This window comes from Streptomyces sp. T12 (assembly GCF_028736035.1).
GTDB lineage: Bacteria > Actinomycetota > Actinomycetes > Streptomycetales > Streptomycetaceae > Streptomyces.
The window spans coordinates 5,481,310-5,537,901 of sequence record NZ_CP117866.1 but is presented as its reverse complement, the minus strand read 5'-3'; the positions used below and the strand labels follow the sequence as shown (position 1 = coordinate 5,537,901).

The window sequence follows — 56,592 nt, the reverse complement described above, 5'->3', positions numbered from 1 at the left end:
GGAGAGGTCCGGCGGCCATCCATTCACTTGTGGGGGCACATTGAACATGCGTACGCGCCGCACACTCGCGGCGCTCACCGGCGTCGCCGCGCTCGCGGCGGGCCTCGTCGCGGCGGTTCCCGGGCCGGCGGTGGCCGCCTCCGGCGGCTGGCCGGCCACCGACGGGAAGCTGCTGTACACCGACGGCGGCGGCTGGATGAACATGATCAACACCGACGGGTCCTCGTCCGACTCCTTCGGCTCGTCCGGAAACCAGGGCGCCTGGTCCGCCGACGGCAGCCAGATCGCCTTCGTGAACGGCGACCAGATCCGCACGGCATGGGCCGACTCCGAGACCACCGGCAACGACATCGGCATGCCGTCGGGCAGCGGCTGGCATCCGGCCGACCCGACCTTCTGGTACGGCGGCGGGGACATCGTCTTCACCGCCGCCGGGCGGCTCCGGCTGACCGCGGCCGACGGCACCCGCACACCGAAGTCGCTGTTCGGCACCGACGTCGACGGCTGCGACTCGCAGCCCAGCGGCGCGGTCGACGGCACGCTCGCCTTCGTACGGACAGGGGCCGACTGCGCCGGCGCGGGCACGCCGGCCGTCTGGGCCTACAACGGCCGGACCAAGGCGTTCACCAAGCTCGCCGACAACGCGCGGGAGCCGAGCGTCTCCCCCGACGGGCTGTCGGTGGCCTTCACCCGCTCGGTCGACGGTCACAAGCAGCTCTTCAGCGTCAGGACCGACGGCACCGGGCTGACCCAGCTCACCACCGACGCCATCGACCACAACCGGCCCGCCTGGTCGCCGCTGGGCGACAGGATCGCGTACGACATCAACGTCCCCGGCAGCCCGGACGTCGTCGGAGGCCCGCAGGTGTGGCTGCACACGATCGGCTCGGGAGAGCAGACGCAGGTGCCCATGGCCGGCGGCACCGACGTGGCCTGGCAGCCGCTGCGTGACAACGCGATCTCCCGCGTCTGGGGCTCGGACACGTACGACACCAACATCGCCGCGTCCAAGTGGACCTGGAACAAGGTGGGCACCACCACGCCCGGCCTGAGCAATGCCAACGCGGCCGTGCTCATCAGCAAGTCCGACGCGGCGTACGCCACCACGGCGACCTCGCTGGCCGGCAAGAAGCGGGGGCCGGTGCTGATGACCTCCGGCACGGCGGTGGACTCCCCCGTGCAGACGGAGCTCAAGCGCATGCTGCCGAAGGGGAAGACCGTCTATCTGATCGGCGGCACCAAGATCCTCAGCAGCGCGGTGGCCTCCAAGGTGACCTCGCTCGGGTACGTCGCCAAGCGGCTGTCCGACGTCTCGCGCTACTCCACCTCGGTGGCCGTGGCCAAGGCCGTCACCGGCACACCGAAGTACGTCTTCCTGGCGACCGGCACCGACTACCACAACGCCCTCGCGGCGAGCTCCGCCGCCGGTTCCCTGGGCAGTTCGGGGACCGCCGTCGTCCTGCTGACCGAGGGGTCGACCATGACCGCGTCGGTCTACGGCTACCTCAACAGGTACAGCCCGAGCACGACGAAGATCATCACGGTGGGGACCGACGCGGAGTCGGCGCTGAGCAAGGCGTACAACGCCGGCAAGATGCCGAACTGGCCCAGCAAGTACACCTATTACCGGGTCGCCGGCGGCACACCGCAGTCGAACGCCATACAACTCGCCCGGCTGTGGTGGTCGCTGCCGTCGGACGCCGCGGTGGCCTCCGTGAGCAGCTGGCGCGGCGGCGTCTCCGCGGCGTCGGCGATGACCACCTACGGTCCGCTGCTGTGGACGGACGTGACCTCGCTGCCGTACGACACCAAGCGGTACCTGATGGGGATGTCGTCGAGCCTGCACCACGTGGCCGTCTTCGGCGGCAACGGATCGGTCGACGCCTCCGTCCTTCCCAAGATCGGTGCGGCCATCGGCGTGGGTACCCACTACGTCTACACGCCGTACTACAAGGGCGTGGCGCCGCAGACCCCGACGACCACGACCGCTCAGCCGCAGTCCGCCGGGACCGGGTCGGCGCCGAGCCCGGACCTCGACTCCCTGCGGGTGACGGCCACGAAGTAGCCCGTACGGCCACGGCACTCCCCCCGCCCCCGGCTCAGGCTCCGGGACCGTTTCCTTCATGGTCCGGAGCATGCGGGTGCAGGGGGAGTGCCGTGGAGACTTCGAAGCCGCCTTCGGGGCGGTGACCGGCGCACAGTTCGCCGCCGATGGAGCGGGCGCGTTCGCGCATGCCCATGACGCCGAAGCCGCGGCTCCGCGCGCCCTCGGAGGCCGCGGGGGACGCGGGGCCGTCGTTGCTGACCGTGATCATCAGGCGGGAGGCGGAGTAGTCGAGCCGTACGTGCGCGGCTTCCGCGGCGGCGTGCTTGGTGACGTTGGTGAGCGCCTCCTGCACGATACGGAACGCGGTCAGGTCCACGCCGGGGGACAGCGGCTGAGGCTCCCCCTGCGTGGTCACCGTGACGGTGACTCCCGCCGACGCGCACGCCGAGACCAGCTCGGGCAGGCGGGCGAGCCCGGGCGACGGCTCCAGGGGCGGGGAGTCCGGTTCTCCGTTCTGCCGCAGCAGCCCCAGCGTGGCCTTCAGCTCGCGCAGCGCGGAGGAGGTGGTGCCGGTCAGGTCGGTGAGGATCTTCTGCGTCTGCTCCGGCCTGGTCAGCGCCAGGTGCGCGGCCGTGCCGGCCTGGGCGTTGGCCAGGGCCAGGTGGTGGGCGACGACGTCGTGCAGCTCACGGGCGATGCGCATCCGCTCCTCGGTGACGCGCAGGCGTGCCTCCTCCTCCCGGGTGCGCTCGGCGTGTTCGGCGCGGGCCCGCATCGAACTCAGGTAGGCGCGCCGCAGCTGGGTCATCTTGCCGGCGGCGAGGGGCAGCATCAGCCAGAAGAACGGGCCGATCGTCCTGAGCAGCAGCGAGAGGTGGTCCATGGAGTCGGAGAACACGGCCGCGAGGATCAACGCCACGGTGGTGGGGATGCCGTAGGCGCGGGTGGTCCTGCGGTCGGTGTGGGTGGCCAGCCAGTAGAGCGCCGCCATGATCGGTGCCAGCAGCAGCGGGGTGACCAGGTATCCCATCGCTACGACGGCGACCGTGCAGAGCGCGGTCACGACGAGGGCGGTGCGCGGGTGGGTGCGGTGCTTCAGCAGGGCGAGGCAGGACACCCCCATGAGGACGGCGCTGGTCCTGTCCTGGTCCGGCGGATCGGCGCCGGGCAGGGTGAGCAGGCTGCCGAGGGTCGCGCTGCCCATCAGCGCCGCGACCAGGACCAGGTCGACGACGAAGGGGTGGCGGTCCGCGAATTCCTCGATGCGGTCTGCGTAGCGGCGCTCCAGGTGGGTGGTCATCGGGTTCTCCGGTCGGTGCGGGTGGGGCCATGGTGGACGACGCCGGTGACGAACGGCCGACGGGGCCGCCCGTGTCCTGTGTCACGGGCGGCCCCTGGTGGGGGGTGGGACGGGGTCGGATCAGGTGCGCGCCACTTCCAGGTCGGCCGCCTCGGCCGGGGCCGGCTCCGTATCGGACCGGCGGCTGAGCGCCTCGCCCTCCACGTCGACACGGGGCAGGATCCGGTCCAGCCACTTCGGCAGCCACCAGGCCTTGTCCCCGAGCAGGGCGAGGACGGCCGGCACGATCGCCATCCGTACGACGAAGGCGTCGAGGAGCACCGCGGCGGCGAGGCCGAACCCGATCATCTTGATCATGGAGTCGCTCTCCCCGATGAACCCGGCGAACACGGCGATCATGATCAGAGCGGCGGCCACGACCACGCGGGCACTGTGCCGGAAACCGGACGTGACCGCCTGCTGGGCCGGCTCGCCGTGGACGTACGCCTCCCGCATCCGCGAGACCAGGAAGACCTCGTAGTCCATGGCGAGCCCGAAGACGATGCCCACCAGGAAGATCGGCATCAGGCTCATGATCGGCCCGGTCTGCTCCACACCCAGCAGCTCGGCGCCGTGCCCCTGCTGGAAGACCACGACGACCGCGCCGAGGGAGGCCAGCACCGACAGCAGGAAGCCGAGGGCCGCCTTCAGCGGGACGAGCAGGGACCGGAAGACCACCAGCAGCAGGACGATCGCCAGTCCGACCACGACGATCAGGTACGGGACCAGTGCGGACTGCACCTTGCCGGCGATGTCGATGTTCATCGCGGTGGTGCCGGTGACCTCGAAAGTCGCCCCGGTCTCGGCCTCGACCCCCGGACGCTCGTCCCGGATGACCGTCACCAGGTCCTTCGTCTTCTCGTCGGTCGGCGCGGTGGACGGCACGACCGAGAAGACCGCGGTGTCACCGGCGTCGTTGAAGCGGGCCGGGGAGACGGACACGACCCCCTTCGTGGCGCCGATCTCCTCGGAGATGGTGGTGACCGCACCCTTCGGATCCGCGTCGCCCTTGGCGTCCACGACGACGGTCAACGGCCCGTTGAAGCCCGGCCCGAAGGCCTCGGCGAGCGCGTCGTAGGCCCGGCGTTCGGTGGTGGAGGCCGACTTGGCCTCGTCGCCGGGCATGCCCAGCTGAAGCTCCGTCATCGGCACCGCGAGCGCGCCGAGGCCCACGACACCGAGGAGCAGTACCGGCAGCGGACGGCGCAGCACGAACCGGGCCCAGCGCGTACCGCCGTTGTTCTCGCCGCCCTCCTCGATACGGCCGCTCTTGCGGGCCCGCCACGAGAGCACGGCGTTCGGCCAGAAGCCGAGGAACGCCGGGACCAGCGTCAGCGCGATCAGTACGGCGACGACGACCGCGCCCGCCGCTGCCAGGCCCATCTTGGTGAGCATCGGAATGCCGACGACCGAGAGCCCGGCGAGCGCGATGACGACGGTGAGCCCGGCGAAGACGACCGCGGAGCCGGCCGTACCGACCGCGAGTCCGGTCGCCTCCTGCGGCGTACGGCCCCTGGCGCGCTCCTCCCGGTACCGCGAGACGACGAACAGGGCGTAGTCGATGCCGACCGCGAGGCCCAGCATCATGGCGAGGGTGCCGGTCGTGGTGGACAGGCCGAGGGCGCTGGACAGGGTCAGGATCGTGGCCATGCTGACGCCGACGCCGATGACGGCGGTCAGCAGGGGCAGTCCGGCGGCGGCCAGCGAACCGAAGGTGACGAGAAGGACGACCGCGGCGATCGCGATGCCGATGACCTCGGCCATCCCGCCCGCACCGCCTCCGTCGTCCATCGCGCTGCCGCCGGCCTCGACGGTCAGCCCCGCGTCCCGGGCCCCGTCGATCGCCCGCTCCAGGTGGGCCTTGCCGGCATCGGTGAGTTCGTTGGCCGCGACCTTGTAGGTGACGGTCGCGTACGCCGTCGTCCCGTCCTTGCTGACCGCCTTCGCCTGGAACGGGTCGGCGACGCCCGCGACCTGCGTGCCGTCGCCCAGCTCGGCCACGGCCTCCTCGACGGCCTTCCTGTTCTCGGTGGCGGTCACCTTCTCACCGCCCGGCGCGACGAAGACGACCCGCGCGGTCGCGCCGTCGGCCGTCGCACCCGGGAAGCGCTCCTCCATCAGGTCGAACGCCTTCTGCGACTCGATGCCCGGCATGGAGAACTCCTCGTCGGAGGCTCCCGGGGCCTTCAGGGCACCCAGGCCGACGGCGGCCAGGACGGCCGCCCAGACCAGGGCGACGTACCAGCGCCGCCGGAAGGCCAGACGGCCCACTCGATACAGGAAAGTAGCCACGGCAGGGGGTCTCCACATCTGGGACTCGAACGTCTGCCCAGGCTGTCCGGTGCAGGGGTGCCGTGTCGTCGTGCGGCTGCCGTCAATCCCGGCTACTGAGAACGCAGTACGGACCGGGGTGCGGGTCCCCCGCGGGGACCAGGGCGGGGACCGGGGCGCGCGGTACACCAGGGACCCGCACCACGTCATGACACCGCCGGCCCCGAGGCGAGGGCCCCGGAGCCGGCGGTGTCATGGCGTGGTGCGGGTGGTGGCTCAGCCGAAGAGTGCCACCCTCGGGTGGACCGTGCCCTCGGCCGCCGGGTCGAGGGCGGTGACCCGGTAGACCTCGGTGAGGGTGTCCCCCGCGTGCAGCGTGCGCTGTGCGGTGGTGAGGTCGGTGAACAGGGTGCCGGTCTGGGTGCCGAGGTTCACGGCCTCCCAGCAGCCGGTGGCGGTGCGCCGCTCGACCCGGATGTCCGTCGGATTCAGGAACGGCCCGGCGTCCGGCGACTCCACCAGGAGCTGCGGGGCGACGGTGCGATCCGCCGACGATTCGTTGCGGTAGGTGAGCGTGACCTCGTGACCGGCGTTGTCGGCGACGAGGGTGCTCGTGGGCAGGTCGACGAACTCGGTGGGTATGGCGGGCGTCGGGCTGGTCGGGGCCGACGTCGCGGTGGTGGTCTGCGTCTGGGGTGCGGCTGCTGCGGCCGGTCCTGCCGCGGCCAGGCCGGCGAGCGCCACCATGAGGGCCAGGGCGGCGACCCTGGGGCGGCTGTTCTTCAACGACACGTTCGCTGATCCTTCGGATTCGCTCGGGTGACTCGGTGAATGATGTTCCCCCCGTCCGTGGCTGCCGCCAGAGACATCACCCAGACTACGCAGGCCGGTTCAGGTCCGGCTCGGCAGGCGGCAGGGGCCGCGAGGCCTACCCGATGTCAACGACCCGTGCCCACACGGGCGGTGAGTCCGGCACGTACTCGGGGTTGTCCTCGTCGTACGGCCGGAAACCGTGCCGTCGAGGAAACAGCCCCACCACCGTCCGGCACGGCGGTCGCGTGCTCGGCCATGGCGTCTGACCGTCCGTCAGGGCCACGATCACATCGGGCCTCGGCCGCGCCCGCAGCGCCCTGTCGAACCCCGCGCGCAGATCCGTCCCCCCGCCCCCGACCAGCGGGATCCCCTCGGCACGGCACAGCCGGTGCACGCCCTGGGCCGCCGCGTCGCACGGCACCACACTGACCAGGTCGCGCCGGCCGCCCACGGCACGGGAGATCGCGGCGACCTCCAGCAGCGCGCTGCCCAGTTCGGCGTCGCTGACCGAGCCGGAGGTGTCGATGACGACGCTGACGCGGGGCGGTCTGCGGCGCAGGCTGGGCAGAACGGCGCCGGGCACCGAGGCGGACCGGCGCGACGGGCGGCCGTACGTGTAGTCCTCACCGGCGCCCGGCCCCGAGGCCGCCGAGCGGACCGCCGCCCCCAGCAACTCCCGCCAGGGCTGCGGCGGATGGAACGCCTTCTCCGCCCACCGCTGCCACCCTTCCGGGGCGTGCCCCGGACGCCCGGTGATGCCCTGCGCCACCCGGAACCGGACCGCGTCCCGTTCCTGCGCACTGAGCCCGTGCCCGCCGCCGGCCCCCAGATCCCACTCCCGTTCCAGGCCGTCGGCGCCGCTGCCGCAGTCCAGCCAGGCCAGCTCCTGCATCCGCGGGCCCAGCCGGAACTGGCGCAGATAGTCCTCCATCAGCTCGCCCTCGGGCAGCATCAAGGTCGCCGGCTCGACGGCACCCTCGGGCCGGGCCAGCCCGTCCCCGTACACATCGTCGTTGATCTCGCAGTCCGCGGCGATGTTCATCCGCAGCCGCTCCCCGGGCCCGGTCAGCCCGCGCTCACGCGCCACCCGGTCGCCGCGCCCGTGATGGTCGCGCAGCAGATGGGACACCTCGTGCACCCACACACCGGCCAACTCCTCCACCGGCGTCCGCTCTACGAACCCCGGCGAGACGTAGCACCGCCAGTACCGGTCGACAGCCATCGTCGGCACCCGCCGCGACTCCACGACATGCAGAGCGAACAGCGCGGTCGCCAGGTAGGGACGAACACGGGCAGCATGCAGCCGAGCAGCGAAGAGCTTGTCGCGGTCCAAGGGGCGGGGCGGGGGTTGGGGGGTGGCTCGGGACGGGGGGTGGGGCGGGGCTCCTGACGGGGGCTGGGGCGCGTCCCGCGGCGAGTCGTGAGGCGCACCCCGCGACGGGACCTGGGGCACACCCCGCGACAAGTCCTGAGGCACGCCCCGCAACGGGAGGTGGGACGCGGCTCCCGACGAGGGCCGGGGCGCGTCCCGCAACGGGACCTGAGGCGCACCCCGCGGCGAGTCCTGGGGCGTCCCCGATGCGGCCTCGCTCATCGGCCCCGCCTTCGCGAACCCAGGGGTGCCTTGGGGCGTCCCCGGTGCGGACGCGCTCATCGGACCGCCTTCGCGGCGGCCGCCGTCGTCCGGACCGCCGCGTGATCGGCTCGCCGGGACAGGGACACCACTCCGGCGAGCTGCTCGATCGACGGCGGTACGTCCCAGTCCTCCTGGCGCAGCGAGGCCAGCGTCGACGCGGGGACGACGACCAGGTCCGGAGCCCCGGTCTCCACCGCCCGCACGAGCAGCGCCCACGCCGCATCCCAACGGGCCCGCTCCGGGCGCGCCCGCACCGCCTCCACCACACCGTCGAGCGCGGCCTGCCGCAGATCCCCCCGTTCGGGCAGCTCGGCACCCGCCGGGTCGGCGAGCAGCACCTCGGGGTCCGGCAGGTCCATCCGGTCCACGCTCGCCAGCAGCTCCAGCCCCGGCCCGTCCCCCACCGTGCCCCTGACCAGCAGCGAGAGCACGTCCCGCGAGGAACCGGCGGCGGTCGCGAAGGCGATCAGACACTGCGTCATCTCCCAGCTCCGCGGGGAGGGCCACGGCCCACCCCGACGCGTCTCGCTGCTGGGCAACCGGTGCACGAGACCCGGCCGCCCGGAGAGCAGCCCGCACACCGCGCGCCGCGCGAAGTCCACCGCCTCCGGCAGCCTCTCCGGGTCGAGCCGCGGCAAGGTCGCCTGCGGCCAGGTCCCGCCGAGTCCGCGTACGACGACCTCGTGGTCGTGGGCCCACTGCAGATGGACGAACCGGTTGGCCAGCGGCGCGCTCAGCTCCCAGCCGTCCGCCGCCGAGGACCGCGGGTTGGCGGCGGCCACGATCCGCACACCCGGCGGCAGCCGCAACGCCCCGACCCGCCGCTCCAGCACAAGCCGCAGCAGCGCGGCCTGCACGGCCGGCGGCGCGGTGGACAACTCGTCCAGGAACAACAGCCCCCGCCCGGCCTTCACCAGCCGTACGGCCCAGTCCGGCGGGGCCATCGGCACGCCCTGTTCCGCGGGGTCGTCGCCGACGACGGGCAACCCGGAGAAATCGGACGGCTCGTGGACGCTCGCGATCACCGTGGTCAACGGAAGGTCCAGAGCGGCGGCGAGCTGCGTCAGTGCGGCGGTCTTGCCGATCCCCGGCTCCCCCCAGAGCAGCACGGGCAGGTCGGCGGCGACGGCCAGGGTGAGGGCCTCCAGTTGTGTGTCGGGGCGGGGTTCGGTGGTGGTGTCGCGGAGGAGGCTCAACAGGTCGGCGGCGACGTCGAGTTGAGGGGTGGCGGGCTGGGTCTGGGTGCATGTGGGCATGTGGGTCACCTGTGGGTTTCGGGATGGGCAGAGGGCAGGGCGGAGCGTGCATGGGCGGGGCGTGCATGGAGGCTCAGGTCAGGGAAACGTCGCGTGGCGAGGGCGCGCGCGGTGGTCGCGGGGACGACCGCGCTCGTCGGCGTCGATGTGCCTGCGGCCCGGTGCCGGGCCGGCCAACCCGGCCCTGAACAGCCCGTACGTGATGCGCTGCCGCGCCGCCGCCTCCAGTTCGTCCCGCAGCGCACCGTCGCGCAGCACCGCGTCCGGTCCCAGCAGCCCCTCGACGACGGCCAGCGCACCGGCGGTGTCGCCGTGGCAGAGGCGTTCGCGAACGTCGGGCAGACAGGACGGATGCCGGTGCGCCACGTCGATGGCCTGGAGGCAGGGGAGCGGCGTGCCGGTGAGGGCGGCCAGCAGCTCCTCCCGCCGGATCTCGGCCGGGTCGTGGTCCAACGGTGCCAGTACGCCGTCGACCAGCCCGATCCGGTGCTGGGCCCCCCGGCACTCGACGAGGCGTGGCTGCCCTGCCGGGTCCGTCGTCAGGGAGGGGCGAGACGACCGAGACGGCGGGGCCTGATCCGGTACGAGGGCAGAGGCGACCAGCGGATGCAGCCGACCGGCCTCGATCGCACCGGCCCGGAGCAACTCCAGGTCGGGCAGCACCCAGGTCGCCGCGTCGGGCAGCACCGGCAGCGCGGAGGCACGGCCCTTGGTGGCCGCCGAGATCCGCAGTACGGGCGATCCACCGCTACGACCGTCGCCGCCCGCGTCCCCGTCCCCGTCCCCATCCCCATCCCCGAGCAACTCCAGTACGAGCCGCCGCCGTCCCCCCAACCGCACGACCAGGGCACCCTCAGACCGCCCTTCGGCGCGCAGCAGTATCCGCGCCTCGTCCGCCCACCGGTCAACGGCACAGCGGCGCCCGTACGGCAGCGTCCTCCCGAGCAGCTCCGGGTCCAGCCCAGGTCGGTCACGTGCGGGAGGGCCGCCTCCGGATGCCCCGGACCGGATCCGCAGCTCACCGGCCCTGCCGGCATCCCACAGGTGGCGGTGCAGATCGAGGCGGAATCGCCGGTTCGGGCGGGGATGCGGATGCCGACCGGCACCGTCCTCGCCTCCTACGGCTGCTCCGGCCCGGGACCCGCCCCACAACGCAAGGCTGATCCGCTGACCGGCATCCGCCCAAGCCGGCGGGGTCCGCGCCACGAACTGCAGCGGCCGTCCGGTGTCCCGCCCCACCCCGTCGTACCGGGCCAGAGCGAGGGTCAGCCCCGGGCGCAGCAGCCCGTCGGGAGCGATCCTCGGCATGTGCCAGCGCAACAGGTCGGGAGCGAGATGCCGAAGATCGGCCCGGACTCGCGCGGCGACGTCCCGGCCGTGATCACGCGCCACGGAACGCAGATGGAGATCGACATCGATCCCCGCGGCGGCACACGCCCCCGCCCAGTCCCCGGCGAGCCGACGGGCGGTCGCGGTCTCGATCATGGAGGCCGGCACGGCGAACTCGCGCACGCGCGGCCAGAAGGAAAGCTCGGAAAGCCGGGAGTCCCCGTTCGCGATCTGGGTGCCCATCAGCACTCACCTTGCGCGGACGGGACCCCCAATCTGGCAACAGAATGAGTCGTCATCGCCGGCGAGCGTAACGCTGCCCGCTTCGAGCCGCCAACGATTTTCCGCACCGGCGAACGAGATGACGCGCCCCGAGGCGGGCACGGACACCTGGTCGGCCGTCCTGCCGCGACGGCGAGCCGGTGGGCGCGTACCGCGTCCGCGTGCGCCGGTCGGGACGCTCAGCCCGGGACGAGCGCGGGACGAGCGCGGGGACGCAACTGAGAGCGGCGGAAATTCCTGGGTCCAGAGCGTCCACCCATGCTATCGTGATAGGTGTTGCGGTTTTGGTTCCCAGAAACTTTGAGTGAAACTTTGAGTGCTCTTTCGACCTCCGTCGACGGGCACTCTTTTCATTTCCGAGGAATTCCGGATCATTCCGGATGGGTAATCATTACGGCGACTCCGGGACCGCGAAGTGCGGATTCCGGATATTGCTCCCAGGGAGATACGTTATGGCATCCGGCACTGTGAAGTGGTTCAACGCGGAAAAGGGCTTCGGCTTCATCGAGCAGGACGGTGGCGGCCCCGACGTGTTCGCCCACTACTCGAACATCGCCACCTCCGGCTTCCGTGAGCTCCAGGAAGGCCAGAAGGTGACCTTCGACGTCACGCAGGGCCAGAAGGGCCCCCAGGCCGAGAACATCGTTCCCGCCTGACGCTGACGCACATGACATGGCTGGGCCCGCACGCTGAGGTGCGGGCCCAGCTCATTGGCTTTTTCGCGTTGCACCCCGCTTCTTGAATCTGCCACACCTTTCTTTGCCTCACCTTTCTTTTTCTCACTTTTATTCGGCTCATTCTGCGAATCCTGATGCGGCCTCTCGTCGCTGCTGGGAATTCCCCGATACGTGCCGCATCGAGGAAGGTTCCCCATGGACCGCACAGCTCGCAGGAACAACGGCTCCGCCCACTCCCGTAAGAACGGCGGTTCCGCCGGTTCGTCCGGACGCAACCGCTCCCACTCCCGGAAGGCGGGCGGCGAAGGCAGTCCTTCCCGTTCGGCCAAAACCGGCCGCGGCGGCCACGGAGGCGGAGGTCGTCCCAGCAGGCCCGGCGGAGAGTTCGCGCTGCCGGTCACCATCACCCCGGCGCTACCGGCCGCCGAGGCGTTCGCCGATCTCGACCTGCCCGAGCGGCTGCTGACCGCGCTCGGCGCCGAAGGCGTGACCGTGCCGTTCCCGATCCAGGCGGCGACGCTGCCGAACTCGCTGGCCGGCCGGGACGTCCTGGGCCGCGGACGCACGGGATCGGGCAAGACGCTCGCCTTCGGCCTCGCCCTGCTGGCCCGTACCGCCGGGCAGCGGGCCGAGCCCCGGCAGCCGCTGGCCCTCGTCCTCGTCCCCACCCGCGAGCTGGCCCAGCAGGTGACCGACGCCCTCACCCCCTACGCCCGCGCGCTGAGCCTGCGGCTCACCACCGTGGTCGGCGGCCTGTCCATCGGCCGGCAGGCGAGCGCGCTGCGGGGCGGTGCCGAGGTCGTCGTCGCGACACCCGGCCGGCTCAAGGACCTCATAGACCGGGGCGACTGCCGCCTGGACCGCGTCGCCATCACCGTCCTGGACGAGGCCGACCAGATGGCCGACATGGGCTTCATGCCGCAGGTGACCGCGCTCCTCGACCAGGTCCGCCCCGACGGCCAGCGGCTGCTGTTCTCGGCCACTTTGGACCGTAACGTCGACCGTCTGGTGCGCAACTACCTCCACGACCCCGTGGTCCACTCGGTCGATCCCTCCGCGGGCGCGGTCACCACGATGGAGCATCACCTGCTGCATGTGGAGGACGACGACAAGCACGCCACCACGACGGAGATCGCCGCCCGCGACGGACGCGTGATCATGTTCCTGGACACCAAGCACGCCGCGGACCGGCTGGCCAAGAAGCTCCTGGCCGTCGGCGTGCGCGCCTCGGCCCTGCACGGCGGAAAGTCCCAGTCCCAACGCACCCGGACCCTGGCCCAGTTCAAGGACGGCCACGTCACGGTGCTGGTGGCCACCAATGTCGCCGCCCGCGGTATCCACGTCGACAACCTCGACCTTGTCGTCAACGTCGACCCGCCCAGCGACCACAAGGACTATCTGCACCGCGGCGGCCGTACCGCCCGCGCCGGCGAGTCCGGCACCGTCGTCACGCTGGTCCTGCCCCACCAACGCCGCGAAATGACCCGCCTGATGGCCGACGCCGGCATCACCCCGCAGACCACCAGGGTCCGTTCGGGCCAGGCCGAACTGAGCCGCATCACCGGTGCCCAGGCGCCCTCGGGCGTGCCCGTCGTCCTCACTCCGCCGGTCACCGAAACCCGCCCCGCGCGTACGGGTTCCTCCTCTCGCGGACGGCGCAGCCGCCCCGCCCAGGACCGCCGCCGCTCCTCCGCCAAGGGGAAGAGCCAGGGGCGCTGACACCGTAGGGTCGGGTGCATGGTGACTGCGACGGTCCGCGAGTGGCGCGACGAGGAAGGGTGGGGGGTGCTCGACTCTCCCGAGACCCCCGGCGGTTGCTGGGGGCACTTCTCCGCCATCCAGACGGACGGGTTCGCCGCACTGTCCCCCGGACAGAAGGTGGACCTCACGTGGGAGGCCCCCGGCTTCCCACAGGACGGGTACGACTACCGCGCCGTGACCATCGTGCCTCAACACCTCTGATCCACGGGGGCCGTGGGAGGGCAGGCGGGCCTACGACCGAGGCGGTGTCGTCGACGGCACGCTGGTCGGGACCGCCGCACTGCTCGGCGTACGGGACTCGCCGGGCCGGGGATTCGTGGTCGGCTCGGACGTCGCGGCCTCGGACGGCGCCGTCGGCGTCGGCGATGCCGATCGGGGCGACGACGCCGACGGGCTCGGGATCGCCGACGGGGCGGGAGGCGTCGTACGGCCGCTCGCGGGCGGGGGTGCGAGAGGGGGCGCGGGAGACGTCGGCGCCTCGGAGGTTCCGAAGTGGAGCGGCAGCGCGACGAGCACCGCGACGGCGCAGGCCACGCCCGCCCCGACGGCCGTACGCACCAGTCGTCGGCGGGACGCCCTGCGGCGGATCGTCTCGTAGCTGCCGGGGGGTGGCGCGAGGTAGTCCGAGGACGGGCGGAGGATCACCGCGAGAGGGTCGCCGGGAGACAGTTCCGGGCCGTCCGCCTCGTCGTCAAAGCGTGTGGTCAAGGCTTCTCCTCAGATGGACGCGGAGCAGTTCGCGGGCCGCGTGGAGGTCGGCCTTGACGGTTCCTTCCTTGCGCCCGGTCAGCACGGACACCTCCCGGATCGGCATGTCAGCGTAGTAGTGGAGGAGGATCGGGGTGCGGAGGCGTTCGGGGAGGGACTGGACCAGCAGGCGTATGGACGGGTCCGCCGGCTCCGTCTGCTCCGTCTGCGAGTTGACCGCCGCCTCCGTCGTGGCCCGGCGCATCGCCCGCCGCTCCCGCTCCAGCTTGCGCCAGTGGTCCCGGACCAGGTTCGCCGCCGTGACGTAGAGGAAACCGCGCGGCTCCTCCACCCGGCTCCAGCGGGCCCAGAGCCGGGTGAAGGCCTCGGAGGCGATCTCGTGGGCCGTCTCGTCGTCGTCGACAAGACGGCGGCACCAGCCGGCGAGGCGCGGGTAGAGGGCGGCGAACAGCTCGGACGCTGCCTTGTCTCGGGACCGTTTCAACGCTCTCCATGGTCGTGCGGAAGCTTGCACGCTTACTGGTGGGGATGCCGGACCGGCGGCGTACGTTCCCTGGGTGGGTGGTCAAGGGGACGTAGCGCTCAACTCCGCGAACACGATCACGTTGTCGCGGTACTCGTCCCCGGCCCGCGGCCCTCCGCACGTGATCAGCCGCAGCTCCGGGCGGCCCACGTCCCCGTAGACGTCGTCCGCCGGAAAGTCCGCCTTGGCGACCGTCCGTACGGCGCTGACCGCGAACTCCGCCGTCGTGCCGTCCTCCCTGCGCGCCACGATCCGGTCGCCCCGGTGCAGCCGGGCGAGGTGACGGAACACCCCGTCGCCGTAGGCGCCCACCGTGACATGGCCGAGGATGACCGACGGGCCGACCTGTCCCGGCGTCGGCGAGTGCCGGTACCAGCCCGCCCGGTCGTCGGCCGTGATCGGCGGCACCTGCACGGTGCCGTCCGGCGCCAGCCCCAGCCGGATGAGCGGGGTGTCGACCTCGATCGCCGGGATCCGCAGGCGGACCGGGGCCGAACGGCCCAGCGTGCGCGCCGAGTTCGCGGATGGTGAGGGAGGCGGGCCCTCCTCGGGCGTCTGCGCGCCCCTCCTCCTCCGGGAGCCCGCGTTCGCGCGCTCCTCCGCTCCCTGGCCACCGCACCCCACCAGCACCGACGCCATCGCCGCCGTGGCGAACGCGCGCCTGGACAGCGGCATCATGCGCCGTTCGTCCGCCGACGCCGTACGACGAAGGCCGTCGCGCCTCCGGCGACGAGCAGCGCGGCGGCTCCCCCGCCGATCAGCCCGCCCTGTCCGCCCCCGGCACCCGAAGTCGGCGCCGTGACTCCGGTGTCGGGCGCTCCCGACGGTACGACGGAGACCTGGCCGCCGTCCGGCGCGCGGGTCGGCTCGGCCGACGGCGCCGAGGGGACGGGGGTCGCCTCCCGGGGCGGCTCGCTGCTCGGCGCGGTGGTCGGTTCGGCGGCGCTGGGCGTCGGGACGGCCGTCACCGCGGGGGCGGTGGCGGTCGGGCTGGGGACCGAGGTCGGGGACGTGCTGTCGGCGAACGCGGGCGTGATGCCCGCCAGCAGGGCGGTGCAGGTGAGTGCCATGGCGCTGAGGACGGTTCGGCGCATCGAGTCGCTCTCTCTTTCATCGGCCCGGCCGGTACTCCGGTACTCCGGTACTCCGGTACGCGGCGGGCTGGGTGACGGTCGAGCGGAGAGACGACGCGGCAGGGGGGCGGGTTGTAAAGAGAAGGCAAAGTCATACGAGGGGCCCAGTCGGATCCCAGTCGGATCCCGGTCAGGCCCAGTCGGGCTCCGGTCGGGCCCCGGTCGTTCATGGTCATGAACCTGAATCACGTACACATCTATTGACGCGTATGTGACAGGCCCTTACGGTCCCGAGAAGCATCGAGAAAGCGCTTTCCCTGTCTGCCCAAACAGAAAGGGTTCAGCCCCATGCACCCGCACCCGCACGCGCACCCGAGACCGCGTCCGCACCCCAGCCCGGTCAGACGCGTCACCCCCGCCCTGGCCTCCACCGCCCTCCTCGCCACCACCCTCGTCGCGCTCACCGGCACCACCGCCGAGGCCGCCACCACCCGCTACGAGGCCGAGAGCTCCCCGGCGATCTGCACCGGCACCATCGACTCCGACTGGGCCGGCTACTCCGGCACCGGGTTCTGCAACGGCACCAACGCCACCGGCGGCTATGCCCAGTTCACCGTGAACGCCCCCGCAGCAGGCACGGCGACGCTCAACGTCCGCTTCGCCAACGGCACCACCACCGCCCGCCCCGCCTCCCTGGTCGTCAACGGGACCACCGTCCAGACACCGTCCTTCGAAGGCACCGGCGCATGGACGACGTGGACGACGAAGACGCTCACCGTCCCCGTCAACGCCGGCAGCAACACCATCCGCCTCAACCCGACCACCTCCGCCGGCCTGCCCAACCTCGACTACCTGGACGTCGAGACCAGCGGCAGCACCCCCGCGCCGACGGGCCCCGTCCTGTACGTGGCGCCGAACGGCACCGACGGCGCGGCCGGCACGGAGTCGGCGCCCACCACGCTCACCTCGGCGATCGGCCGTATCTCCGCCGGCGGCACGATCTACATGCGCGGAGGGACGTACACCTACTCCTCGACGGTCACCATCCCCGCGGGGACCAACGGCACGTCGAGCGCCCGGACCAAGCTGTCCGCCTACCCGGGTGAGCGGCCGGTGCTGAACTTCTCGGCACAGAGCGAGAGTTCGTCCAACCGCGGGCTGCAGGTGATGGGGTCGTACTGGCACGTCAACGGCATCGTCGTCGAGCGGGCCGGGGACAACGGCATCTACGTCGGCGGCAGCAACAACGTCATCGAGCGCACGGTGACGCGCTTCAACCGGGACACGGGACTGCAGCTGGGGCGGATCGCCTCCACCACCCCCAAGGAGCAGTGGCCGTCCAACAACCTCATCCTGAGTGCCGAGTCGCACGACAACGCCGACTCCGACGGCGAGGACGCCGACGGCTTCGCCGCGAAGCTCACCACCGGCACCGGGAACGTCTTCCGCTACGCCGTGGCCCACAACAACATCGACGACGGCTGGGACCTCTACACCAAGTCCGACACCGGCGCCATCGGCCCGGTGACCATCGAGGACTCCCTCGCGTACAACAACGGCACCCTCAGCGACGGCTCCCAGGCCGGCAACGGCGACCGCAACGGCTACAAGCTCGGCGGCGAGGACATCCCCGTCAACCACGTCATCAAGCGCAGCATCGCCTACAAGAACGGCAAGCACGGGTTCACCTACAACAGCAACCCGGGCACGATGACGGTGTCGGACAACGTCAGCATCGACAACGTCCAGCGCAACTACAACTTCGACGCCGGCACCTCGGTGTTCCGCAACGACACCTCCTGCCGCAGCAGCAGCGGCACGAACGACCGGATCATCGGCGACTCCGACAGCTCGAACCAGTTCTGGTCAGGCACGAACGGCTCCCGGTGCTCGTCGTACGGCGGTGCCCTGGGCTGGTCCTTCGCCTCGGACGGGCGGCTCGTCGTGACCTTCGGCGGCACCCAGGTCACACCGTGACCGGTGAGTCGGCCGCGGGCGGCATACGTACCATGTGGGCGTGACAGCCCGCGCACAGCAGCACCGTGCGCTGCGGCTCCCGATGCGGGGGCCGTGGCGCATGCTTCTGCTGCTCGGGCTGCTCGCCGGGGTGTTCGGGATGCATGCGCTCGGACCCGGCAACGCGGTCGCCGTCTCCTCTCATCCCTCGCCTCATCACCCGCACGGGCGCGCCGTGAGCGCCCCCATGACGGCGATGACAGCGATGACAGCGATGACCGACGAATCCGTCTGCCACGGCGCCGATTCCGGTGGCGGGCATGCCCAGCACGCCGACCCGACCTGCGCCTCCGGTGCCGTCGGTGCGGGCCCCGTGCTGCCGGCACCGATGCCCGATCCGTCCGGAACCGCTGTCGCGGACGACCTCGACGGTCGTTCCCTGGCCGCCGCTCCCGAGGGCGGGCGCGCGCCTCCCTCACTGGCCGAACTGCAGATCCTGCGGACCTAGGACAAGGCCGAGCCGTCCCCGTCGCTGTTACGGGCGTACGGCAGACAGCCATGCCCATGCCGCGCCCCGAGGGCGCAGCACCTCACGTACGTCGCAGGAGTTCTCAGCATGACCAACACCCGTACCCTGACCCGTCGCGCCGCCCTGGCCACGACGGCCGTCACCGCCGCTCTCGTCCTCGCCGCGTGCGGCGGTACCGACCACTCGGACACCGCCTCCGGCGGCCACACGTCGCCCTCGGCGAGCGCCGGCGCCACTGCCGACGCCGCGGCCGGCGCCCACAACGACCAGGACGTCTCCTTCGCGCAGGGCATGATCCCGCACCACCAGCAGGCCGTGCAGATGGCGGACATGGCCGCCGGGCGGGCCTCCTCCGCCGCGGTCAAGGACCTGGCCTCGCGCATCCAGAAGGCCCAGGACCCGGAGATCCGGACCATGTCGGGATGGCTGAAGGCCTGGGGTGAGGACGTGCCGTCGGCGATGCCCGGCATGGACCACTCCGGCGGTCACTCCGGTGGCTCCGGTGGCTCCGGCGACATGGCCGGGATGATGGACCAGAAGGACATGGACGAGCTGATGAAGGCGTCCGGCAAGGCCTTCGACACCCTGTTCCTGACCATGATGGTCGAGCACCACGAGGGCGCGGTGGAGATGGCGACGGCCGAGAAGACGAAGGGGCAGTACGGCCCCGCGACGAAGCTGGCCGGCGACGTCGTCACCGCCCAGACCGCCGAGATCGCGGAGATGAGCAAGCTGCTCGGCAAGAGCGGGAGCTGACGCTCCGGCGGGCGGCGGCCGGTCGGCCGCCGCCCAACGCCTGTTTCAGTGCAGGCCCAACCGGCGCTGGTACGACGCCTTCGGTCCGGCCCGGTCCAGGATCGCGGCGCAGGCGGGGCGGGCCCCGCAGTCCGCGACGGGGTCGGCCGGGGTCAGGCGGGTGTTGGCCTTGAACGCGAGATCGTGCGGGTCGCCGCAGTCGGGCGCGGGCGGCCAGGCTCCGGGGTAGTCCCGGCGGGGCAGCCATTCGGGGACGGCGTCGTCCCAGAAGTTGCCCTGGTAACGGACGTTCCGCACCGGCCGGTTGCCCCACTCCTCGCTGCAACCGCCGATCGAAGCACGGTAGTTGTAGACGGCGTTGTGGCGCACGGTCATCCAGTTGCTGCTGTCGTCGGTGTAGATGCCGACGTTCCACACCCCGTACCGGCTGTCCGTGACCGCGTTGTCGCTGACGACCAGGCCGTCGGCGTGCGAGGTGCCCTGTTCGCCGCGCAGGTAGATGCCGCCGCCGTCGACCAGCAGCCGGTTGGTGGCGAAGACGCGGTTGCCGGTGATGCGGTTGCCGCGCATGAGACCGCGCAGGTCCTCGCTGGGGCCGGAGAGGATGCCGGTGTAGGGCACGTGGTCGACCTGGTTGTGCGCGATGGTCGTCTCGCTGCCGCCGGTGTCCCAGATGCCGGAGGCCGCGTGGTGGTCGGCTCCGATGTGGTGGATCCAGTTGTCGGTGATCCGGTTGGCGCGGTTGGTTCCCTTCGTGTCCGGCGGCAGGACGCCCAGCACGATGCCGCCGTCCGAGATGTCGGTGAAGACATTGCCGTCCACCACGTTGCGCGAGCTGTTCTCGGAGAACTCCAGCCCCTGCGCGCCGAGTCGGGTGAACCGGTTGCCCTGGAAGGCGATGCGCTCGGCGGTGCGGAAGGCGACGTTGCCCGGCACCGTGAGCGCCGTCATCTCCCCGCCCTCCCCCGGCCGCATGTACATGCTCCAAGCTGCGACGAACCCGGCGGGCTCGCTCGGCGCCAGCCAGGTCGCGTCGGCGAACGTCAGTCCCCGGAAGGCGATGTCGTGCACGCCGGTCCCACTGAGCAAGGTCTCCAGCTCGGGGGCGACCACCGGTGTGCGGCTCATGTCCTGACCGGGTGTGGGCCGGTAGAGCAGCTGATGGCGGCCGGGCCGGGAGCGGTCGAGGTACCAGCTCCCCGGCCGGTGCAGGAAGTCCGGGCCGTTCTGGACCTCGGAGGGCGCGCCGAGGGATTCCTTGCCGTACAGGTCGCGGGCGAGTTTCCAGCAGGCCTTGTCCATGGTGACCGTGGTCCTGTTTCCCGGCCCGCGGGAGACGCCCTGGACACCGCAGCGGCCCTCGGCGTAGTCGAAGCGGTACAGCAGTTCCAGATCGCCGGGGTTGCGCCAGGACCGGGGAATCCCGCTGGTGGTGGTGTATCCGGTGGCGGTCGTCCGCACCTTGCCGGGCAGTCCCGACCCCAGGCCCGCCCGCGCGGCCCGCTTGCCGCCGACGTAGAGCTGACGGGTGTCGAGATCCCCGACGTCCGCCCGCCACACCCCCTCGCGCCTCGGATCGGGCCGCCATCCGGCGACGGTCCGTCCACCGCTGAGCGTCACCGGCTCCTCGTACGACGTCCCGAAGCCGTACGCCTGATAGACGACGCGATGCCCGCCCCGGCCGGAGTCCCCGGCGTCCCGCGACATCCTGAGTGGAGCGGTCAGCCGGTACGTCCCACCCCGCAGGTTCACCACGATGTCCGAGCTCATCCCGGCCGTCCGGCCCCGCACCTCCCGCTGGGCGCGGGCCGGCGTCGCGAACGGACGCTCCGACGTGCCCGGCCACGCGTCATTCCCCCAGGGCGCCACGTACAGCTGCTGCGCAACCGGCCGCCCACCCGCCGCCGACGCCGGGGGTGGGGCCGCCCAAGTCCCCCCGGCCACCACAACCGCTGTCGCCGCCGCTGCCGTCACCGCCCTCACTGCCCTCACTGCCCTCGCCGATACGACCGGCCCGACCCGCAGGTCCGCCATGTTCCCGCTCCTCCCGTTCGCCGGACGCGTCCATCGTCGACCGGGGGCGGCACGACGCGCGTCGGCCGATCGTCGCTCGCTGTGCGTCTTTGGTCGCGGTTCCGGATGCCGATGTGTCCGTCCGAAGACGGAGGATGGTGGCGGGTGTGGCAGGTGTGGCAGAGCAGCGAAGCGGCAGGTGGACGTCGGGGCGTCAGCCGGCGCCGCCGAGCCAGTACCCGAAGCCACGGCGCGTATGGATCAGAGCCGGCTCCCCGGGTTCGCGGTCCACCTTGCGGCGCAGCCGCGAAACCAGCTTCTCGATCGCCTCGTTGGCCCGGAAGTCGTCCCAGACATGCCGGCCGATCTGCTCCTTCGACAGCACGCACTCGGCGTTGACGAGCAGATGCCGCAGCAGGCGGTACTCGGCGGGGGTGAGGTCGAGGGCCCGTGTGCCGCGGCGGGCGCGGCAGGTCGCGTCGTCCAGGACGAGGTCGCCGTAGCGGGGCTGGGCCGCCTGCCGTTCGGGGCGTCGGCGGCGCAGCAGGACGTCGACTCTCGCCAGGACCTCCGCGATACGCAGCGGCTTGGTGACGTAGTCCTTCTCGCCCGGGCCGAGTTCGGGGACGAGGCGGTGGAGGGAGTCGCAGGTGGTGAGGAAGAGCAGCGGGGGGTGGCTCGGGAGCGGGGCGGCGCGGGGGGAGGGGGAAGTCTGGAGGGAACGGGAGGTCTGGAGGGAGCGGGAGATCGGGGGCAGACGCGCGAGGTGAGGGAGCAGTACGGCGTCCCACACCGCCAGGTCGAAGCGGTGCTCCGTGAGCCGGCTCATCCCCTCGGCGCCGGTGCCCGCCGTGCCGACCCGGTAGCCGGCCAACTCCAGGGTGGTGCTGAGCAGTTCACTGTCTCCCGGATCGTCGGCGACGACCAGGACCCGCTGTCCGTCCCCGCGTGGCGGCGAGGGTTTTTCCAGGAGGTTCGAGAGGTTCGCGTTCATGGCGACGCCCTTCGTGTGGGGACGTGAGGGGGGATGCGCGGGGGCGAGGGCAGGGCGGGGGGGTGCGTTGTGCGCCGGAAACGGGTCGTCAGGCAGTGGGGGCGGACAGGCCCAGGGCCGGGTCGGCCGCCACCTCGGCGTGGGTGACGAAGTCGTCGACCAAGCGGTGGAAGAGTTCGGCCAACCGCCGCAGGTCGTCGTCGGACCAGTCGGCCAGCGCCATACGCATACCGACGCGGCTCGCCTCCCGGAAGCGGTCCACGGCCGCCCTGCCCGCCTCGGTGAGTTCGAGGCGCTGGGCCCGCCGGTCGTGCGGGTCCGCGGCCCTGACCACATAGCCGGCCCGCTCCAACTGCTGTACCTGGCGCGTGACATGGGACGCCTCCACCGCCAGCAGCCCCGCCAGCACGCCGGGCCGCATGGGTTCGGTTTCGGCGAGGCGGCGCAGGATCGCCACGGCGGCCCGGTCGAGGGTCAGACCGGCCATGGCCATCAGGTATTCGTGCTGTCTCGCCCGGCCCGCCAGGTAAGCGACGCGGGTCAGGCACTTCTCGATCTCCACGATGTCCGCCGGGACGGGCAACGCTGCTTCGGATGACGGTGCGGCCATGCCTCCACCGTACCGCAAATGCTTGCTTGACTTAAGTAACCCATTCATGCTTGCCTAAGTTAAGCAATGAAGAGCACCGCCGGGCCGGTGACACCGACCGCGTCCGCGTACCGCCGCACCTCGGATCCACGCACCTCGGATCCACGCACCTCGGATCCACGCACCTCGGATCCACGCACCTCGGATCCCCCCCAAGATCACCGCACCTCACGAGAGAGATCCAGCTCATGGCAACGATGAAGACCGTCCGGACCGGCGCCAAGAACGAGATCGACGTCGTCGACGTCGAGCGCCCCACCCCCGGCCCCCGGGACGCCCTGGTGCGGATCCGCGCCTGCGGCATCTGCGGCACCGACACCTTCTTCCTGCACCTAGGCGGCACGCCCCTCGGCGCCGACGGCTCGATGCGCTCCCTCCCCCTCGGCCATGAGCCCGCCGGCGAGATCGTCGAGGCCGGCGCCGAGGTCAGCGCGCTGAAGGTCGGCGACCGCGTGGTCGTCAACCCGCAGGGCGTGCCCTCCGGGATCATCGGGTGCGGCGGCGCGCACGGGGCCATGAGCGAGTTCCTGCTGATCGAGGAGGCGGAGGTCGGCAGAAACCTGGCCGTCTTCCCAGGTCACGTGCCCTTCGACGTCGCCGCCCTCAACGAGCCGATGGCCGTCGCCCGGCACTGTGTCAACCGCTCCGAGGCGACGCCGGCCGACAAGGTGGTCGTCTTCGGAGCCGGGCCCATCGGACTGGGCGCCGCCATCTGGCTGAAGCTGCGCGGAGTCGAGCACGTGGTCGTCGTCGACATCATCCCGGAGCGGCTGGAGACCGCACTGGCCGTCGGTGCCGACGCCGTCGTCAACTCGGCGCAGGAGAACGTCACCGAGCGGCTCACCGAGCTGCACGGCCAGGCCGCCAACGCGCTCGGCCAGCCCCGCGCCGGCACCGACATCTACATCGACGCCGCCGGTGCGCCCGCCGTGTTCCAGGCCGTCGTCGACTCCGCCAAGTGGGGCGCCAAGATGGTCATGGTCGCCGTACAGAAGAAGTCCGACGCCATCGATCTCGGCGGGATGCTCCGCAGTGAGCTCACGCTCATCGCCTCCCAGGGGTATCCCACCGAGATCTTCGAGGTCACCGCCGAGCTTGCCGAGCATCATGAGCGGTTCGCGCGGCTGATCAGCCACCGCGTGCCCTTCTCGGCGGTGGAGGAGGCGTTCGGGCTGGCCATGACGCCGGGGGCCGCGGAGAAGGTCGTCGTCACCTTCGACGCATAGAGCGCGGTCACCGCATCGGACAGGAACCCAGCTCATGGCCCCGCTCATGGCTCCACTCATGGCCCCTCCCCTGATCGACAACGTGCAGCAGCTGGCGCGGTGGCCCGGGGTGCTGCTGGCCGGTGTCTCGTGGGCGGCGTTGATGTGGCGCCACCGCCGGCCGCGCACCACCGTGCTGGTGACCACCCTGGGCGCCATGGCGATGGCCGGGCTCGGCTACCTCCTCACCGTCCTGCTGCTCGGGCCGCTGATGATCGCCCTGTACAGCCTGGCGCTGCGCACGGACCGGCGTACCGCGAACGCCTTCGCCTTCACCGGCATCGCCCTGCTGATCGGCACGACCCTGATCTTCGACCCCTACGACGAACCCCTGTCCCTCAAGCTGCTCGGCCCCGCCGCCTGGCTGCTGCTGCCCACCGCGCTCGGCACCATGGCCCGGCTGCGCGGCGCCTACCTGGAGGCCGTGCAGGCCCGGGCCGAGCACGCCGAGCGCACCCGGGAGGAGGAGGCCCGGCGCCGGGTCGCGGAGGAGCGCATGCGCATCGCCCGTGATCTGCACGACGTCGTCGCCCACCACCTCGTCCTGGCCAACCTCCAGGCCGGCGCCGTGGCCCGCATGCTCCCCGGCCGGCCGGCGGAGGCCGGGCGGATCACCGACGAGCTGACCCGTACGACCGTCTCGGCCCTGCGCGAGCTCAAGGCCACCGTCGGCCTGCTGCGGCACCACACCGACGACGCCGACGACCACGCGCGGCCCACCCCGGGGCTCGACCGGCTCCCCGAGCTCACGGACTCCTTCGAGGGCGCCGGGCTCAAGGTGACCGTCACGACCGAGGGGCAGCCTCGGCCGCTGTCCGCGGGTGCGGACCTCACGGCGTACCGGATCGTGCAGGAGGCGCTGACCAACGTCACCAAGCACGCCGCCGACCGTGCGGCCGAGGTGCGGCTGTCGTACGGCGCCGACCGGCTGGTGCTGGTCGTCAGCAACGGCGGCCGGGCCGGGCAGCCCGCCGACTCCCTTGTCGGGAGCGGTGGTTACGGGAGCGGTGGTTACGGCCTCCTCGGGATGCGTGAACGCGCGCGGTCCGTCGGCGGCCGGATCCGCATGGGGCATCGGCCCGAGGGCGGCTTCGAGGTGGTCACCGAGCTGCCGTTGCCGCCCCACTGAGCCCACTGAGCCCACTGAGCCCAATGAGCCCTATGAGCCGACCAATTCCACTGCCCGTGCTCGACCCGCTGCCCCCCTCACGCCCCCACCCCACTCACCCCCTCACCCCACTGAACCTGTGAACCAGCCCCTTGATGGAGGTCCCGCCATGTCCCACGCCCTCACCCGCCCCGCCGACGCGGAGAGGAAGTCCGCCGCGCCGAACGCCATCGTGGCGGTGCTGGCCCTCGCCGGGATCGTCGTCTCGCTGATGCAGACCCTGGTGATCCCGATCGTCCCGGAGCTGCCGAGGCTGCTGGACGCCTCGGCGTCCAACACCGCCTGGGCGGTCACCGCGACGCTGCTCGCCGCCGCCGTCGCCACACCGGTCGTGGGCCGCCTCGGCGACATGATCGGCAAGCGGCGGATGCTGCTGACCAGCATCGTCCTGCTGGTCGCCGGCTCGGTGGTGTGCGCGCTCGCCGACTCCCTCGTCCCGATGATCATCGGTCGCACCCTGCAGGGCCTCGCCGCCGCCGTCGTACCGCTCGGCATCAGCATCATGCGCGACGCGCTGCCGCCCGAGCGGCTGGCCGGGTCGACCGCGCTGATGAGCGCCTCGCTCGGCGTGGGAGGTGCGCTGGGCCTGCCCGCCGCCGCGTTCATCGCCGACAACTGGGACTGGCACATCCTGTTCTGGACCTCGGCCGCGCTGGGCGCCCTGGCCTTCCTACTGGTCCTGCTGATCGTGCCCGAGTCCAAGGTGCGCACCGGCGGCCGTTTCGACCTGGTCGGCTCGCTCGGCCTGTCCGCCGGACTGGTCTCGCTGCTGCTGGCCGTCTCCAAGGGCGGTGACTGGGGCTGGACCAGCGGCACCACCCTCGGCCTGGGCGCCGCCGCGGTCGTGATCCTGCTGGCCTGGGGCTGGTGGCAGCTGCGGGCCGCCCAGCCGCTGGTCGACCTGCGCACCACCGCCAAGCCCCAGGTGCTGTTCACCAACCTCGCCTCGGTCGCGCTCGGCTTCTCGATGTTCGCCATGTCGCTCGTCCTGCCGCAACTCCTCCAGCTGCCCGAGCAGACCGGCTACGGCCTCGGCCGGTCCATGCTGACCGTCGGCCTGGTGCTCGCGCCGCAGGGCCTGGTGATGATGGCCATGTCCGCCGTCTCCGCGGCCGTCACGAAGGCCAAGGGCCCCAAGGTCACCCTGATGATCGGCGCGCTGATCGTGGCCGCCGGGTACGGCCTGAACATCGTGCTGATGAGCGAGGTGTGGCACCTGATCCTGGTCTCCTGCATCATCGGCGCCGGCGTCGGCTTCACCTACGGCGCCCTGCCCGCCCTGATCATGGGCGCCGTCGCCCCCTCCGAGACGGCCGCCGCCAACAGCCTGAACACCCTGATGCGCTCCCTGGGCACCTCGTTCGCCAGCGCCATCGCGGGCGTCATCCTGGCCCAGATGACCACCGACTTCGGCGGCTACGCCCTGCCCTCGGAGAACGGCTTCAAGGTCGTCATGGCCATCGGCGCGGGAGCGGCCCTGCTGGCCTTCGCCCTCGCCACGCTCATCCCGAGGCAGCGCACCGCCGCCACCGCCGACCGGCCGTCCGCCGAGGGCGAGTCCGGGCGGGCTGTCGTCAAGGCAGGTCAGGGCGGCTAGGGCAGCTAGGGCAGATTGAAGAAGATCATGGGGTTGTGGTGGCTGTCCCGCAGGGGCAGCCCGAGCGCCACGGACCGCTTGACCTCCCTCAGGCGGTCGTAGATCTCCGGGGCATGAGCGCGGGACGCCGTGAAGTACGGCGTCCCGCGCTCGCTCAGCCGGCGCAGCACCACCGCGCCCTCCGTGAACGGCAGCGCCCGGCTGCCGTGGAAGACGTCGTGGACGCAGACCGGGATGCCCGGCGTCAGGCGCGGGAACAGGTACTGGACGTACCAGCGGGCGAAGCGCGCGGAGTGCGCCGCGTCGATGAAGAGGAAGTCGGCTGCGTCGGGGATCTTCGCGAGGTTCTCGCGGGCGTCGCCCTGGGTGAAGGTCCAGCGGCCGGTGCAGAGATGGTCCGGAACGCCCCGTACGACGTTGTCCGTGATGTCGTACGAGTGGAGGTGGCCGGTGCCGTTGTCCCGCAAGGCCTGGAGTATCCAGGTCGTGGACCAGCCGTGGAAGGTGCCGATCTCCACGACCGTCTCGGGGCGGCTCTCGCGCAGCAGGAGGTAGGTGATCTCCGCCTCGATGTCGTCGAGTTGCGCCTTCATCGGCTTCGGGGGCGCGAGCAGCCGGCGCTGCTCCTCGCGGACGCGGTCGAGGTCGTCGGCGTAGGTGCGGTAGAGGTCGCTGATGTGGTCGAGGTCGATCTGCTGGGGCCGTTGGGGCTGTTGGGGCTGTTGCGCATTCATGCGCGGACGGTAGAAGGGCGCTTTATGGGGATACGTCACGCTGGGGTGCCAACTGCGATGTCGTACTGCGGTATTACGGCAGCTCGCGCGGGAGTCCGGCTCAGGACCCGTCCTCCGGGCTCACCAGCCCCGACTCGTAGGCGAAGATGACGAGTCGGGCCCGGTCGCGGGCGTCGAGCTTGGCCAGGAGACGTGTCATGTGCGTCTTGACGGTCTGCTCGGCCACGACCAGTTCACCGGCGATCTCGGTGTTCGACAGACCCCGCGCGACCAGATACAGGACGTCCCTCTCGCGCGGGGTGAGACCGTTCAGCTTCAGGCGGGTCTCCCTGCGGCGGGCGGGGCGGCGCCGGGTGAAGTCCTCGATGAGGCGGCGGGTCACCGACGGGGCGAGCAGCGCGTCGCCGGCCGCCACCACCCGTACGGCGTGCAGGAGTTCGGCGACCGGGGCGTCCTTGAGGAGGAAGCCGCTCACGCCGGCGGCCAGCGCCTCGTGCACGTAGTCGTCGAGGTCGAAGGTCGTGAGCATCAGCACCTTCGGGCGGTGCGTGACACCGGGCGGCGGGTCGAGGAGGTGCCGGGCGGCCTCCAGCCCGTTCATGCCGGGCATCCGTACGTCCATCAGCACCACGTCGGGATGCGTACGACAGCAGATCTCGACGCCGAGCGCGCCGTCGGGGGCCTCGCCGACCACGTCGATGTCGCTCTGCGCACAGAGCAGGGCGGCGAACCCGGAGCGCACCATGTCCTGGTCGTCGACGATGACGAGCCGGATCACACCGGCCGTCGTACGGGACCGGCCGCCGTCCTGCTGTGACATCGACGTACTCCTGAGGCAGAGGGGGACCAGGCCCCACTGTCGCGCTACGGCGCCCGGTCCCGCTTCGGCCGAACGGCCAGCGCCGCGGGCCCCCGTCGGCGCGCGCCTCCGCCGAACGGACGAGGTGCCGGTACCGGTCGGGAATCGCGGGGCCGAGTTTCGCGGTTCACGAGTCACGACCGGCGAAGAGCCGAAGAGCCGAAGAGGAGCCGAAGATGTCCGACGCACCGGCCGAACCCCCCGTACGCGAACTCCGCCTGGTGGTCACGGCGGCCGACTACGACGAGGCGTTGCGCTTCTACCGGGACGTGCTCGGCCTCCCCGAGCGCGCCGCGTTCTCCTCCCCCGACGGCCGGGTCACGATCCTCGACGCCGGCCGGGCCACGCTGGAGCTGACCGACCCGAACCACGCCGAGTTCATCGACGAGGTCGAGGTCGGCCGACGGGTGGCAGGCCACATCCGGGTCGCCTTCCAGGTGGACGACTCCACGGCCACCACGGCCAGGCTGGCGGCAGCAGGAGCGGAGGTCCTCGCGGAACCCACCCGCACCCCCTGGAACTCCCTCAACTCACGCCTCGAAGGCCCCGGTGCCCTCCAGCTGACGCTCTTCACGGAGCTGGATGAGCTGGACGGGCCGGATAAGCCGGACGGGTCGGACGGGTCGGATGACGCCGCTGAACGCGCGTAGATCCCCGAGAACCGGCGAGCACAAGCGGTTTGACGCTTCCTGGAGGAGCTTATTCGCCCCTTTCGGTGATAATTGGGGCATGAGTACGGCGACGTTTGTACTAGCGGCCACGTCGAGTGAAGTACTCAACGTGATCGCCGCTTTCGCGGGTGGCCTGTTCATCGCAGGCGCACTGATCTGGGCCGTTTCGCTCGGCATGCGGGTCCGCGACCGAGAACTGCCGCGGCCGCGCCCCGACGAGCAGCCGCACCTTCCCGACACCGGTCCGGTCCATGAGATGCGCGAGATCAGGGAACCGGACGAAGTGCCGCACGCGGAGGGCAGGGAACGGCTCCTGCCGCACGAACTGCACCACGCGGGCAGCAAACGCAGCGAGGACCAGCACCGCAGGCGATGGCTGCCCGGAAAGAGCGGAGCCTTCGGCGGGGGCGGGCTGGGGCACGGCTGAGCCCGGGAAATGCGGGCGACGGGAACAGCAGCCCGATGTCACCCTGTCCGGACGCGCGCGTGGATGCGTACGAGTGACGAGTCCGGGCAGGGGGCGGATTGAGCAGACGACGCTACGTGGCCAGGGGCGTCCCCGGCGGTTACCGCATCTGGGACAACCACGGCCGCCGTTTCTGGGGCGACCTCTATGAGCTCTGCCCCGACGACCTGCTGACCGAGCTCAACGGCCACAAGGACCCGACCAGGATCAGCGAGTTGCTGAGGCGTTACCGCGCGTTGAAGCGCTAGCGCGGGGGACGTCCGGGGCCATGGCGAGCGCCAGGATCACGAAGAAGTCGACGCCCACCATGATCACCGACCACACCGGCGTGTACGGCAGGAACAGGAAGTGCAGCACCATGCTGAGGGACGCCACGAAGATGCCGGTGATCCGAGCCCACCAGGCGCCCTTGAGGATGCCGTAGCCGACGCAGGCGACCACGGCACCCAGGCCGAGCAGGATCCAGCCCCACGCGGTGAGGTTGATCTCGAAGACGTAGTCGCCGATACGGCCGTAGACGTCGTCCTCGGCGATCGCGGAGATGCCCTGGAGGATGGCCAGCAGCCCGTTCACCAGCATCAGCACACCGGCGAAGACGAGCCCGCCGGTGACCCAGCCGGGGGTGGGTGCGGGGGCGGGGGCGGTTCCGGCAGCCGAAGGCCAGGTTGCCTGGGACGCGGCGGGGCCAGGCGGGCTATGGGCTGCGTCGGTTGCGTGCGACTGCGGCTGCGGCTGGCTCATGGCTGCCGTACCCCCACTTCTCGCGTGTCCCGCGATCGGGTTCTGCGGTCGAGTTCTGCGGTCGGTACGACGATCGGTGGGCCCCGGGGTGGCCACCACGGGGGAAGGGCCGATCGGGTGATGCCCGGAGCCCCGGAGTGCGGACGGCGACGCACGGATCTTCACTGAAGGAACCGGACCGGAACCGGACCGGAACCGACCCGCTGGAGGCGCCATGCCCGGTCACCGAACGCGGTGGACGACAGCCGCGATCCTCACGGCGACCGCCACCGTGGCCGCCACCCTCACCCTGACCTCCTGCAGCGACGACGACACGCCCTCCTCGGTGGCCAGCAAGGCGGCATCGGCCTTCGCCTCGGCGACGGCGGAGGCGGGCCATCGGCTGGACGACATCAAGGGCGGCATCGACGCCAAGGACGCGGTGAGCCTGGGCGACCCGACGACCAACGCGGACGGCCGTACGACCGTGGAGGTCACGGCGGAGAACACGACCGACTCGACGAAGTCCTTCGGCGTACAGATCAACTTCCGCGACGAGGACGGCAATCTGCTGGACGCGGCCGTGGTGACCGTCTCGGACGTGGCAGCGGGCCAGACCGGCACGGGCACGGCACGCAGCACGCGCGACCTGGGCGGTGAGGTGAAGGCGGAGGTGGCCAGGGCCCTGCGCTACTGACCTGTCACGGTGATGTCGATCTGCTCGCTCATCGCGCTGACCCCGTTCAACGTCGCCGTCGCCTGGAGGCGGCCCGCGCCGGAGGGGAGGGCCCGGGCCGGGACGCAGGACCACGTACCGTCAGGCGCGGCGGTGGTCGAGCAGACCTCCTCCTCCTGCGCGTCGCGCACCGTGACCTGGGCTCCCGGGTAGGCCGTCCCGGACGTCTTCGGCAGCGCGCCCAGCGGCACGCCCGACTGGGGGCGGGACAGGACCGGCGCCGGCAGCCCGACCGTCACGGCGCAGGTGCCCTTCTGCCGCACGGTGCCGTTCGCGTCGCGCAGGACCAGGGCGCAGTCGGGGAGCCGGGTGCCGGGCTCGGCGTCGGCGGGGACCGCCAGGACGAAGGGGAACGTACGGCCCTTCCAGCCCGCCCATGCCGACGCATCGGCTGCCGACCCGGCCGCCGCGGGCGCCCCCACGAACGTGTACGTCCCGCTGATCCCGCCCAGCGTGACCGCCCCTCGGTACCCGCCCGCGGCGAACGGGGTACCCGTCACTCTCGTCTGCGCCGGCGCCGTCAGGGTCAGTACCGAGCCCTCGCCCAGCGGCACCCCCTCGTAACCCCCGACCTCGACGATGCCCTCCCGTCCGGGCTCGATGGTCGCGGTCGCCCACAGGTCACGGCCGACCGATCGGATCGGGCCTTCACCGCCGTAGGCCGTTGCGGCCATCGCTGCCATCCCGGCCACAGCGACCATCGCGGCCACGACCATCGCGCCCGCAGCGGCGAGCAATCCAAAGATCGTCGTCTTCCAGGACCTGCTCATCGTCGGCGGAGCTCCTCACACACGCATCGGTGGCACCCCTGCCCGCGATTCTCGCGGTCTGCTCCCGCAGGGACACGTGCTGTTCGGCCGTACGGGCAGCGTTCACTCGTCCGGCTCCGGCCCCGACACCGGGTGCCGTACGGCCCTCCTCACGTCCTCCTCGACCTGGTTGCGCGCGGCGCCCTGTTCCTTCGCGTACTCGGTCACGGCGCTCTGGACGTCACGGGCGAGGTCGCGCCAGGCGCGCCAGGCGGTCTCGTACGTGTCGGTCTGGAGCTCGGTCCACGGTGTGTGGGCGGGCGGCCCGTAGTGGTCCCGTAGCTCCTCCACCCTGCTGTGTGCCTGGTCCGCCGCCCGCTGCATGGCGACCAGTTCGTCGAAGGTGCGTGCCACGCGTCCGGATCCTTGGGCAGCGGGCGGGCGCTGCCCGGTTCGCCACGCGAGCGACCCGCGCCTCTCACTCGGACGGCGTCGGCACGTGCCGCCAGCCGGGCCTGCACCGGCCTGCACGGGCCCGCACGCGCAGGCGATGCTTTACGGAGCCGATGCCAAGTCAAAAGGTTCCGCACGTCACGCGATCCGTACCTCCGTACGACCCCGGCCCGCCCTCCCTCCAGGGCGGGACCTCGGCCCACCAGGCAGGAGGCAGCACGGTGCGCTTGACGCGGCAGGCAACCGGAACTCTCTTCGTGGGCGGCGCTCTGAGTCTCACCCTCGTCGCCCTCGCCTATCCCCCGATGCTCGGCGTCAGTACCGTCGCCGGCTCCCAGACCCGTGTCATCGCCCAGACCTCGACGGGCCCGCTGACGGAGGCCGACCGGGACTTCGTCGTCAAGGTCCGGGCGGCCGGTCTGTGGGAGTACCCGGTCGGGAAGATGGCCCTGCGGAAGGGCACCACCAAGGCGGTGCTGACGGCCGGTCAGCACCTGGTCGCCGGGCACACCGCGCTGGACGCCGGCTGCCGCAGGGTCGCGGCGCGGCTGAACATCACCCTGCCCAACCGGCCCAGCCCGCAGCAGCAGGGCTTCGTCGCGACGCTCAGCGCGGACACGGGCAGGCAGTTCGACAGCGACATGGCGAACATCCTGCGCGTCACGCACGGCCAGATCTTCACCACGATCGCCAAGATCCGGGCCACGACCGAGAACACCCTGGTCCGGCAGCTGGCCGAGCAGGCCAACAACACCGTCCTCGACCACATCACGGTCATGGAGAAGACGGGGTTGGTCGACTTCGACCAGGTCCTGTTCCAGGAGACGACCCCGCCCAAGCTCCCGGCCCAGGACCTGACCCCGCCACCGCCGGCGGCGGGCGAACCGCAGACGGTGCTCAAATGACCTACGCCAGCCAGACCGTCGTGTCCGGCCCCAGCACCCGCCCCTCCAGCGGCCCGCTGCCGATCAGCACCTCCCCCGGCGGCAGCTCGACCGCCGCACCGGAGAGGTTGGCCACGCATCGCCAGCCGTCCGAGCGGGCGAAGTGCAGGACCCCCGGCGGGCTGTCCGGGGCCCACTCCAGCTCCTCTCCCGCCAGCAGCTTGCGGCGCAGGCGCAGGGCCGCGCGGTAGAGCTCCAGGGTGGAGCCCTCGACGCCGTCCTGGGCCTCGACGGCGTACGACGCGAAGCCCGACGGCTGGGGCAGCCACGATCCGCCCGCGCCGAAGCCGTACGACGGTCCCGTCGTCGTCCACGGCAGCGGCACCCGGCAGCCGTCGCGGCCCTTGCGGACGCGCCCCGTCTGTTCCCAGATCGGGTCCTGGAGGACCTCGGAGGGCAGGTCGGCGACCTCGGGCAGGCCGAGTTCCTCGCCCTGGTAGACGTACGACGAACCGGGCAGCGCGAGCATGAGGAGGGTCGCGGCGCGGGCGCGGCGCAGGCCGGCGGACTCGTCGACGGCCGGTGCGTGGCCGCCGGACAGGAGCCAGGCGTTGTCGTCGGTGCCGGGCGGGAGCATCAGGCGGGAGGTGTGGCGTACGACGTCGTGGTTGGACAGGACCCAGGTGGCGGAGGCGCCGGCCGCGCGGGCCGTGGCGAGCGAGTCGGTGATGACCCGCTTCAGCTCCTCGGCATCCCAACCGGCTTGCAGATACTCGAAGTTGAAGGCCTGGCCCAGTTCGTCCGGGCGGGCGTACAGGGCGCGGCGGGCGGCCGGGTTCACCCAGGCCTCGGCGACCGCCATGCGGGGCGGGCGGTAGGCGTCGAGGATCTTGCGCCAGTCGCGGTAGATCTCGTGGACCTCGTCGCGGTCGTAGAAGGGGTGGGTGCCGGGCTCGAACCGCGGGAGCGCGTCCTCGTGGCTCAGCTCCGGGGTGCCGAGGTCGCGCAGCGGCTCGCTCAGGTCCTTGGCGAGCGCGTGGGCCACGTCGACGCGGAAGCCGTCGACGCCGCGGTCGGACCAGAAGCGCAGGGTGGTGCGGAAGTCGGCGCGGACCTCCTCGTTCTCCCAGTTCAGGTCGGGCTGTTGCGGGGTGAACAGGTGCAGGTACCACTGGCCGTCGGGGACCCGGCGCCAGGCGCTGCCGCCGAAGACGGACTGCCAGTCGGTGGGTGGGAGTTCGCCGTGCGGGCCGCGGCCGTCGCGGAAGACGTAGCGGTCGCGGGCGGGGGAGCCGGGGCCGGCCCGCAGCGCCTCCTGGAACCAGACGTGCTGGTGGGAGGTGTGGTTGGGGACCAGGTCGACGATGACTTTCAGGCCGAGGCGGTGGGCCTCGGCGGCCATGGCGTCGAAGTCGTCGAGGGTGCCCAGGCGCGGGTCGACGTCGCGGTAGTCGGCGACGTCGTAGCCGCCGTCGGCCAGCTCGGAGGGGTAGAAGGGGCTGAGCCACAGGGCGTCGACGCCGAGGGCGGCGAGGTGGTTCAGGCGCTGGGTGACGCCTTTCAGGTCACCGAGCCCGTCGCCGTCGCCGTCGGCGAAGCTGCGGGGGTAGACCTGGTAGATGACGGCCTGGCGCCACCAGTCGGGGTTGCGGGACGAGAGGTCGGGGGTGTCGGGCGTGGTGCGGACGGTCACGCGGACTCCTCGCGGGTGTGTACGGGCGACGGTGAGAACTCTGTCCACTTGGCCGGAAAAGCGAACACCACGAAGTGCGGAGTAGATCATTCCCCGTGTGATGGAATTGTGATTGCTGTTTGAACTAGCGTTGCGTTCCCGCAGGTTGACAGCGTTCTCCTGTCGCCCGACGATGTGCTCACACTGTGGCGCATGTGACCAGTGAGCCCAGTGATTCTTCTTCGACCACTCACCCCCCGATGGGATACGCATGTCCATAGCGAGACGTGTCATGGCGCGACGCCTGCTGGGGACGGGCGCCGCGTCGCTCGTTCTCTGCGCTGCCGGCGTCGCCTCCGCCTCCGGCGCCTGGGCCACCGGTTCGCACGGCGGCGGCGACGGCTGGAAGTCCGGCGGCACCTACCACCCCGGCACCGGCGCCGGCACGGAGACGGCCACCGACCGCTGCCAGTTCTCGCTCGACGGCACGAACTTCTACGACTCGGTCAAGGTCGACGACCAGAACCTCAAGGTCACCGACGACGGCAAGGTCCACATCACGGTCCGCGCCGCCGCCGACGCCACGACCTGCACCGCCTCGCTCGCCTCCTACCTCGCCCACGGGCCGACCTTCGCCACCTCCGGCGAGCAGGTCTTCGTCGACTTCGACACGGTCACGGTGAAGCCGGGCCAGACCGACACCCTCGACATCGCCGTCCCGGACGCGGGCTGCTTCGCGCAGATCGACCTGTACCGGGGCGCGGTGAAGTTCGACGGCAAGCTCGACGCGAACGACGGCTTCGTCCACGGCGACCTGCCCAAGGGCCCGGACCGCCCGGTCATCAAGGACAAGCTGATCGCGGCCTGGAACGGCGGCACGAAGGACTGCACGACCGAGCCGCCGGCCACCGAGGAGCCGCCGACCACGCCGCCGGCCGAGCCGTCGGAGCCGCCGACCGAGGAGCCGTCGACCCCGGCGGAGGAGACGACGCCGCCTGCCTCGGAGACCCCGTCGACCGAGACCCCGACCCCGGAGCCCTCCGAGTCGACGTCCGCCCCGGCGCCCTCGCCCAACGGCGGTGACGGCGACCTCGCCGAAACGGGCGGCAGCAGCGCGACCGGCCCGATCGCCATCGGCGCGGTGGTGCTGGTGGCGGGCGGCGCGGCGTTCGTCGTGGCGTCGAAGCGGCGTCGCGCGGCTCGCTCCTGATCGCCCCTTCCCGACACGAACGCCCCGGAATTTCCGGGGCGTTCGCACGTCTCAGGGCAGGTCGAGCCTGTCCTGTTCACGCAAATGGCGGTGTCTATCGCTCCACCGTCGTCAGATACAGCTTCACGAAGCGGGCCACGTCCACGTCCAATGCCACGTCCACCAGCGCCTGTTCGCGCATGCCGGTGTGGATCTCGGACTCGCCGGGGCGGGCGCGGCGGTCGACGATCGTCTGGCCCCGGGTCGGGCCGGGGGCGAGGGAGACCTCGACGGGGAGGAGGCTGGTCGTGATGCCCGCCGGGTCCACGACCGTGCAGACCGCGCCCGCGTCGCCGATACCCCCGGCCTCGGAGTCGGCGGCGACGTCCGGGGTGGCCGGGCGGTGAGCCAGCAGGTCGCCGGCGAGACGGGCGCCGGGCTCCGCGCTCGCCCGCAGGCGCCGTACGTCCGCCCCGGGGACCACGACCCGCTGGAAGACGTCCAGGCCGTACATGGTGATCGGCACCCCGGCCGTGAGCGCGATCGCGGCCGCCTCCGGGTCGTGCCACACGTTGAACTCCGCGACCGGTGTGGCGTTCCCGGTGGCCACCGCGCCGCCCATGAAGACGATCCGCTCGATGTTGCCGGTCACCTCCGGGTGGGCGCGCAGCAGCAGGGCGATGTTGGTCAGGGGCGCGGTGGGGATCAGGGTGACCGGGCGCGGGGACGCCAGGATCTCGCGGCGCAGCAGCGTCACCGCGTCCACGTCGGCCGGGGCGCGGGTCGGGGCGGGCAGGCCGATGTCGCCCATGCCGTCCTCGCCGTGCACGTGCCGCGCCGAGCGCGCGGGCTCGATCAGCGGGCGTCCGGCGCCCCGGGCGACGGGGATGTCCGGGGCGCCGGCCTGCTCCAGGACGGTGAGGGTGTTGCGTACGACGCCGTCCACGTCCGTGTTGCCCGCCACACAGGTGACCGCGCGCAGGTCGAGCCCCGGGTGGCGTACCGCGAACAGCAGCGCCAGAGCGTCGTCGACTCCGGTGTCACAGTCGATGATCACCGGGATGGGCGGCCCTTCGGCGTTCGTCACGGCGAGGCTCCTGACGCGGTTGCGGTGGCGGGCTCTACGAAAACGACCTTACGGTGTGATGTAGGTGGAGTGCGTCGCCGTATGGCGTCGTCGTGCGGTTCCGTGCGTGCGGCGTCATGCGGCGTCTCCCCGGGCATCCCACAGCTCGGGGCCGCGCGCCGCGACGCGGGCGGCGATCCGGGCGAGCAGCTCCGCGGCGGGTACGGCGCCCGGCCTGCGCCCGTCCCGCAGCCGTACGGCCGCGAGGTCACCGTCCGCCTCGGCCTCCCGCTCACCGATGACCGCCTGGTACGGCACGAGGCGTGCCGCGCGGATGCGGGCGCCCAGGGTGCCGTGTTCAGGACCGGCGATCTCCGCGCGCAGCCCCTCCCGGAGGGCCTGGCGCAGCAGCTTTTCCCCCTTCTGGCTCTGTGCCTGCGACACGGGCAGGATCAGCAGCTGCACGGGGGCGAGCCAGGCCGGGAAGGCGCCGCCATGCTGTTCGATGAGGTGGGCGACGGCTCGTTCGACGCTGCCGATGATGCTGCGGTGGACCATGACCGGGCGGTGTTTGGCGCCGTCGGGGCCGATGTAGTGCAGGTCGAAGCGTTCGGGCTGGTGGAAGTCGATCTGGACGGTGGACAGGGTCGCCTCGCGGCCGGCCGGGTCGGTGATCTGGACGTCGATCTTGGGGCCGTAGAAGGCCGCCTCGCCCTTGACCGCCTCGTACGGGATGCCCGAGCCGTCGAGGACCTCGCGGAGCAGCGCGGTGGCCCGCCGCCACAGCTCGGGGTCGGCGACGTACTTGCCGCCGCCCTCGCCCTCGCCCTGGCCCTCGTCCGGGAGGGAGAGGCGGTGGCGGGCGGCCCGGATCCCCAGATCGGCGTAAGCGCGGGCGATGAGTCGCAGGGCGGCGCCGGCCTCCTCCACCGCCTGGTCCAGGGTGCAGAAGATGTGCGCGTCGTTGAGCTGGATCGACCGGACGCGGGTCAGACCGCCCAGGACCCCCGACAGCTCCGAACGGTACATGCCGCCCAACTCCGCCATGCGGAGGGGGAGTTCGCGGTAGCTGTGGGAGCGGGAGCGGTACATCAGCGCGTGATGGGGGCAGAGGCTGGGCCGCAGCACCATCTCCTCCGCGCCGAGCCTCATCGGCGGGAACATGTCGTCGCTGTAGTGCGACCAGTGCCCGGAGATCTCGTACAGCTCCCGCTTGCCGAGGACCGGTGAGTACACGTGCCGGTACCCGGCCACCCGCTCGGCCTCCCGGACGTACTCCTCCAGGGTGTGCCGTACGACGGCCCCGTCGGGCAGCCAGTACGGAAGTCCCGTGCCCATCAGGGGGTCGGTGTCGAACAGGTCGAGTTCACGGCCGAGCCGGCGGTGGTCGTGCATGGCTACTCCTCCAGGTGAACAGACGAGCACCCACGACAAAGCCCCGGGGCACTCGCCCCGGGGCTTCGGATTCGCTCAGATGTCAGCGCGGCGCCGGGACGGGGTCCGGCGTCGTCGTGAGAGACGGGTTGGCGCGCTGCATGGGGCGACGGTAACAGCGGGTGGATGGGGGCGCGATTGATTTTCACGATTCACATCACCAGCGTGAAGTCACATGGTTACGCTCAGCCACAGAACGGACGCAACGACGCGCAACGTCAGCCTTGGGGGTGCCCGCCTTGGTTCACATCCGCCAACTCGATCCCACCGCTTCTCCGTTGGACTACTTCGGCTTCGAGCTGAGGAGAAAGCGGGAGGAGGCCGGGCTGACGTTGAAGCAGTTGGGCTCGGTTCTGTTCTGTTCGGGGTCGCTGATCGGCCAGATCGAGACGACGCTGAAGGTGCCGACGCGGGATTTCGCCGAGCGCGTGGACGCGGCGCTGATGACGGACGGGTACTTTTCGAGGCTCGTGGGGTTGGTTCTGCGGAGCCAGTTGCCTACGTGGTTCCAGCCGTACGCCGACATGGAGGCGAAGGCGACCTACATCTCCACGTATCAGTGCCAGTTGGTGTACGGGCTTCTGCAGACAAGGGCGTACGCGAAAGCGTTGCTGAGGGTGGACCACCCGGACAGGGTCGAGGAGATGGTCGCCGCCCGCATGGAACGGCAGCGCGTCCTGGCGCGCGAACAGCCGCCCGCGGTGTGGGTGGTCCTGGACGAGTCGGTGCTGTACCGGATGGTCGGCAACCGGGGCGTCATGCGCGAGCAACTCGCCCACCTGCTGAGCTTCCGGAACAACCAGTCGGTGCACATCCAGGTGCTGCCGTACTCCGTAGGAGCGCACACCGGGATGATGGGCTCGTTCACCCTCCTGCGCTTCGACGATCACCCCGATGTCTTCTACTGCGAGAGCTACGACCAGGGGCACATGACCGCCAACCCGCAAGTAATCAGGGAACGTTCGGTCGGTTACGCTCGCTTGCAGGCCGCCGCCTTCTCGCCGGAGGATTCGGCCGACCTGATCGCCCGCGTGATGGAGGAACGCTATGGACACCAGCAAGCAGCTGAAGGCCGCGACGTGGCGTAAGTCCAGCTACAGCGGCACCAGCGGCGGTGAGTGTGTCGAATGCGCCGCGCTCGGCTCCGCCGCCTGGCGCAAGTCCTCGTACAGCGGCACCAGCGGCGGCGACTGCGTCGAGGTCGCCGACCTCACCCCCCACGTAGCCGTCCGCGACTCCAAGAACCCCGAGGTCGACGCCCTCACCCTTGCCCCGGAGGCTTACGTCGCCTTCATCGGCTACGTCGGCTCGGGCAACGGCGCCAGGCCCGGTATCTCGGCGCGGTAGCGGTTCACGGCCGACCAGGACGTCTCGGGCTCGGTGGCGAGTTTGGCGCGGGCCGTGGTGAGACGGTCGACCGGGTCCGGGCCCGCGAGGCGCAGCCAGTCGAGGCTGGCGGCGACATCGCCCTCGGTGAAGGTCCGCATAAGGGTGGCCCCCAGGGCCAGATAAGCCCGTACCTGGGTCACGGCGTGAGCCACGTCGTACTGGTCGGGGTCGACGGGCGGGGCGGCGCCGATGGCGGCCTCCCACTCGTCAGCGGTGACCGCGGCCTGTGATGCGTCGGCGATCCACCGGGCGGCGCGTGGGGCATGGGCGCCGCTCAGCGTGGCGGCGTACCGGGTCTGCGCGGAGAGGACGGACCGGGCGTCGTCTTCGATCAACTTTCGCGACAACTGCCGCAGGTCGACTCTCAAGCGCAGGGCACGTTCGGTGGCCAGGCTCGTCACCGCCCGCAGCAGGTCCCGCGGGAGTCCGCCCGACAGCACCTGGCACAGCCACAGATACGGCCCGGGCAGCCAAACGCCCCGCAGTTCGAGGAGCGTGCGCGCCTGGCCGAGGCTGAGCGGGCGTACGGCGACCACGCGGTCGAAGGCGCTGTCGAAGGCGGTGCGCACATCGAGGACGTGCCGACCGAAGGTGGTCAGCGCGTCCTCGGACACGGCGACGAGGAAGTGGCAGCCGCGGATCCCGAAGACGACCTTGAGGTCGTTGAGGAACCGCTCGGCGTCCTGCGAGCTGCCCAGCTTGTCGAGTTCGTCGATCCCGATGACCACACGCCCGCCCGACTGATCGCGGTCCCGGGCGACCTCGGTGAGGAAGGCACGGAAACGGGAGACCAGTTCGGGGTAGGTGAGCACCTGCTGGGTGTGCTGGACCTGGGAGCCGTCGGCCAGTTGGAGCCCGCCCGGAAGAGCGAGCTGCGCGTTGCGGGTGCGCAGGAACGTCAACTGGTAGTGCAGGGTGCGCAGATGGGCGGCGGCCAGCACGTCGGTGTGACGCGGGTTTCCGCGACGGCGCCCCGCCCCTTCCGCCGGTAGGGACAGGGACACCGCCCACGCGATGCCCGCGACGGTGAGCACGACACCCCCGGCGATCACCAGCGCCTTCGCATGCCCGGTGACCGCCTCCGCGGCCGCGGTGAGTTCGGGCCACAGAAGCGTCACGACGGTGATCAGAACGCCTGCGGCCACCATCAAGGCGGCACCCACATGCTGTACGAGGTTCCTGCGGCGCACCGGATCCGGGGCTTGGTGACCGTCGTCCCCCGGATTGCTGCCGGTGACCCGCCGGCACACCTCCGCGAACAGATGGATCAGGAACTCCCGGGGGTCGTACGAGGTCGGGGCGGGCGCCAGGACGAGCAGGTCGTCGGCGGCGGACAGCGGGCCGGAAGTACAGAACCGCTGCATGAGACTGGACTTGCCCACCCCGCGCTGCCCGCTGACGCCGATGCTCGCGCTCTCCAACTCGCGCAGGTGGAAGGCGATCTCATCGGCCGCCTCCGTGCCCACGAACTGGTCGGAACGCCGTGAGCCGGTGAGCCGCGACGGGGCGATCGCGGGCAGCGCGGGCACCGTCCCCGTGTCCGTACCCACCCTGAGCCGGCCCCGGATCAGCGGCATGACACCGTCCCGGGCGACGACCGTCAGCCAGGTCTGCCGGGCCTCGAACGCGGCTCCACGATGGTGGCGGATGGCCGGGAGTTCGGGCCAGGCGTCGGGGTCGTCGTCCAGTACGGCGCGGGCGCGGGCCACGTGAGGGCGGGCGTAGAGCCAGGCGACGAGGAAGAAAATGTCTGCTGCCGCTGTGATCGCCGCGATGGTTCCGAGCGAGCCTTCGGGGAGGAACGGGGACAGGGCCCAGGGCGTAGAGGTGTAGAGGGCCAGAACGGCGACGATCATGTAGATGAAGCGCCGGGAAGCCGGCGTCGCCTCCAGTCGGGCGGCGAGAAGAAGGGACAGACAGACCCCGGCCGCCACCGCGACCACGCCTGCGCCCACCTCCAACTGGTCCGCGCCGGTCAGCAATCCGACGGCTGCGCACACGATGCCCCCGGCCAGCAGCGCCGCGAGCCCGTAGAGCCGCGCCGTCGTGGAGTTCGCCCAGACGCTCACGCCCAACGCCTCGCTCATACGCTGCCTGGCTTTGCGGTACCGCTCGTACGCCTCGGCACCTTTGTCCGCGGCGGCGCGCAGTTCGTTGGTCAGCACCTCGTCGGCCAGCCCCGCGATGTGCTCCCTCTCGCGCGCGTACCTCTCGGAGCTGCCGTCCGACGTGAACGCGAGGTAGGCGACGGACTCCGGCAAGGTCAGAACCTCGGCGCGTATCTCTTTCTGAAAGCGTTCCGTGGCGCGGACGCGGGCCAGTCGGTCCGTCCCCCCGCCCAGCAGGGCCTCGCGGGCCAGGCTGTGGCGGAAGGTGTAGCAGCCGGCGCCGTATCCGTCGGCCGGTACGAGCAGTCCCTGATCCAGCGCCTCGGCCAGGAAGCGGCCGAGGCGCAGCGGCAGTTCCCCGTCGAGGACCAGCCCGAGGTGGGTCAGGCGGTAGCGTCCCCAAGGTGTGCGGGTCAGCAGGACGGTGGTGAAAAATCCCAGCGAAGTCGCCGCCCACACGAACCACGGCAGTCCATGACCGCCCGTGGTCCCGCGTCCCGGGTCGGACAGCAGACCGATCGGGAGGCACGCGAGTGCAGTGACCGCGCTCGAAGTGAGCAGCGCTACCCACAGGTCGGAGTGCAGGTCACCGGCTCGGTGAGCTCGGCCGGGTTCGGTGTTCGGCCCGGTGATCATGAGTACGAGTCCCGCGATGACGCCGATCGCCATGAGGCCCATCGAGAACCACGTGCCGGAGAGAACCCACTCCGGATCCAGGATGAAGGCCATGCCGATGGGCAGGCCGATCAGCCCCGCACCGAGAATCGTCGCGAGTAGCCAGAAGGCGGCTCCACGAAGCGGCACCAGCGTCAGCAACGGCCGACGCCCGAGACGCCGGGGCTCCTGGTGCGAGATCACCGGTGTCAGGAAGGCCAGATAGCCGAAGATGACGTACATCCCCGAGAGGCTGCTCGCGAGCCCCCGGTCCGCCGCCAAACCGACAAGGGCGGGAATCCCCAGCAACGCGGCGGTCACATAGGCCACCGCCCACGACGAACCGTACTTACCGGCCATCCGCCACCACAGCAGCAGGCCGTCGGCCTCGCTGCCCGTTGCGTCGGCGACCAGTTCGAGGCGGCGCCTTCCGTCCGTGCCCCAGCCCTCGATGCGGACCGTCGGATCGGCCGTGTCCCAGATCCGCCGCCGTACGGCAGCAGCGTCGGGCAACTCCCTGCGGTCGGTGAGCTCTTCCGGGTCCCGGTGCCGATGCCCTTCGTAGCCACTTGCCGCGAGCGAGAGGAACCACGGTGAGGAAAGGGCCTCGGCAAGCGGACCGGACGGGTCGTCCTCGACGGCCGTGGCGACCGGCTCCCATCGCTGGGCGTCGACCGCACGCAGCTCGGCGGCGACGTCCTGCGCCCACAGCGGCCGCAGCGTCACCGTGGTGCCCACGCCGGGGCCGAGGAGGTCAGCCATGTCTTGGTAGGCGTCGGTGCGGCAGGTCAGCACGTACCCGGGGAACCCGTCCAGCCAGCGCATCAACAGGGGTACGCAGGTGGCCCGTTGAGAGTCGGGAAGCTCGTCGAGGCCGTCGAGTACCGGAAGCAGTCGACGGGCCGCCGTCAAACCCCTCACATGGTCCGCTTCCACGCCGTAACGGTCCGCGACGCGTGAGATGAACCAGTCCTGCACACTCTGCGACGCGGGTTCCCATGAGGAGAGGCCGACCATGACGGGCACCGGGCCCTCGTCGAGCAGCACGGGAACCAGTCTGCGGGCAGCGGTGGTCTTGCCCGTCCCCGCGTCGCCGAGGATGACCAGGCGCTTGTCGTGCAGGCCCCCGAATATGGCCGCGATGCTCTGCCCCGCCACGTGCGCCGCCATTCCCGCCGAAGCCATGCTGAACGGTGGGTACAGCGGTCGTCCCAGCCCCCGGAGCTGTTCGGCCTCCACCGCGCGGACCGCGTACAGGAGGAGCTCGGAGGCGGCCGGATGAGCCGAACGCCCACGGGAGCGTTCCATCCACCAAGCGCCGATGGCGGGCAGGACGAGGCCTATGAGAACGACCGCCACGTTGCGCCAGATGTCCGTCGTCACCCACGCATCCTCCCCGACCGACCCGCACCCGCGGGGCCCGAATCGGCGATCCGGCCTGCCCGGCCCTGGCTACGCCGCAAGATCCCGGACCGCGTCGCCACCGAGCCGAGCCCCGTCACCCGGACGGCTCGGCGCGCTGGTGGTCGTACTCCCGGGGTGGTGCCTTAAGAACACGCACCCGATCTTGAGCGCACGCCTGACCCCAGCCCAGGAGGCCCGCGATGCCCCGTCCCCCGGCCCGCGCCGTCGTCGCCTCGACGCTCTCGGCGGCCACCCTGCTGACCACCGCCTCCGCCTGCTCCCTCGCCGGGCCGGACAGGGCGGTCCCGGCCGCCCCCGCCGCGGTCTCCCCCGCGGCCACCGCCACCGGGCCCCCGACCCCCGCGGCCGCCCCGACCCTCACCGAAGCGCAGGCCCGGGCCGCCCTCATCACCGAGGCCGATCTCGGGGAACCCTGGGTCCCCACCCGGGGCGTCGCCACCTGGCGGGACGCCATGCTCAAGGCGAGCGCCGAGTCGGCCGAGTGCCGGCGGCTGCTCGACGCCCTGTACGCGGAGGAGCTGTTCGGGCCCGACGCCCGTACGCGCGCGTCGGTCGGCCTCGACGACGAGTACGACGAGGCCCAGCTGCGCTACCAGGTCGTGGCCCATCGGCCGGCGGAGGTGGACCGGACGCTGGAGTGGCTCGGCAGCCTGCCGCGCACATGCGGGCAGTTCATGGCCAGGACCACGCGCGGCGGGCTGATGACCGTGGAGGTCGGCGAGGCTCAGATGCCGGAGGTCGGCGATGCCCGGCGGGGGCTGCACATCGTCCTCAGCGGCGTCTCCGAAGACGAAGACGAGGGTGAGGGCGAGAGCGAGGGTGAGAGCGAGGGCGAGGCCGCGCCCACGCTCACCCTCCACGTCGCCGCCATCCGCGTCGGCGACGACGCCATCACCGTCACCAACGGCGGCCTCGGCGACGTACCGGGCGACGCCACCTTGGCCGCCGTCGAACTCGGCGCCCAGCGCCTGGCGGAGGTCAGGAAACGGGGCCGGGTGGAGGTCTGACCCCTGCGCTAGACCATGCGCTCGACAGCGTCCTTCGCCTCCTTCAAGCCCGCCCCCGTGATCTCCCGATAGACCTTGATCGCCTGGATCTTCTTGTCGTTGCGCAGGAGCGCGAGGACCTCGTCCATCCGTGGGTCGTCCGCGCGAAGCCCCAAGTGGTCAAGGATCAGGTCGAGTTTGTGCTCGACCCGGGCAACTCGCTGATCCGTCCGGGAAATCCTGCTCTGGATGGTGAGGATGCCCGCGAACGCGGCCAGCACGAAGAAGAGACCCACTATGTCCATGGGCGACGATCCTAGGCGGGCCCGCAGGGCCTACTCCCGGTCGAACCGCACCCGGTGTTCCACCACGTCCCGTGCCACGTCCAGTGCCGTACTCCCGCCCGCGAACGCGTGGGCCCGCAGCCGTGCCAGTGCCTCGTCCGTGCCGACGCCCAGCTGGGCCATGATCATGCCGGTGGCCTGGTAGACCTGGTCGTGGTCGGCGGCCAGGCCGCTCAGCCACCGTTCGCCGTCCTGGTCGCCCGCGTCCTGGGCGCGCGGCAGCGCCATCAGCGCCACCGTCATCATCCCGGCCACCAGCCGCGCCGTCCGCAGATCCCGGTCGGTGAGGTCGCCCGGGGTGTCCCGGTAGAGGTCGAGCGTGCCCACGCACACCGTGTCGTTGCCGAGCGGCATCGAGTACACCGCCCGCACCCCGGCGGCCGTGGCCTGCTGGGCGAAGACCGGCCAGCGCAGGACGTCTTCCCCGGCCGTCAGATCGCAGGCCAGCACGGGCGTCCCGCTCTGTGCGGCGCACTGGCAGGGGCCGTCGCCCAAGGTCGCCTGGATCTCGGTCACATACGCGGCCTGCGGACTGCTCGCGCCCAGCTGGACGGGCATGCCGTCACTGTGCAGCGACACACTCGCGCCGGTCACGGGCAGCAGCTCTACGGCTACGTCGCACAGCCGCGCCGGGATCTCGCCGGGTCCGGCACCGCGTACGCCGTCGGCGATCGCGTCCGCGGCACCCGTCCGCTCCCGTCCCCGCTCATCACGATGACCGTCTTCGGGCCGCACAGCAGCCTCCTCATGAGAGCGGCCTGCTTGGTCCAGGGCCCTCGGGTAGCCGTTCCACCGCTCGCCCGGACGCCGCCCGACTACCCGTGGCACGCCCCGCGAAACGCCGTCGGCCGCCGCGCGACGACCGCTGCTACCGCTTTTCGTACGGGTTCGCCGGCTGCGCGATCCGCCGCACCGACGCCGTGTCCAGGAGGGGCGGCCATGCCTCGTCCGTGCCGAGCGCGCCCTTGGGGTGCCAGGTGCCGGTGACGGTGACCCAGGCGTCGACGGGCGGAGCGTCCGCGCCCCGGATCTCGACCTTGCTGGTGGTGGCGTCGGCGGCGCAGCAGGCGACGAGGAGGCGGGTGACGTACCAGGTGCCGTCGTCGTCGCGGGTGACGAAGCCGGTCAGCCGGACCGTGCGGCCGGCCAGCGACCGTCCGCTGTCGTAGATCGCCCGGGAACCGAACTCCGCCACCGTCAGCTCCACCGGGTCCCCGCCCGCCAGCGCGGGGAAGGCCCCGACCCCTTGCGCGGCCCGCTGCGCCGTCTCGCGTTCGGCGCTGTAGGAGCCGAGCGCGGGGGGCGGGAAGAGGAGGAGGGCGAGGGCGGGGAGGGTGAGGAGCCAGGCGACGCGGGGGCTATGGTGGCCGCCGTGCTGATCGTGGGCGTGGGAATCGTCGCCGGACTTGTCGTGCTCGCCGTGCTCGCGTTGCTGATCGCGGCCGGTGTGTTCGCCGTGCTCTGTGTGCTGGCCCTGCTCGGCGTGCGGTTCCTGTTCCGGTCGCCCGACGAGCGCCACGGCCACCGCAAGCAGCACCAGCAGGAACCCGGACACGACCAGGTACGGCCGTAGTCCCGCCTGCACGTACCGCAGGTACAGCTCGCTGAAGAGTGAGATCCGCAGGATCGCCGCGCCCGTCAGGAGCAGCAGCACCGCCGGCCCGTAGCGCCTCACAGCAGCCACCACCCCACCAGCGCGCTGCTCGCCACGGCCACCACCCACGTCACGGACGAGAACCGCAGGGCGAAGGACCGCCCGAAGGTGCCCGCCTGGAGGGCGAACAGCTTCAGGTCCACCATCGGGCCGACCACCATGAACGCCAGCCGCGCGGTCGGCGAGAAGCCGCTCAGGGAGGCGGCGACGAACGCGTCCGCCTCGCTGCACACGCACAGGACGACCGCGAGGAGTGCCAGCAGCAGCACCGACAGCCAGGGCGAGCCGGTGAAGAGGTCCAGTACGGATCGGGGCACGACGATGTTGAAGGTCGCCGCGGCTGCCGCGCCGAGGACGAGGAAGCCGCCCGCGTGCAGGAAGTCGTGCTGGAGCCCGGCGGTGAAGGCGCGCAGGCCGGTGGCGGTGGGGTCGGTGTGCCGTTCGGGTGGGCGCAGCCACTCCTCGCGGCCGAACCGGGCCCACAACCAGCCCATCACCACGGCCGTGGCCAGCGAGGCGACGAGCCGGGCGAGGACCATCTCCGGCTGACCGGGGAAGGCGACGGACGTGGCGACGAGTACGACCGGGTTGATCGCCGGTGCGGAGAGAAGGAACGCGAGGGCGGCCGCGGGGGCGACGCCGCGCCGCATCAGGCTCCCGGCCACCGGCACGGACGCGCACTCGCATCCCGGCAGGACGACGCCGGCCGCCCCGGCGACGGGGACGGCGAGCGCCTGGTTGCGGGGCAGGAGCCGGCTGAAGACCTGCTCCGGTACGAAGGCCCCGATCGCCGCCGAGACGACCGTGCCGAGCAGCAGGAACGGCACGCCCTGCACCGCGATCGCCGTGAAGACGGTCCACCAGGCGGCGACGGGCGGGGTGTAGAGGTCGAGCGCGAGCATCGGCCCGAGGACCGAGGCGACCGTGGCGATGGCGATGAGCGCGGCGCCGCCGAGCACGGCGTACACGAACGCGCGCACGCCGAGGCGCATCCCGTCGACCACGGTCCGCTGGTTCTGCACGCGCCTGTCCCCACCTGTTCGAACCCGTCCGAATGCCCCCGCGCAGGCTAACCGGTGGGACCTGTGCGCGGCCTTGGGTTCCCCACACAGCGGGCTGTGCCTCGCAGGGGCCTTGCTCACAGAGGGGGCTGTGCGGGGGCGGGTCCGAGGGTGGTGGTGCCGGGAGCCGTACGGTGTCCCAGCCCCGTCCGGTACGCGTCCAGGACCGCCTCCACCCGTCCCGTGCGGCGCAGCAGGTCGCCGAGCAGCCGGCACAGGTCGGCCAGGTCGCCGGCCGCGCCCGCCCGCTCCAGCAGGCTGAGCGCCCGGACGTAGTGCTCCTCGGCGGTCTCGGTGTCGCGGGCGTCCTCGGCGATGATGCCGAGGAGGCGGTGGGCGGCGGCGGCGTGCAGGGCGCCGCGTTCGGGACTGAGGTCGCTGAGCACGTCGTGGAGGAGGGCGGCGGCCTCGTCGGACTTGCCGCGCCGGTGCAGTACGTCGGCGAGTTCGACGGCGACCTGGCTGGTGTAGAGGGCGGCGCGCTGAGCGGTGAGCATGGAGCGGGCCTCGCGCAGCGCCGCCTCGGCGTTCTCCAGGTCGCCGTTCTGGGCGTGGACGTAGCCGCGCATCCAGTGGCAGTTGGCGAGTTCGGTACGGATCTGGAGTTGCCGGTACAGCTCGGCGGCCTTGGCGAGGGAGGCGTCGGCCTCGGCGATGCGGCCCTCGGCGAGGAGGGTGCGGGCGACGGACCGGTGCATCCGCGCGACCAGGGCCGGGTCCGCCGCCTTTGGGGCGAGGGCGAGGGCGTACTCGGCGGCCTGGGCGGCGCGGGCGTGAACGCCCATGTCCATGTAGGGGCCGATGACGCTGGCGTAGAGCAGGAGGAGGGCATCGGGGTCGTGCAGTCCGCCCCGGTTGAGCTCGTCGAGGGTGGACTCCAACAGGTAGACGGCGTAGCGGAGTTCCCCGGCGAGGTAGTGGGAGACAGCCCTTCCACGCAGGGCGGGGACGCGGGCGGGCAGCGGGGCGTCGGCTTCGGCGAGCACCTGCTCGGCCCGCTCGAAGTGGTCCCGGGCCTCGGTCAGTTCGCCGGTGTAGAGGCCGCACTCGCCGAGTCCGAGCAGGGCGTCGGCCTCCACTTCGAGGAGCTCGTGCCGCCGTGCCTCGGCGAGCAGGGCGGCGTACTGCTCCGCGGCCGTCTCGGCCTCTCCGGCGGCGAGCGTGCGCTGCGCTCCGGTCAGGCGCAGCCGCAGATCGGTGGCGAGGTGGGCGGGGCGCCCGGTGGCGAGTTCCTCGAAGCCGACGCCGAGCCGGTCGGCGAGATGCCGCAGCGCGTCATCGGAGGGGCGTACACGGCCCGACTCCAGTGTGGAGATGTACGCGGGCGTGTAGGCCGGTTCCGCCAACTGCCGCTGGGTCAGTCCGCGTTCGACGCGCAGCTGCTGCACCCGGCGTCCGATGACCCCCGGGTCGTCACGCTCGGCCATCGCCCCAACTCCCCCAGCACCCCTTGCCGTTCGGCTTGGACCACCCCTAGGTTAAACCGTGTATTAAACGCGCTTAACACATTCCCGCTGAGAGCTGCCCGAGCTGCTGAGAGGTAGGTCGCCGTGCTCGAACCCACCAGCACCACTGAGCGTTACACCCGAGGCGTCGCCGCGGCAGTGGTGGCCGTGGTGACGCTGATCCTGGCGGCGAACGCGGGGCCGGCGAGGGCGGCGGGAGCGGGGTGCGCTCAGAACTCCGCGGTGTCCAGCTCGAACCCGAGCGGGTCGGGCAACGGCACGGTGAGGCCCAGCTTGTACTTGGCGCTCTTGGCGTAATCGTCGCTGGACGGGTCGGAGTACAGGGCGACCTCCGCCCCTTCCCGGTCGATCAGCAGGTAGACCGGGATGCCGGCGCGGGCGTAACCGTGGATCTTCTCGTGGCGGTCACGGTCGGCGGTGCTCTTGGAAGTGACCTCGGCGACGAGGAGGACGCCGGACGGGTCGTGCCACACCTCCTGGTCATCGAACGTGCCCCTCGGGGCGATCACCAGGTCCGGCTCGGCACGGCCAGTGACGGACGAGCCGGGGAGGTACAGGCCAATGCGGCCGTAGGTGCGCAGGGGAGAATCATCAGACGTCTTCCGGACGACCTGGTGGTTGACCTCTGCCAGAATTTCCTCGTGCTCCCCATTGGCCGGTGGCGTCACGCAGATCTCTCCTTCGATCAACTCCACGCGCCAGCCCCTGGGGGCCGCCGCACTGAAGAGCTCGAAGACCTGCTCCACGCTCGCGCCCTCGTAGCTGGGCACGCCACTGTCCGCGTCGCTGTCGCCGTCCGGGTCGTCGTACGGCCCCTGAATGGCCTCGCCCTGATACCCCGGCATGATGATCGGCTCCGCCACCGCCATGACAGACCTCCTCCGCTCGACGCGACCCTCCCAGGGTAGACGCGGAGCCTGCACAGCGAATGCGGAGCCGTTCACTCGAACGAGTGTGCTGTTGCGTTTCCCCTAAGTCAGCAGTTCCAGGTCGCCCAGTACCAGACGCCCTTCAGCTCGCCGGTGCCCGGGAGGAAGACCGGGGTCAGGACGTCGACGCCCGGAAGGCCGCCGTTGCCGGGGTAGTACCAGATGTAGTGGCCGTGGTTGCGACTGCCGTAGTGGACCTCCAGGTAGCCCTGGGAGTGGCGGACGTACGGCGCGAACCACCAGGCGCCCTGCTGGCCGGGCGGGATGGTCGAGGTGTGGGTCTCGGTCGCGGTGTGGGCACTGCCCACCTTCCAGGTCTCGCTCTGCGACTCGCTGGCCTTCATCCCGGCCTCGAACGTGTCGCTGAAGCCGGCGGACACCTCCACGGACGTCTGCTGCTCGAAGGCGTACTCGGTGCTAGAGGTGTTGCTGTCGGTGCGGGTGAGGGTCACGGGCTGGTTGCTGGCGCAGTTGCTGATCACGTTGGAGGCCTGACGCCGCTTGCCGAGTTCGGTCTCGGCGTTCTGCTCGTGGTACTGGCACGAATCGGCGTTGCCGTTGTTGCAGTCCCAGATCACGTCGGGCATATCGTCGCCCCAGCCGGGGGTGGTGTTGGCGCTGGCCGTGCCTGCGGAGAAGGGGATCAGCACGAGGGCGAGCGCCGACGTCAGCATCGCCGTCCGGCGACGGCCGTTCTTCAGGATCTTCATGTGGGGGTTCTCCTGTCGGATGCCTCGACCCGCTCGTCGGGCCGGGCCGCCGCCCCGGCCCAGGGGGGAGTGGGACCGGGGCAGCGACGGGTCGATCATCGAAGGGCCGGGAGTTGATCGGCCACCCTCTCCGTCAGGTCAATCAATCGGCTCTCACCAGGCGAATCAACGCCCGGCGAGTCAGTCGCCGCACAGCCTGCGGTACGGCACGTCACGCACGTACGTGCGCCACTGCGCCGGCGTCAGCTCGTGCTCTCCCGCCCGCGCGCAGACCGATTCGACCGCCCGGGCCGGGTCGATGGTGTAGCGCTGGAGAGGCACGTGCGCGCTGCCTACGTACACCGTGCCGCTGTCCGCGCCGAACGCCACCGTGTCGATCGCGTCGCCGGATGTGATCAGCGGTCCGCCGAGCGGCTGGTGGGTGGCGATGTCCCACAGCTGGAGGCTTCCCGCCTCGCCGCCCACAGCCAGCGTGCGGCCGTCGGGGCTGATGGCGAGGGCGCTGACGGCCTCGGAGGTGTCGCCAGTCAACTCCTCGTCCATGCCCTCCGGGAGCGCGGGGAAGACGTTCGGCAGGGTCCCCTCCCGCTGCCGGAGCTTCCCGTCCCACAGCGCCACCCGGCCCGCCTGGTCCCCCGCCGCGAGCCGCGAACCGTCCGCAGCGAAGGCGAGGGCGCCGATCTGATCGCCCTGGACCAGGTCACTTGGGGTGGCCTTGCCGCCGGGCAGAGCCACCGTGTGGTTGTCGCCGACCAGGAGCCCGCCGTCGGGACGGACGGCCAGGTGACTGCTGGACAGGCCGGTGAGGACGGCCGTCCGGCGGTGGCGGGCGATGTCCCAGGTCTCGTTGCTCAGCTCGCCGATGGCCGGTGTGCGGGTGAGGTGGAGCGTGCGAGCGTCCGGGCCGAGGGCGATCGTGATCACCGCCGCGGCCGACGGCTGCGCCGCCAGGTCCAGCGTCGTGCGGACCCGGCCCCGGGTGACGTCCCAGATCGTGAGGCGCTGCGGGGACGCCTCGTGACCGGGCGCCGAGACGGCGTACGCGAGCGCCTTGCCGTCGGGGGTGAAGGCCAGAAGGGGGAGAGTGTCCTTCGGGCGTACCGGCCGGGAGGGGTCGCGCGATACGGGGAGCGGCGTGGGCGGCAGTGTCCTGAGCAGTCGGCCGATGGGGGTCCCCCCGCTCATGGGGGTCCCCCCGCTCGAGCGAAGTCGAGAGTGGGGGAGAAGTCGAGAGTGGGGGAGGGTGTCGCGCAGCTCGAAGCGGTAGGTGTCGCCGGTGCGTCGCACGGTGGCGAGGGTGCGGCCGTCCGGGCTCAGCCACACCCTGTCCAGTGGCTCGTCCTGCCAGGCGGACGTCACGGCCGTCGCGACGTCCAGGGTGTGGACCGTGCCGGCCTCCAGATAGCGCAGTGCCGGGTGGGCGGGGTCCCAGGCCAGACCGCCGAGGTGCTGGTTGTTGAGGGAGTGCCGGAACACCGGGTTGTCGACGCCCAGCCGCCACACCCTGATCTCCTCCCCGTCGGCGGTCGCCAGGAAGTTCCCGTCCTTGCTGAAGGCGGCGTACGTCACTCCCGTGTGGGGGAGGTCGGGCAGCTGCTCCCCCGAGCGGACGTCCCAGACCTGCACGCCGCTCGGGAGCACCGCGGCGAGCCACCGTCCCCCGCCGACCACCAGCTGCAGGCGCTGCTGGTCGCAGACGTCGCCCACGCGTTCCCAGCGCCCGTGCACCGTGCGCCGGTCCGTGAGGTCCCGCACCTGCGGCGCGCCACCCCCGGGTGGGCAGACCGCGATCAGCCGGCCGTCGTCGCTCGGCACCGTGCCGTCCGACTCCGTCTCGAACAGCAGCTTCCCGTCCGCGGCCGAGTGCACCCCCACCCGGTCGTCTTCCGCACTGCCCACGGAATACGTGCTCTCGGCGAAGTCCACGAAGGACCACGCCGGCAGCCGGTCACCGACCCAGCGTCCGGCAGCCGTGTCCCACAGCCGAACCCCGTCGCCCCGGCCCTGCCCCTGGATCGCCAGCAGCCGCCCGTCCGAGCTCGCCCCGACGTCGGTGCCGGCCTCCGGCAGCCGCCCCTCGGCGATCCGCCGGTGTCGTGCCACGTCCCAGGTCCGCCAGGTGCGCCCCTCGACGCTGAGCAGGGTGCGACCGGAGTCCGTCAGACGGCGGAAGGGGCCGGCGCCCGGTGCCGGGTCGCTGAAGGTGTCCAGTTCCTGCTGGCCGAGCGAGCCCAGCAGCGCCCGCCGGGTCTCCGGCAGCTCGGACACGCGCCAGGCGGCGACGCCCAGCAGCTGTGCGGTGCGCGGGTCGGTCGTGCGCAGGCCGTCCGCGACGGCGGCGATACGGCGGGCCTCGTCGTCGATGCGGCGGCGCTCGTTGTCCCGGCTCTGGGTCCAGGCGGACAGACCGGCGACCAGCGCCACGGCGAGGACCGCCGACAGCACGCCCACCGCGGCCCGCGCCCGGCGCGTGGAGCGGGCGGCGGCCCGGCGTTCCGCCTCGCGGGCGGCCAGCGCGGCGGTGAGGAACTCGCGTTCCGGCACGGTCAGGGAGTAGTCGTGCTCATGGTCGGGGAACAGCTCCGCCGCACGGTCCAGGCGGGTGCCCCGGTACAGGGCACCGGGGTCGCGCTCGTGCTCCAGCCAGATGCGGGCGGCATCGGTCAGCGCGCGGCGGGGGCGCAGCCGCTCGCGGTCCTCCTCGATCCAGCCACGCAGCCGGGGCCAGCTGGTGATCAGCGCCTCGTGGGCGAGCTGGACGGCGTCCTCGTCGACGGTCAGCAGCCGGGCGCGGGCCAGCCGCTCCACCACCACGGGCACGTGGGGGCAGGCCACCTCCGCGCGCTCGGCCCGGGTCAGCGGGCGCCGGGTGTCCGGGGTGCCCTGGCCGGGCTCGACCATCCGCAGCAGCAGCCACCGGGCGGCATCCGCCTGGTCCGCGGTCAGCTGCCCGTACGCCTCCTCCGCGCTCGCCGCGATAGCGCCGCGCACCCCGCCCGCCGCCTGGTACGCGGCGAGGGTGAGCACCCGGCTCTTGCGTCGCCGCCAGGTCTCCAGCAGGGCGTGCGAGAGCATCGGCAGCCCGCCGGGCTCGTCGAGGACCTCCTCCACGATCCGCGCGGTCAGCTCCCGCTCCACCAGGAGCCCGACCTCCTGCGCCGGCTTGACGACCGCCTCCCGCAGCTCGTCCGCCGTCATGGGGCCGACCAGCAGTCCGGCGCCGCACAGCGTGTCCGCCAGACCGCGGTGCTCGCCACAGCGGGGGTAGAAGTCGGCCCGTACGGCGATGAGCACCCGCAGTCGGCTACCGGGGTCCCGGGCGGCGAGCAGCAGGTCGATGAACCGGGCCCGCTCCGCCCGGTCCCGGCACAGGGTGAAGACCTCCTCGAACTGGTCCACCACGACCCAGCTCTCGGGCCCGTCCGCCGCCGGGGTCAGCAGATGGCCGTATCTGGTGGCAGGCCGGTCGCCGGGAGTGAGCACCCGCAGCACCGCCGGACGCCCCTGGTCAGCGATCTCCTGCTGGAGCCGGGGTATCAGTCCGGCCCGCAGCAGCGAGGACTTCCCGCTGCCGGAGGCGCCGAACACCGCGGCGAACCGGTGCCCGCACACCAACTCGAGCAGGTCCTCCGTCAGGCGGTCCCGCCCGAAGAACAGCCCCTGGTCGGCCGGCTCGAACCGGGCGAGGCCCCGGTAGGGCGGCGCCGCGTCCTCGTCGTCCTCGCGGACCTCCCCCGCCGCCTCCGCCTCGGCGTCCTTCCAGCGCGGCTCCCACTCGTCCGGGTCGCCGCCGCAGGCCCGCACATAGCCCTGGACGACCGCGAGGGACGGCAGCCGTTCGCCGGCGGCGGCCTGGGACAGCGTTGTCGCGGAGAAGCCCGCCGTCTCGGCCATCTTCCGGTACGAGGGGTTCCCCGCGGTCCTGCGCAGCTCCCGCAGCTCGTGCGCGAGCCGCGGCACGGGACCGGCCGTCGGGTCCAGCGGTCTTTCCGGGCGCCCCATGCGCACACCTCCGTATGGCCGGCGAAAGGGACGCCGAGCGCGACGAACGTACAAGCCGCTCGGTAACGCCCGGGTTGCCCGGGGGTGACGTTGAGGCGATGCGACATGTGAGGTGCATCAATCCCCTCCGCCGATCCCCTCCGCCCACGAAATTGATTGACCTGACAAAGGGGACGGGGAAATCAACGTTCCGGTTGCGGGTCTCGGTCCGGTCGTTCACGAATCGCCGCAGGACAGGTGAGGAAAAACCTGTTGATCGAGCAGCTCGGAATTGATTGCTCCCCCGATTCGACTCGCTGGTCAACCCCTCGCGCCGGAGAGTCGGTTGCGTACCCAACCGGACAGAACGGAGCAGATACCCAACTTGAGCAGAACTGCTCAAGACGCCGGCCCGCCGGGCCCCACACGGACACGGGCACGGGCACGGTGCGCCATCCCACATCAGGAGAAGCACATGAGTACTGAGATCGCAGTCGGCAGCCCTCTGCGCGGCCGACGCAGCAGAATGACCATAGCTACCGCCGGCGCGGTACTGCTCGCACTGTGCCTGGCCCTGCTCAGCCCCCTCGGTGCCGCGAAAGCTTTCGCGATCAACGACGCGAGGGACATCCACTGGGACATCAGCCAAGGCCGGTCCGGCTACCAGCAGATGATCAACGATGTCCGCGGCCGAGTTCGTGAGCGGGCGATCTACGGAAACGGCTCGCCGGGGACGGTGTATACCACCGAGAACAACTCCGGGGACTACTTCCTCGTCAACGTATTCGACGGGTCGAACCTGCTGACCCAGCTCGTCCTGAACGCCCACAACCTGTATGTGCAGGGCTACTACAATCCCAACGACAGCACCTACCACTACACCGCGACCGCGGACCTCCGGAACGCGAACTGGCTGCCGTCTACGTCCGCGAACCCGCAGCTTGCAGTCCAACTCCCGTTCTCGGGCAACTACGCCGGCGTGACCAGGATGCCGGACGGCTCGCAGGCGCCGGGCCTGACCAACTTCTCCGGCAACAGCAAAACGAGCCCGGTGTTCGCCACCCGCTATGCCCGCGACAACGCGAACGTGCTCGCTGACACGAACCAAGCAGACAGCAACAGGGCGGGAGCGCTCCTGTGGTTCGTTGAAGCTGTCGCCGAGGGCGCCCGGTTCCCAGCCATCTCGGACCGGATCATCAACGGGTGGAACGACGACTGGGGATACAGTTTCGACTGGTCCGACGACGGCCTGACAACCAACTGGCAGGCGATCGGCGACAACTTCCAGCAGCGACTTCAAAACCAGAATGTGCAGCCGGCCGCCCCGATCGGCCGGTACAACTTCCAGACACTCGCCAACACCGCGGCCATCTACTTCCTCATGCTGTTGTACAAATCAACCACTTGACAGCCTCTGTGCTCAGCATCAGCGTTCGCGATCCGCGCACTGGACGGCTGATGCCTCGACGGAACCTTCGAGAGGGATTGATTACCCTGATCGGACGGGCTGCCGATCAACTCTCCGGCTGCCAGTCTTGGATCCGTGGCCCTCATCCCCCCGAGGGGCACACCCCGGCCGGCGACCTCTCAGCCCCCTGAACGAGTCCCGG

General features: G+C 71.5%; 51 protein-coding genes. 21 read left to right on the top strand and 30 right to left on the bottom strand.

Going from position 1 to position 56,592, the window contains the following annotated elements:
* Positions 1-46: 46 nt before the first annotated feature.
* Positions 47-2,065 (top strand): cell wall-binding repeat-containing protein, encoded by a 2,019-nt coding sequence (locus PBV52_RS24850; protein WP_274241196.1) that lies wholly within the window; start codon positions 47-49, stop codon positions 2,063-2,065.
* Between the two features lie 34 nt (positions 2,066-2,099).
* On the opposite strand, the gene PBV52_RS24845 is transcribed toward PBV52_RS24850, so the two are convergent.
* The 6 genes from PBV52_RS24845 to PBV52_RS24820 all read right to left on the bottom strand — a co-directional run bounded on the left by PBV52_RS24845 (position 2,100) and on the right by PBV52_RS24820 (position 10,934).
* Complete coding sequence (locus PBV52_RS24845; RefSeq protein WP_274241195.1) at positions 2,100-3,347, bottom strand: sensor histidine kinase; 1,248 nt, start codon at positions 3,345-3,347, stop codon at positions 2,100-2,102.
* A 120-nt stretch (positions 3,348-3,467) separates the two neighbouring features.
* A complete protein-coding gene (locus tag PBV52_RS24840; protein ID WP_274241194.1) occupies positions 3,468-5,678 on the bottom strand; it encodes an MMPL family transporter in 2,211 nt (736 codons plus the stop codon).
* Between the two features lie 255 nt (positions 5,679-5,933).
* Positions 5,934-6,449, bottom strand: coding sequence for a hypothetical protein (locus tag PBV52_RS24835; protein ID WP_274241192.1), 516 nt, complete (start codon positions 6,447-6,449; stop codon positions 5,934-5,936).
* Between the two features lie 136 nt (positions 6,450-6,585).
* Positions 6,586-8,124 carry a VWA-like domain-containing protein gene (locus tag PBV52_RS24830; protein WP_373921900.1) on the bottom strand — a complete coding sequence of 513 codons (1,539 nt, stop codon included), beginning with the start codon at positions 8,122-8,124 and terminating at the stop codon, positions 6,586-6,588.
* Positions 8,121-9,362, bottom strand: coding sequence for an AAA family ATPase (locus PBV52_RS24825; RefSeq protein WP_274241190.1), 1,242 nt, complete (start codon positions 9,360-9,362; stop codon positions 8,121-8,123). Before PBV52_RS24825 ends, PBV52_RS24830 begins: the two co-directional genes overlap by 4 nt.
* A gap of 78 nt (positions 9,363-9,440) precedes the next feature.
* Positions 9,441-10,934 carry a hypothetical protein gene (locus PBV52_RS24820; RefSeq protein ID WP_274241189.1) on the bottom strand — a complete coding sequence of 498 codons (1,494 nt, stop codon included), beginning with the start codon at positions 10,932-10,934 and terminating at the stop codon, positions 9,441-9,443.
* Between the two features lie 491 nt (positions 10,935-11,425).
* Between PBV52_RS24820 and PBV52_RS24815 the strand changes: the two genes are divergently transcribed.
* The 3 genes from PBV52_RS24815 to PBV52_RS24805 all read left to right on the top strand — a co-directional run bounded on the left by PBV52_RS24815 (position 11,426) and on the right by PBV52_RS24805 (position 13,612).
* On the top strand, positions 11,426-11,629 hold the full coding sequence (locus tag PBV52_RS24815) for a cold-shock protein (RefSeq protein WP_109379033.1): 204 nt from the start codon (positions 11,426-11,428) through the stop codon (positions 11,627-11,629).
* 216 nt (positions 11,630-11,845) lie between these two features.
* Entirely contained in the window at positions 11,846-13,369 is a 1,524-nt protein-coding gene (locus PBV52_RS24810) for a DEAD/DEAH box helicase (protein WP_274241186.1), read from the top strand.
* 18 nt (positions 13,370-13,387) lie between these two features.
* A complete protein-coding gene (locus PBV52_RS24805; RefSeq protein ID WP_274241184.1) occupies positions 13,388-13,612 on the top strand; it encodes a cold shock domain-containing protein in 225 nt (74 codons plus the stop codon).
* Positions 13,613-13,642: 30 nt separating this feature from the next.
* Here the strand turns inward: PBV52_RS24805 and PBV52_RS24800 are convergent, their stop codons facing one another.
* The 4 genes from PBV52_RS24800 to PBV52_RS24785 all read right to left on the bottom strand — a co-directional run bounded on the left by PBV52_RS24800 (position 13,643) and on the right by PBV52_RS24785 (position 15,736).
* Positions 13,643-14,119 (bottom strand): hypothetical protein, encoded by a 477-nt coding sequence (locus tag PBV52_RS24800; protein WP_274241182.1) that lies wholly within the window; start codon positions 14,117-14,119, stop codon positions 13,643-13,645.
* Positions 14,103-14,603, bottom strand: coding sequence for an RNA polymerase sigma factor (locus tag PBV52_RS24795; RefSeq protein WP_274241181.1), 501 nt, complete (start codon positions 14,601-14,603; stop codon positions 14,103-14,105). The genes PBV52_RS24800 and PBV52_RS24795 overlap by 17 nt, the downstream gene beginning before the upstream one ends.
* Before the next feature lie 81 nt (positions 14,604-14,684).
* On the bottom strand, positions 14,685-15,320 hold the full coding sequence (locus PBV52_RS24790; protein ID WP_274241179.1) for a class F sortase: 636 nt from the start codon (positions 15,318-15,320) through the stop codon (positions 14,685-14,687).
* Complete coding sequence (locus PBV52_RS24785; RefSeq protein ID WP_274241178.1) at positions 15,317-15,736, bottom strand: Tat pathway signal sequence domain protein; 420 nt, start codon at positions 15,734-15,736, stop codon at positions 15,317-15,319. The genes PBV52_RS24790 and PBV52_RS24785 overlap by 4 nt, the downstream gene beginning before the upstream one ends.
* 327 nt (positions 15,737-16,063) lie before the next feature.
* Here PBV52_RS24785 and PBV52_RS24780 point away from each other — a divergent pair, with 327 nt between their 5' ends.
* The 3 genes from PBV52_RS24780 (at position 16,064) to PBV52_RS24770 (ending at position 18,956) form a co-directional block, all read left to right on the top strand.
* On the top strand, positions 16,064-17,692 hold the full coding sequence (locus PBV52_RS24780; protein WP_274241176.1) for a carbohydrate-binding protein: 1,629 nt from the start codon (positions 16,064-16,066) through the stop codon (positions 17,690-17,692).
* A gap of 40 nt (positions 17,693-17,732) precedes the next feature.
* Entirely contained in the window at positions 17,733-18,179 is a 447-nt protein-coding gene (locus PBV52_RS24775; RefSeq protein WP_306801445.1) for a DUF6153 family protein, read from the top strand.
* A gap of 108 nt (positions 18,180-18,287) precedes the next feature.
* Positions 18,288-18,956 carry a DUF305 domain-containing protein gene (locus PBV52_RS24770; protein ID WP_274241174.1) on the top strand — a complete coding sequence of 223 codons (669 nt, stop codon included), beginning with the start codon at positions 18,288-18,290 and terminating at the stop codon, positions 18,954-18,956.
* A gap of 45 nt (positions 18,957-19,001) precedes the next feature.
* Here the strand turns inward: PBV52_RS24770 and PBV52_RS24765 are convergent, their stop codons facing one another.
* The 3 genes from PBV52_RS24765 to PBV52_RS24755 all read right to left on the bottom strand — a co-directional run bounded on the left by PBV52_RS24765 (position 19,002) and on the right by PBV52_RS24755 (position 22,573).
* Positions 19,002-20,990, bottom strand: coding sequence for a right-handed parallel beta-helix repeat-containing protein (locus tag PBV52_RS24765; protein WP_274241172.1), 1,989 nt, complete (start codon positions 20,988-20,990; stop codon positions 19,002-19,004).
* A 193-nt stretch (positions 20,991-21,183) separates the two neighbouring features.
* Positions 21,184-21,963, bottom strand: coding sequence for a response regulator transcription factor (locus PBV52_RS24760; protein WP_274241171.1), 780 nt, complete (start codon positions 21,961-21,963; stop codon positions 21,184-21,186).
* Between the two features lie 88 nt (positions 21,964-22,051).
* Positions 22,052-22,573 (bottom strand): MarR family winged helix-turn-helix transcriptional regulator, encoded by a 522-nt coding sequence (locus tag PBV52_RS24755; RefSeq protein WP_274241170.1) that lies wholly within the window; start codon positions 22,571-22,573, stop codon positions 22,052-22,054.
* A gap of 227 nt (positions 22,574-22,800) precedes the next feature.
* Here PBV52_RS24755 and PBV52_RS24750 point away from each other — a divergent pair, with 227 nt between their 5' ends.
* The 3 genes from PBV52_RS24750 (at position 22,801) to PBV52_RS24740 (ending at position 26,642) form a co-directional block, all read left to right on the top strand.
* Entirely contained in the window at positions 22,801-23,838 is a 1,038-nt protein-coding gene (locus tag PBV52_RS24750) for a zinc-binding dehydrogenase (protein ID WP_274241169.1), read from the top strand.
* Between the two features lie 58 nt (positions 23,839-23,896).
* Positions 23,897-25,006 (top strand): sensor histidine kinase, encoded by a 1,110-nt coding sequence (locus tag PBV52_RS24745; RefSeq protein WP_274241168.1) that lies wholly within the window; start codon positions 23,897-23,899, stop codon positions 25,004-25,006.
* 148 nt (positions 25,007-25,154) lie between these two features.
* Positions 25,155-26,642: an MFS transporter gene (locus PBV52_RS24740; RefSeq protein ID WP_274241167.1), complete on the top strand. Its 1,488-nt coding sequence runs from the start codon at positions 25,155-25,157 to the stop codon at positions 26,640-26,642.
* A gap of 5 nt (positions 26,643-26,647) precedes the next feature.
* On the opposite strand, the gene PBV52_RS24735 is transcribed toward PBV52_RS24740, so the two are convergent.
* Both PBV52_RS24735 and PBV52_RS24730 read right to left on the bottom strand, forming a co-directional pair.
* Entirely contained in the window at positions 26,648-27,376 is a 729-nt protein-coding gene (locus PBV52_RS24735) for a class I SAM-dependent methyltransferase (protein WP_274241166.1), read from the bottom strand.
* Positions 27,377-27,476: 100 nt separating this feature from the next.
* Positions 27,477-28,196: a response regulator transcription factor gene (locus PBV52_RS24730; protein WP_274241165.1), complete on the bottom strand. Its 720-nt coding sequence runs from the start codon at positions 28,194-28,196 to the stop codon at positions 27,477-27,479.
* Positions 28,197-28,411: 215 nt separating this feature from the next.
* On the opposite strand from PBV52_RS24730, the gene PBV52_RS24725 reads away from it, so the two are divergent.
* The 3 genes from PBV52_RS24725 to PBV52_RS24715 all read left to right on the top strand — a co-directional run bounded on the left by PBV52_RS24725 (position 28,412) and on the right by PBV52_RS24715 (position 29,620).
* The gene (locus PBV52_RS24725) at positions 28,412-28,885 is read left to right on the top strand and encodes a VOC family protein (RefSeq protein ID WP_274241164.1); all 474 of its coding nucleotides are present in this window, start codon (positions 28,412-28,414) and stop codon (positions 28,883-28,885) included.
* 79 nt (positions 28,886-28,964) lie between these two features.
* Positions 28,965-29,333: a DUF6479 family protein gene (locus tag PBV52_RS24720; RefSeq protein ID WP_274241163.1), complete on the top strand. Its 369-nt coding sequence runs from the start codon at positions 28,965-28,967 to the stop codon at positions 29,331-29,333.
* Between the two features lie 98 nt (positions 29,334-29,431).
* Positions 29,432-29,620 carry a hypothetical protein gene (locus PBV52_RS24715; RefSeq protein WP_274241161.1) on the top strand — a complete coding sequence of 63 codons (189 nt, stop codon included), beginning with the start codon at positions 29,432-29,434 and terminating at the stop codon, positions 29,618-29,620.
* Here PBV52_RS24715 and PBV52_RS24710 read toward each other — a convergent pair.
* Positions 29,580-30,113 carry a hypothetical protein gene (locus PBV52_RS24710; RefSeq protein ID WP_274241159.1) on the bottom strand — a complete coding sequence of 178 codons (534 nt, stop codon included), beginning with the start codon at positions 30,111-30,113 and terminating at the stop codon, positions 29,580-29,582. The two genes, PBV52_RS24715 and PBV52_RS24710, sit on opposite strands and share 41 nt — an antisense overlap.
* A 214-nt stretch (positions 30,114-30,327) precedes the next feature.
* Between PBV52_RS24710 and PBV52_RS24705 the strand changes: the two genes are divergently transcribed.
* The gene (locus PBV52_RS24705) at positions 30,328-30,789 is read left to right on the top strand and encodes an FxLYD domain-containing protein (protein ID WP_274241157.1); all 462 of its coding nucleotides are present in this window, start codon (positions 30,328-30,330) and stop codon (positions 30,787-30,789) included.
* On the opposite strand, the gene PBV52_RS24700 is transcribed toward PBV52_RS24705, so the two are convergent.
* Positions 30,783-31,598, bottom strand: coding sequence for a carboxypeptidase regulatory-like domain-containing protein (locus PBV52_RS24700; protein ID WP_274241155.1), 816 nt, complete (start codon positions 31,596-31,598; stop codon positions 30,783-30,785). The genes PBV52_RS24705 and PBV52_RS24700 overlap by 7 nt on opposite strands.
* 102 nt (positions 31,599-31,700) lie before the next feature.
* Entirely contained in the window at positions 31,701-31,991 is a 291-nt protein-coding gene (locus PBV52_RS24695; protein WP_274241154.1) for a hypothetical protein, read from the bottom strand.
* Positions 31,992-32,287: 296 nt separating this feature from the next.
* On the opposite strand from PBV52_RS24695, the gene PBV52_RS24690 reads away from it, so the two are divergent.
* Positions 32,288-32,935, top strand: a complete 648-nt coding sequence (locus PBV52_RS24690) for a DUF4142 domain-containing protein (protein WP_274249548.1) — start codon at positions 32,288-32,290, stop codon at positions 32,933-32,935.
* Position 32,936: 1 nt separating this feature from the next.
* Here the strand turns inward: PBV52_RS24690 and PBV52_RS24685 are convergent, their stop codons facing one another.
* The gene (locus PBV52_RS24685) at positions 32,937-34,607 is read right to left on the bottom strand and encodes a glycoside hydrolase family 13 protein (RefSeq protein WP_274241152.1); all 1,671 of its coding nucleotides are present in this window, start codon (positions 34,605-34,607) and stop codon (positions 32,937-32,939) included.
* Positions 34,608-34,857: 250 nt separating this feature from the next.
* On the opposite strand from PBV52_RS24685, the gene PBV52_RS24680 reads away from it, so the two are divergent.
* Complete coding sequence (locus PBV52_RS24680) at positions 34,858-35,796, top strand: LAETG motif-containing sortase-dependent surface protein (RefSeq protein ID WP_274241151.1); 939 nt, start codon at positions 34,858-34,860, stop codon at positions 35,794-35,796.
* A 94-nt stretch (positions 35,797-35,890) separates the two neighbouring features.
* On the opposite strand, the gene PBV52_RS24675 is transcribed toward PBV52_RS24680, so the two are convergent.
* Positions 35,891-36,862 (bottom strand): nucleoside hydrolase, encoded by a 972-nt coding sequence (locus tag PBV52_RS24675; RefSeq protein ID WP_274241150.1) that lies wholly within the window; start codon positions 36,860-36,862, stop codon positions 35,891-35,893.
* 114 nt (positions 36,863-36,976) lie between these two features.
* Complete coding sequence (thrS, locus tag PBV52_RS24670) at positions 36,977-38,236, bottom strand: threonine--tRNA ligase (protein WP_274241149.1); 1,260 nt, start codon at positions 38,234-38,236, stop codon at positions 36,977-36,979.
* Positions 38,237-38,514: 278 nt separating this feature from the next.
* On the opposite strand from thrS, the gene PBV52_RS24665 reads away from it, so the two are divergent.
* Complete coding sequence (locus PBV52_RS24665) at positions 38,515-39,363, top strand: helix-turn-helix transcriptional regulator (RefSeq protein WP_274241148.1); 849 nt, start codon at positions 38,515-38,517, stop codon at positions 39,361-39,363.
* On the top strand, positions 39,323-39,622 hold the full coding sequence (locus PBV52_RS24660) for a DUF397 domain-containing protein (protein WP_274241147.1): 300 nt from the start codon (positions 39,323-39,325) through the stop codon (positions 39,620-39,622). Before PBV52_RS24665 ends, PBV52_RS24660 begins: the two co-directional genes overlap by 41 nt.
* On the opposite strand, the gene PBV52_RS24655 is transcribed toward PBV52_RS24660, so the two are convergent.
* On the bottom strand, positions 39,574-43,809 hold the full coding sequence (locus tag PBV52_RS24655) for an NACHT domain-containing protein (RefSeq protein ID WP_274241146.1): 4,236 nt from the start codon (positions 43,807-43,809) through the stop codon (positions 39,574-39,576). The genes PBV52_RS24660 and PBV52_RS24655 overlap by 49 nt on opposite strands.
* Before the next feature lie 221 nt (positions 43,810-44,030).
* Between PBV52_RS24655 and PBV52_RS24650 the strand changes: the two genes are divergently transcribed.
* Positions 44,031-44,858 carry a hypothetical protein gene (locus PBV52_RS24650; protein ID WP_274241145.1) on the top strand — a complete coding sequence of 276 codons (828 nt, stop codon included), beginning with the start codon at positions 44,031-44,033 and terminating at the stop codon, positions 44,856-44,858.
* An 8-nt stretch (positions 44,859-44,866) separates the two neighbouring features.
* On the opposite strand, the gene PBV52_RS24645 is transcribed toward PBV52_RS24650, so the two are convergent.
* The 5 genes from PBV52_RS24645 to PBV52_RS24625 form a co-directional block, all read right to left on the bottom strand.
* Positions 44,867-45,142, bottom strand: coding sequence for a ribosomal protein L7/L12 (locus PBV52_RS24645; protein ID WP_274241144.1), 276 nt, complete (start codon positions 45,140-45,142; stop codon positions 44,867-44,869).
* 30 nt (positions 45,143-45,172) lie between these two features.
* Positions 45,173-45,916 (bottom strand): GAF and ANTAR domain-containing protein, encoded by a 744-nt coding sequence (locus PBV52_RS24640; protein ID WP_274241142.1) that lies wholly within the window; start codon positions 45,914-45,916, stop codon positions 45,173-45,175.
* A gap of 133 nt (positions 45,917-46,049) precedes the next feature.
* Positions 46,050-46,856, bottom strand: a complete 807-nt coding sequence (locus PBV52_RS24635) for a TIGR03943 family protein (RefSeq protein ID WP_274249546.1) — start codon at positions 46,854-46,856, stop codon at positions 46,050-46,052.
* Positions 46,853-47,827, bottom strand: a complete 975-nt coding sequence (locus PBV52_RS24630) for a permease (protein ID WP_274249544.1) — start codon at positions 47,825-47,827, stop codon at positions 46,853-46,855. Before PBV52_RS24630 ends, PBV52_RS24635 begins: the two co-directional genes overlap by 4 nt.
* Positions 47,828-47,973: 146 nt before the next feature.
* Positions 47,974-49,323: a tetratricopeptide repeat protein gene (locus PBV52_RS24625; RefSeq protein ID WP_274241141.1), complete on the bottom strand. Its 1,350-nt coding sequence runs from the start codon at positions 49,321-49,323 to the stop codon at positions 47,974-47,976.
* A 123-nt stretch (positions 49,324-49,446) separates the two neighbouring features.
* On the opposite strand from PBV52_RS24625, the gene PBV52_RS24620 reads away from it, so the two are divergent.
* Positions 49,447-49,659: a hypothetical protein gene (locus tag PBV52_RS24620; RefSeq protein ID WP_274241140.1), complete on the top strand. Its 213-nt coding sequence runs from the start codon at positions 49,447-49,449 to the stop codon at positions 49,657-49,659.
* Here PBV52_RS24620 and PBV52_RS24615 read toward each other — a convergent pair.
* From PBV52_RS24615 to PBV52_RS24605, 3 genes are all read right to left on the bottom strand, one after another.
* Positions 49,572-50,231, bottom strand: coding sequence for a Uma2 family endonuclease (locus tag PBV52_RS24615; RefSeq protein WP_274241139.1), 660 nt, complete (start codon positions 50,229-50,231; stop codon positions 49,572-49,574). The two genes, PBV52_RS24620 and PBV52_RS24615, sit on opposite strands and share 88 nt — an antisense overlap.
* A 107-nt stretch (positions 50,232-50,338) precedes the next feature.
* Positions 50,339-51,001: a hypothetical protein gene (locus PBV52_RS24610; RefSeq protein WP_274241138.1), complete on the bottom strand. Its 663-nt coding sequence runs from the start codon at positions 50,999-51,001 to the stop codon at positions 50,339-50,341.
* A 180-nt stretch (positions 51,002-51,181) separates the two neighbouring features.
* A complete protein-coding gene (locus tag PBV52_RS24605; RefSeq protein WP_274241137.1) occupies positions 51,182-55,003 on the bottom strand; it encodes a hypothetical protein in 3,822 nt (1,273 codons plus the stop codon).
* A gap of 454 nt (positions 55,004-55,457) precedes the next feature.
* Between PBV52_RS24605 and PBV52_RS24600 the strand changes: the two genes are divergently transcribed.
* Positions 55,458-56,390: a ribosome-inactivating family protein gene (locus tag PBV52_RS24600; RefSeq protein WP_274241136.1), complete on the top strand. Its 933-nt coding sequence runs from the start codon at positions 55,458-55,460 to the stop codon at positions 56,388-56,390.
* Positions 56,391-56,592 lie beyond the last annotated feature (202 nt).

What these genes read in the sequence shown, in the direction of transcription:
- PBV52_RS24780 (WP_274241176.1), top strand. Translation starts at nt 16,064, where the DNA reads ATGCACCCGCACCCGCACGCGCACCCGAGACCGCGTCCGCACCCCAGC.
- PBV52_RS24645 (WP_274241144.1), bottom strand. Translation starts at nt 45,142, where the DNA reads ATGGACATAGTGGGTCTCTTCTTCGTGCTGGCCGCGTTCGCGGGCATC.
- PBV52_RS24825 (WP_274241190.1), bottom strand. Translation starts at nt 9,362, where the DNA reads ATGCCCACATGCACCCAGACCCAGCCCGCCACCCCTCAACTCGACGTC.
- PBV52_RS24600 (WP_274241136.1), top strand. Translation starts at nt 55,458, where the DNA reads ATGAGTACTGAGATCGCAGTCGGCAGCCCTCTGCGCGGCCGACGCAGC.
- PBV52_RS24710 (WP_274241159.1), bottom strand. Translation starts at nt 30,113, where the DNA reads ATGAGCCAGCCGCAGCCGCAGTCGCACGCAACCGACGCAGCCCATAGC.
- PBV52_RS24820 (WP_274241189.1), bottom strand. Translation starts at nt 10,934, where the DNA reads ATGGGCACCCAGATCGCGAACGGGGACTCCCGGCTTTCCGAGCTTTCC.
- PBV52_RS24740 (WP_274241167.1), top strand. Translation starts at nt 25,155, where the DNA reads ATGTCCCACGCCCTCACCCGCCCCGCCGACGCGGAGAGGAAGTCCGCC.
- PBV52_RS24605 (WP_274241137.1), bottom strand. Translation starts at nt 55,003, where the DNA reads ATGGGGCGCCCGGAAAGACCGCTGGACCCGACGGCCGGTCCCGTGCCG.
- PBV52_RS24750 (WP_274241169.1), top strand. Translation starts at nt 22,801, where the DNA reads ATGGCAACGATGAAGACCGTCCGGACCGGCGCCAAGAACGAGATCGAC.
- PBV52_RS24765 (WP_274241172.1), bottom strand. Translation starts at nt 20,990, where the DNA reads ATGGCGGACCTGCGGGTCGGGCCGGTCGTATCGGCGAGGGCAGTGAGG.
- PBV52_RS24830 (WP_373921900.1), bottom strand. Translation starts at nt 8,124, where the DNA reads ATGAGCGCGTCCGCACCGGGGACGCCCCAAGGCACCCCTGGGTTCGCG.
- PBV52_RS24760 (WP_274241171.1), bottom strand. Translation starts at nt 21,963, where the DNA reads ATGAACGCGAACCTCTCGAACCTCCTGGAAAAACCCTCGCCGCCACGC.
- PBV52_RS24785 (WP_274241178.1), bottom strand. Translation starts at nt 15,736, where the DNA reads ATGCGCCGAACCGTCCTCAGCGCCATGGCACTCACCTGCACCGCCCTG.
- PBV52_RS24790 (WP_274241179.1), bottom strand. Translation starts at nt 15,320, where the DNA reads ATGATGCCGCTGTCCAGGCGCGCGTTCGCCACGGCGGCGATGGCGTCG.
- PBV52_RS24625 (WP_274241141.1), bottom strand. Translation starts at nt 49,323, where the DNA reads ATGGCCGAGCGTGACGACCCGGGGGTCATCGGACGCCGGGTGCAGCAG.
- PBV52_RS24805 (WP_274241184.1), top strand. Translation starts at nt 13,388, where the DNA reads ATGGTGACTGCGACGGTCCGCGAGTGGCGCGACGAGGAAGGGTGGGGG.
- PBV52_RS24720 (WP_274241163.1), top strand. Translation starts at nt 28,965, where the DNA reads ATGAGTACGGCGACGTTTGTACTAGCGGCCACGTCGAGTGAAGTACTC.
- PBV52_RS24770 (WP_274241174.1), top strand. Translation starts at nt 18,288, where the DNA reads ATGACCAACACCCGTACCCTGACCCGTCGCGCCGCCCTGGCCACGACG.
- PBV52_RS24610 (WP_274241138.1), bottom strand. Translation starts at nt 51,001, where the DNA reads ATGAAGATCCTGAAGAACGGCCGTCGCCGGACGGCGATGCTGACGTCG.
- PBV52_RS24745 (WP_274241168.1), top strand. Translation starts at nt 23,897, where the DNA reads ATGGCCCCTCCCCTGATCGACAACGTGCAGCAGCTGGCGCGGTGGCCC.
- PBV52_RS24845 (WP_274241195.1), bottom strand. Translation starts at nt 3,347, where the DNA reads ATGACCACCCACCTGGAGCGCCGCTACGCAGACCGCATCGAGGAATTC.
- PBV52_RS24735 (WP_274241166.1), bottom strand. Translation starts at nt 27,376, where the DNA reads ATGAATGCGCAACAGCCCCAACAGCCCCAACGGCCCCAGCAGATCGAC.
- PBV52_RS24615 (WP_274241139.1), bottom strand. Translation starts at nt 50,231, where the DNA reads ATGGCGGTGGCGGAGCCGATCATCATGCCGGGGTATCAGGGCGAGGCC.
- PBV52_RS24730 (WP_274241165.1), bottom strand. Translation starts at nt 28,196, where the DNA reads ATGTCACAGCAGGACGGCGGCCGGTCCCGTACGACGGCCGGTGTGATC.
- PBV52_RS24755 (WP_274241170.1), bottom strand. Translation starts at nt 22,573, where the DNA reads ATGGCCGCACCGTCATCCGAAGCAGCGTTGCCCGTCCCGGCGGACATC.
- PBV52_RS24815 (WP_109379033.1), top strand. Translation starts at nt 11,426, where the DNA reads ATGGCATCCGGCACTGTGAAGTGGTTCAACGCGGAAAAGGGCTTCGGC.
- PBV52_RS24705 (WP_274241157.1), top strand. Translation starts at nt 30,328, where the DNA reads ATGCCCGGTCACCGAACGCGGTGGACGACAGCCGCGATCCTCACGGCG.
- PBV52_RS24725 (WP_274241164.1), top strand. Translation starts at nt 28,412, where the DNA reads ATGTCCGACGCACCGGCCGAACCCCCCGTACGCGAACTCCGCCTGGTG.
- PBV52_RS24810 (WP_274241186.1), top strand. Translation starts at nt 11,846, where the DNA reads ATGGACCGCACAGCTCGCAGGAACAACGGCTCCGCCCACTCCCGTAAG.
- PBV52_RS24850 (WP_274241196.1), top strand. Translation starts at nt 47, where the DNA reads ATGCGTACGCGCCGCACACTCGCGGCGCTCACCGGCGTCGCCGCGCTC.
- PBV52_RS24700 (WP_274241155.1), bottom strand. Translation starts at nt 31,598, where the DNA reads ATGAGCAGGTCCTGGAAGACGACGATCTTTGGATTGCTCGCCGCTGCG.
- PBV52_RS24660 (WP_274241147.1), top strand. Translation starts at nt 39,323, where the DNA reads ATGGACACCAGCAAGCAGCTGAAGGCCGCGACGTGGCGTAAGTCCAGC.
- PBV52_RS24680 (WP_274241151.1), top strand. Translation starts at nt 34,858, where the DNA reads ATGTCCATAGCGAGACGTGTCATGGCGCGACGCCTGCTGGGGACGGGC.
- thrS (WP_274241149.1), bottom strand. Translation starts at nt 38,236, where the DNA reads ATGCACGACCACCGCCGGCTCGGCCGTGAACTCGACCTGTTCGACACC.
- PBV52_RS24630 (WP_274249544.1), bottom strand. Translation starts at nt 47,827, where the DNA reads ATGCGCCTCGGCGTGCGCGCGTTCGTGTACGCCGTGCTCGGCGGCGCC.
- PBV52_RS24650 (WP_274241145.1), top strand. Translation starts at nt 44,031, where the DNA reads ATGCCCCGTCCCCCGGCCCGCGCCGTCGTCGCCTCGACGCTCTCGGCG.